The sequence below is a fragment of the Pseudoalteromonas sp. GCY genome (assembly GCF_016695175.1).
Classification (GTDB): Bacteria; Pseudomonadota; Gammaproteobacteria; order Enterobacterales; family Alteromonadaceae; genus Pseudoalteromonas.
Genome location: NZ_CP068023.1, coordinates 689,213 through 746,883 on the forward strand (window position 1 = coordinate 689,213; position 57,671 = coordinate 746,883).

Consider the following 57,671-nt stretch of genomic DNA (forward strand, 5'->3'; position numbering starts at 1 on the left):
AACGACAATGAAGTGATGACTGAGCAGCGTGGCGACGAAAATAAAGTCCAAGCAGACGTGATTGGCGATAATAACGAATTTACCGCGATGCAGATAGGTAATGGCAACGAGATGTATCTTGGTGTTGCTGGCGAGAACAATGAATTCTCAGCAACTCAAGTAGGTGATGCGAACATCGCACACGTTGCGAACTTCAACGGTAGTGATAATGATGTTGATGTTACCCAAACGGGTGATGAAAACGAGGCAGTGGTGCAGTCATCTTATCCAGACGTTAGCCTGGCAAGTAATGATAACGCAGTTGATATTTCACAAAGTGGCACAGGCAACGGTGTTGTTGTGACTATGAGCAGCGTATTTGATAGTAGCTCAAACCAAGTAGATATTGCGCAGTCTGGCGAGTTTAACGCGATTGATCTGATGCTCGAAGGTAGTCGCAATATGCTAGACATCACACAAAATGGTAGCAACAACTTTGTGATGGGTATGGGTTCTGAGGCATTCATCATCAATGGCGATGATAATGCGTTTACGGTAAGCCAAATTGGTGACGGCAACTTAGTCCAAGGTGGAATTACAGGTAGTGGTCAAAACATTACCGTAACTCAGGTTGGTGACAACAACGTTGCGACTATCACTCAGCAATAACTAAGTAATTTAGATAGGGGGCAAAACCAGCCCCCATATTTTGTACTATTCAGCTAACCAAAACATCAATGTGAATCTCGTCAGTAAAGATATTCTACGCCGTGAGTAAACAAATAATGATAAGAATAATAACACTCTTGAGCGCTATGCTCGCTTCTACATTTTCACTAAGTGCACAAGAAGATGTAGAAATTGATGGTTTAGTGATGGATCAGAGTATTAGCCGATTTGGTCACCAGTTTTACTTTCAATTTTCACAGCTGTGGAGAGATGTTCCTAACACCTCGGGAATTAATATCACGGTTAAAGAAACGGTTTTGCCAAGAGCTGGCACTCGGTTAGAGGTATTAATGAACAGTCGCGCAGTATACGCAACAGCAATGGGAAGAAGGGGCGGCTCCGTTGATGAACGAGTTGAAACTGCTATTTTCACCATTATGGATGCGATGGCGAGAGAACAATATCAACAGAATGGCTCTGAAGATCTAGCAGCGAGCGGGTGGTAAAATGACAACAATAAAAACAACAATCATGTTCGTTGGTTTAATGCTACTTAGTAGTGCTCATGTGGCAGCGACTGAGCTGGTATACAAACCAATTAACCCAGCATTTGGTGGTAACCCGTTAAATGCCAATATGTTACTGAGTAAAGCACAATCTCAGAATAAGCACAGAGCACCAATCATAGAAAAAACCTATGATGAAAAGTTTCAGGAATCCCTCGAGCGTACGTATCTTAACCGTTTGGTCAGAGAAATCACGGATGTAGCGTTTGGTGATGACATTAAAGACAGTATTTTTGATCAGGACGCGACGTTTATGAGTGGCGACTATCAAATCCAAGTGATCACCAGTACACCCGACACCATCACGGTTAGAATAACAAATACAGCATCGGGTGAAGAAACCATTCTAGAGGTACCCAGGTTTGCCTCATCGGCTGGTGGAGGATATTAAATGCTCCGCGTCATTTTATTGGTGTTTTTGTTACTGCTCGGCGGTTGTTCTAGCATGTCTCGTGTGTTGCCTCCTTCGCAAAGTGTAGCAATTGAGCTGACCGACACTGAAACCTTTGCAGAACTAAAAAACTTACCCACACCGAAAGGGCGAATTCCCGTTTCTGTTTATTCATTTCGGGATCAAACTGGGCAATACAAACCACAAGATAATGTAAGTTCATTTTCAACAGCGGTGACTCAAGGCGCTAACTCTATTTTAATGCAGGCACTACACGAAACGGATTGGTTTATTCCGGTAGAACGTGAAGGACTGCAAAACTTGCTGACTGAGCGCAAAATTATTCGTGCAGCAAGTGATGATAACGACACAAACGCTTTGCCACCTTTAATGACCGCAAAGATCATTTTAGAAGGCGGGATCATCAGCTATGACTCTAATATCCGCACAGGCGGTTTGGGTATGGAATATTTTGGCATAGGTGCATCTGAGCTTTATCGTGAGGATGTTATCTCCATTTATATGCGTGCAGTTGATGTTCGTACTGGGCAAGTGCTGCTTTCTGTCGCGAGTAGCAAAAAGGTGCTATCCATGGAGGTTCGGGCAGGGTTTTTCCGCTATGTGAGTTATAAACGTTTGGCTGAAGCCGAAGCGGGGTTTAGCGATAATGAACCGATGCACATTTGTGTAACCCAAGCGATAGAAAAAGCGCTAACTTTGATGGTACAACAAGGCATTGAAAAAGGCGTGTGGTCGGCAGCTACCGCGTCGTAGGTCGTGCTTTAGCACGACAAACCTTTACCACAACGCTCCCTTTTGTATGGCACGCACACCAACCGTAGGTCGTGCTTTAGCACGACAAACCTTTACCACAACGCTTCCTTTTGCACTGCACGCATAACCAACCGTAGGTCGTGCTTTAGCACGACAAACCTTTACCACAACGCTCCCTTTTGTATGGCACGCACACCAACCTTAGGTCGTGCTTTAGCACGACAAACCTTTACCACAACGCTCCCTTTTGTATGGCACGCACACCAACCGTAGGTCGCGCTTTAGCGCGACAAACCTTTACCACAACGCTCCCTTTTGTATGGCACGCACACCAACCGTAGGTCGTGCTTTAGCACGACAAATCTTTAAGCAAGACACAACCTTGAACACGTCCTCTAGCTCCATCCCTAAAATAAAGAATAATACTGGTGCATGAGATTCAACAATAAAGTCAGCCACCAATAAGCTGAGTATGTTAATCTAAACAGCAATGAAATAATAAAGAACGCTAACATCATGCACGTACATATTTTAGGGATTTGCGGTACCTTTATGGGCGGGATCGCAGCCATCGCTCAATCATTGGGGCACAAAGTCACAGGTTCAGATCTCAATGTTTACCCGCCGATGAGTACACAACTCGAATCACTCGGTATTGAATTAACTCAAGGTTATGACCCTAAGCAACTCATCGATGATGAGCCTGATGTGGTGATCATCGGTAATGCCATGAGCCGTGGCAATCCGTGCGTTGAATATGTTTTAGAAAAAGGTATGCGTTATACCTCAGGCCCTGAATGGTTAAAAGACCATGTATTACGCCAGTCATGGGTGTTGGCTGTGGCCGGAACGCATGGCAAAACAACCACTGCAAGCATGTTAGCGTGGTTACTCGAATACGCAGGGTTGCGCCCGGGCTTTTTGATTGGTGGCATAGTGCAAAACTTTGGTGTGTCGGCGCGCACGTCAGATACGCCATTCTTTGTTATCGAAGCCGACGAATACGATACGGCGTTTTTCGATAAACGCAGCAAGTTTGTCCATTACTTACCTCGCACGTTAATACTCAATAATCTTGAATATGATCACGCTGATATTTTTCCAGATTTAAATGCCATTCAAACCCAATTTCATCATTTAATTCGCACGCTACCCAGCCAAGGTAAAGCCGTATATCCAGCGGATGATACTGCGCTACAAAACGTTATTGAACGCGGTTTTTGGAGCGAGCAGGAATCCCTTGGTAAAGAATGGTCGTATAACTTGCTCAAGGCTGACGGCTCTCGCTTTTCGGTATTATTTGAGGGCGAAGAAAAAGGCGAAGTAAATTGGCAAGCGATTGGTGTGCATAATGTCAAAAATGCCATGATGGCGATTGCGGCGGCAAGGCATGTGGGCATTCCAATCGAGGTAAGTATCGAAGCGCTAGGGCAATTTATTTCTCCCAAACGCCGTATGGAAATTAAAGGGGAGGTCAATGGCGTCACTGTCTATGATGACTTCGCGCATCACCCCACGGCAATAGCAACGACCCTTGCAGGGCTTAGAGCCAAAGTCAGAGATGCACCTATCATTGCTATTTTAGAGCCTCGCTCAAATACGATGAAGCTGGGCATTCATCAAGAAACCTTATTGCAATCACTTGATGTTGCAGATGAAGTGTATCTATTCGAACCAGATGGCTTATCTTGGTCTCTTAAAGCACAAGCCGAAGCCGCGGGTCGTCAGTGTTTTGCAAGCGTAGATGAGATTGTCGCACAGGTTGTGGCAAATCAAGCACCAAACCAACATGTGCTGATCATGAGTAATGGTGGTTTTGGTGGCATCCACGACAAACTTTTAACTGCATTGAAAAAGTAATCATTATGTCAGAACAAACATTTAATGGGCCAATTACGCTGGCCTTTAGTGGTGCGTCGGGCGCTCCTTACGGACTGAGATTACTCGAGGTATTGGTGTCGTTAAACTATCAAGTTTACGTGCTAATCTCGAGTGCAGCCAGAGTGGTGTTAGATACCGAGTCTAATCTAAAGCTCTCTGGTAATGAACAAAAAGCAACGGAGCAACTACAGGCGCTTTTCTGTGCTAAAGAGAAGCAAATTCAGGTATTTGGTAAAGATAACTGGTTTAGTCCTGTGGCATCCGGCTCGGCCGCACCTAAGCAGATGGTGGTGTGTCCGTGTAGCGCAGGAAGCGTGTCAGCCATTGCGCTTGGGGCATCTGATAATTTGCTTGAGCGTGCGGCAGATGTGGTGATCAAAGAACGTGGCCAATTAATATTAGTGCCGCGAGAAACGCCCTTTAGTCCGATCCATCTTGAAAACATGCTAAAGCTTAGCCGCTTGGGTGTAACGATAATGCCTGCAGCGCCTGGTTTTTATCATCAGCCACAAAGTATCGACGATTTGGTCGACTTTATGGTGGCCCGTATTTTAGATCATCTACACATCGAACATACCTTAGCTAAGCGCTGGGGTTATGGAGAATAATAAAATATGACAATAGCACTGAACATCAAAGGGTTAAAAAAAGTTTATAGTAACGGCGTCGAAGCCGTTAAAGGCATTGATCTCGAAGTTCAAGAAGGCGACTTCTTTGCGTTGCTCGGTCCAAATGGGGCGGGTAAATCTACCACAATAGGGGTTATTGCCTCACTGGTGAATAAAACCCAAGGCAGCGTAGAGGTTTTTGGTCATAGTATTGATACTCACTTGGAAGAGGCTAAGTCGAACTTAGGTTTAGTACCACAGGAGTTCAACTTTAGCCAATTCGAGACGCTAAACCAAATTCTAGTGACTCAGGCGGGCTATTATGGTGTGCCAAGAGACGTTGCCCATCAGCGAGCCGAGAAATATCTCAAGCAGCTAGGACTATTTGATAAAAAAGACAAGCAAGCTCGAACGTTATCCGGCGGTATGAAACGGCGCTTGATGATTGCAAGAGCATTGATGCATGAGCCTAAGCTTCTTATTTTGGATGAACCCACGGCTGGTGTGGATATAGAACTACGCCGTTCTATGTGGGATTTTTTGCGTGAAATTAATAAGCAAGGCGTAACGATTATTCTCACAACGCATTACTTAGAAGAAGCTGAGCTGTTGTGCCGTAATATTGCGATTATCGATAAAGGCACGATTGTTGAGCATACGACCATCAAGGCATTACTCGCAAAGTTAGACAAAGAAACGTTTGTACTTGATCTAAAGCCACCCATGCAGCCAGTGGCACTCGATGGCTACCAATTTACCACCGTCGATGACCATACTATTGAGGTAGAGGTAGCTAAGTCGCAAGGGCTCAATGGGGTATTCACACAACTCACAGAGCAAGGTAATCAAGTATTAAGTATGCGTAACAAAGCTAACCGCTTAGAAGAGTTGTTTGTTGGCTTACTGGAGCAGGGGAGAGGGGCATAATCGTGTTGAAATATGGCGTCGCGTTAAAAAGTATTTGGATAAAAGAGTGTATTCGTTTTTTGCGTATTTGGGTGCAAACCTTAGTACCGCCAGCGATCACCATGACACTTTATTTTGTGATCTTCGGTAGTTTAATCGGCTCGCGCATTGGTGATATGGGTGGCTTTAGCTACATGGAGTTTATTGTACCTGGCTTAATCATGATGTCGGTGATCACCAACTCCTACTCTAACGTTGCTTCGAGTTTTTATTCCACCAAGTTTCAAAAGAGCATTGAAGAACTACTCGTTGCACCTGTGCCTAACTATATTATTGTACTTGGCTATATGGGCGGTGGTATGGCGCGAGGTATGCTCGTTGGGCTTATTGTTACTATCGTCAGTCTGTTTTTTGTGGATATTCAAATTCACAATCTAGCGGTTATCGTTATTACGGTTATTTTAACGTCAGCCGTGTTTGCATTAGGCGGTTTGATCAATGCGGTGTTTGCCAACAGTTTCGACGATATTAGTATTATTCCGACTTTTGTACTGACACCCCTGACTTACCTTGGTGGCGTATTTTACTCAATCACATTGCTACCAGAGTTTTGGCAGGGTGTGTCGCAGGTAAATCCAATCATTTATATGGTAAATGCCTTCCGTTTTGGCTTTTTAGGTGTCTCGGATGTTGATATTGGCGTCGCCTTTACGGTATTAGGTGTATTTATATGTGGTCTATTTTGGTTGTCACTGCACTTAATTAAACGCGGTGTTGGACTAAGACACTAACGTAAATAGCGTTAATTTGGAAAAATGAGCGTTGTCATCAATTGCAGCGCTCTTGCGTTATTTCAGGTAAAATCCTTACCATTCCCCCTTAATAATGACTGGTTATGACAGAAGCAAACTCTCGTAGTATCACCACTAATCAACAAGGGCTACATGAAAAGCTCGATGAAATCGTTACTAAGCATCTAACCGCTGAGTTTAAAAAGCCCATTGCGGCACATACACAAAATGCTTTTGATGAGGTTAATGCACGAGTGCAGGCCTTTAATGGACCAATTATTTTGGACTCATGCTGTGGTGTTGGTGAAAGTACTGCAAATTTGGCGAAGCGACACCCTGATGCGTTGGTAATTGGCATCGACAAGTCTGCGCATCGACTAGATAAACACGATGTTGAATATAAACAAACGGAGCAAGGCCAATATATTTTGGTGCAAGCCGATCTCAATGACTTTTGGCGATTAGCGCTGGAAGCCGATTGGCAGCCAACTCACCATTATTTACTGTATCCTAATCCGTGGCCGAAAGCTAAACACATTCAAAGACGCTGGCATGGTAGCGCGGTGTTCCCTTTTATCGTGAAGCTAGGCGGCAAGTTGGAGCTGCGCAGTAATTGGGATATTTATGTAAAAGAGTTTGCCAGAGCTTTGGCGCTTAGCGGCGTTGATGTTGAAGTGGAAGCCTATGAAAGTGATGAGGCTATTACGCCCTTTGAGCGTAAGTATTGGGCAAGTGGTCAATCAAGTACCCGCTTAGTCGTAACACTTTAATTTAATCCGGCACTTCAGGTTGGTATAAGCGGCTTAAAGATGGCCGCTTGCTTTGCCTATCCAACTCCCTTCTAATCTTGCAACGCCTGCAGCTTCCAGTTGTTTTGCCTGTTTACTGGTGGCAACACAGGGTACAATCAAGTCGATCCGCTTGGCATTGCAATGACTTGCAAGATATTCAATGGAGCTCAGCAGCATCTCATCTTCATCCAAGTTTTCACAAATACTGGCTTCTAAACAAATGGCATCCAGTGGGAGTTTTAAGATCCGGTTGATGGTAAGAAAACCGCTATTCACACCCGTTACCGCAACATTTGCACCTTTTGCTTTTAACGACTGCATCATTAAGCTCATATCGCTAAAGTTTTTGAGTACATCCGTTTCATTAAACTCAAATGTGATGAGCTGAGGCTGCGGGTAACGGCGTAGGATCTGGCTGATATATTCAAAATATTCCGCATCCGCGATTTCACTGTGGCTCAATTGCATGCTCCAAGCATGGTTTGATTTACGAAACCGGGTGACGCATAACTCAAGTAGCTTCATGCTAATTTGGGCGCGGAGTTTTGGTTGCTTCATCACTGGGTAAAAATGTTCAGCATCGATGATAGCGCCGCGCTCGTTAAGGACGCGTGCCGTGCAGTGATACTGAATGTCAGCATGGTCGTGACAAGCTTTACGCGGCGTAAAGAAAGGAATGATGCGGTCTGATTCACACGCGCTTTGCAGTAAACGGGTGAGGTGGAGATTTTTTGATTGTTGTTGAGGATTCAGTTGCAGCTGAGAATCAAAATAACACACTTGGGTATTTTGCTGTTGAGCCTGACGTAGCGCGAGAAAGGCATTTTCAAGTAACAGCGCGCAATTGCCTTTAGCAACACCCGCACACAAATTAACGTATAAATGCGGCGCGTCGTATATGGGTTTTGCACAAGGGAATGACTCGGTTAAGTTCGCCAAATAATGCTCACCATTTTCGATGCTGGTAACTAGCGCAATTTTAGAGGTGGTAAGGCGATAAACCTCAAACGGATGAGTAAACTCGCCAAAGTAGCTCATGACTTTAGCCATAACGTTATCGCCGACTTCCGTGCCATAGAAGCTAATGATATCCTCAAGCTCTTTCACCCACACCACGCTTAAGCATAGGTGTTGCGATTTAGAATATTTAAGTGCTTGCTCAAGGGCGATTCGGTTGCCAAATCCGGTGCGACTATCCGTTGTTAAAGTCTTCTTGTAGTACATAAAGTACAAGCTCACGACGACCAAAAACATCACAAAAAAGAAGCTAGCGTCAATGGCGGCATCCATCACGCTTTCTTGTAACCGACTTTCTAAATCGTGAATGGTTAAGTCAGCACCTGCTATATAAGTAGTGCCATCGGGTAGCACAAAAGGAATAAACACACTTTTAAAGTGACCCCATTTGTCTTTGGCTATTTCAAATACAGGTTCGGTAGAATGAAAGGCGCTTTTTAGGGTAATTGAGGCCTCTGAATAAACATCTTGATAACGTGTAAGTCGGTTGAGTTTAAGATCTTCTCGGGTGTAACTGGACGCGGTAAAGTGCACATAAGGCGGCTTAAGCACCATGGTGTAGACGTATTCAACATTTAGAGCACGGGCAAGTTCGGTGAGGGCATGACTTTTTTGCTTAAATTCGGCAGGGGTTATTTGCTCTGGTGACTCGTGATATTTTTTGCCTACAATGACGTTGGCGCTGGTGGCAGCATTGATTAGCTGGGCGTCGATCCTTGCCATGATATCGCGGCGCGTATCATAATAGTTGGCGATAACATAAATCGATAGGGCAGCTAAAAAGATAAAAGAGGCTAAAACGAGCCAAGCAACTGGGAGTCGGGAAGTGTAACTTGTGGGCCCTAAAAGCTGAGTCGCTTTTGCCGTAGGCTGCTTAGATTTAGCTTTGAGTGGTTGAGCGATACTCCGAGTATTCATGATAATCCTTTATCCACAATATCGTTATCTAACAACGATAAAATACCTAACTGGCGTAAGCGTGGTGGCTATTTTGTTACATAATATAAACAATACAACATAAATTGGCGACTTGAGAAGAAATAAAGCAAAAAACTTTTTCTCCAATGATCAATAAAATGTATTGTTGCGGGCAAGTCGGCAATATACCGTTTTGCTGGGTTTATGTCCCCATTTTATACCTTATTTTTGACGAGAATGTAAAATAGAAACGTCAGAATACGGAGGGATTTTTCACTGAACTTTCGCTGGGTTTTCATAAAATTGTCAATGTTTCATGAATTTTAACTAGACAATAGAAGACAATTCCCTTTCTTTACAGTAAAGTTAGCCATTTCATGTATCACAATCTCTTGTGCAATTTGTATCTACTCAATTTATAAAATGGGTAGGTAGGCTACTGCACCGTTTGATGTTTAGGTAGTATTGATGGGTCCAAAGCGTTGCGCCGTTGCGTCTGAAGAAAGCTTAATGCGTATATTTACCGTGCCTGAGGCGCCTGATTCAACTTTAAGCAGAATCGAGCAAGAAATCTCGAGCAATTTGGCTGGCTTTTTAAATGAGAATATTGCGGCAATCGAAAAGCCACTGCACGAAGTTGAAAAAGACTTTCAGTCGGCAGTGATCCCTGAAGTGCCGATGTTTGTCTCAGACTATGCGCAAGATATCATGGAGCAATTAGTTGCCCACTCAGTGCATACCGCGGCACCAAGTTTTATCGGGCATATGACCTCAGCTTTACCGCATTTCGTGTTGCCTCTGTCGAAGTTGATGGTGGGACTCAATCAGAACCTAGTCAAAATTGAAACGTCAAAAGCCTTTACTCCACTTGAACGTCAAGTGTTGGGAATGATGCATCACTTGGTTTATGGCAGCGATGATGCTTTCTACGATAAGTGGATGCACAGCGCAAAAACGTCACTTGGTGCTTTTTGTTCTGGTGGCACAATTGCCAATATAACCGCGCTTTGGATTGCAAGAAACCGCTTACTAAAAGCGGATGGTGAATTTAAAGGCATTGGTGCATCGGGTATTGTGGCTGCAATGCTACATTATGGCTACCGAGGCTTAGCGGTCTTGGTTTCTGAAAGAGGCCATTATTCACTAGGTAAGGCCGCAGATGTGCTAGGCATTGGCCGCGATAACTTCATTTCAATCAAAACAGCTGGCAACAATAAGGTGGATGTTGATGCCATGCGAACTAAAGCTCATGAGCTTGAAGCGCAAGGGATTAAAGTACTGGCTTTAGTTGGTGTTGCAGGGACAACCGAAACGGGTAATATTGACCCGTTAGAAGAGATGGCTGATTTAGCCGAAGAGCTCAATTGCCACTTTCATGTCGACGCCGCTTGGGGTGGAGCAACACTACTATCGAATAACAATCGCCACCTTCTTAAAGGGGTGGAGCGAGCAGATTCAATAACCATAGATGCGCACAAGCAAATGTATGTGCCTATGGGGGCGGGTATGGTGCTATTTAAAGACCCCGCAGCATCTGATGCAATTGAACATCACGCCGAATACATCTTACGGAAAGGCTCTAAAGATCTGGGTAGTCATACTTTAGAGGGGAGCCGTCCTGGTATGGCGATGTTAGTGCACGCATGTCTGCGAGTCATTGGTCGTCAAGGCTATGAGATGCTCATTGATAAAGGGATTGAAAAGGCGCGGTATTTTGCTGAACTAATTAAACAAACCCCTGATTTTGAGCTGATCTCTGAACCTGAGCTATGTTTGCTGACTTACCGCTATGTGCCTGAGCAAATAAAAGCGGCAATCGCACAAGCGGATGAACAAGAGAAGATAGATATTTATGCTGCACTCAACCGTTTTACTGCGAGCATGCAAAAGCGTCAGCGTGAAGCAGGCCGCTCTTTTGTTTCTCGAACACGCTTAACACCAGAGCAATATGATCGCCAACCCACGGTGGTATTCCGAGTGGTTTTGGCCAACCCTCTGACATCAGAGTCTTTGCTTAAAGAAATCATGGATGAGCAACGCCAATTGGCAATGTCAGATCCCGTATTTAAAAAATACCTCGCAAAATATATTAAATGACCAACTATTAAAGTGGCTTCGCGCCACTTTAATAAGCTCAGGTTTATTACCTTTTAGCATTACCCCTTTTTGGATTGCTCTACTTATATTCTTATTTCTTACATAATCGTGTGAAAATATTCCTAAACATAGGTTAATTCTAGTATTTAATACTATGCTTAAAAATTAAGGCGCGTTATGCTTGCAGAAAAGAATAAAATCTTCGTATTATGTTGAAGAACTTTAGCAATGTCACTCAGAGGCTTCGGCGGCTCAGCTCGCAAGAGCTTGATGTATCGGGAACATTTCAAAGCTTCCTGATTGATTTACTTGATGAAGGTAAGCTTACCTTAGACGTCACGCGAGTTTCTGTTTGGTTGTTTGACGATCTTGACAAACCTTCTGAGCTTATCAATGTTGCTAATACAGATTGGCAGGGTGACGAGTTACCTGTGCAATTGCCAGCCTTAACGTATGAAAACTTTCCCGCTTATTTTTCAGCAATCAACAGTGGTCAATCGATAGATGCGAACGACGCTGCCGCTGACCCCAGAACGTCTGAATTTAAAGAATGTTATTTAACCTCAAACCACATAGTGACCATGTTAGATACGGTGATCTTTAAAAATGGTATTCCTCACGGAGTAGTGTGCTGTGAGGGGAATAATGGCGTACGTACGTGGCACAAAGATGAAATTGCTTTTGCAGAAATGATTGCGGACTGCTGTAGTCGCCGATTACTGGTTAAAGAGTTATGGCAGTTACAGCTTCAACTCACTGACATGGCGTTTAAAGATCCACTTACTGGATTGAGTAATCGACGTTTTTTAATGGATAACGCGAACCGTGAGATCAGTCGTCATGCACGCTTTGATCATCCATTTAGTATGATGATGCTAGACATAGATCACTTTAAAAAAATCAACGATAATCACGGCCATGAAACCGGTGATTTAGTGTTAAAAAGCTTTGCCGAGATCTGTGTAAATACCTTGAGGTTAGAAGATTGTATGTGTCGCTTAGGGGGGGAAGAGTTTATTGTGCTGTTACCTAACACACCGGTAAATTCAGCGATGGTGATTGCCGAGCGCCTGCGACAAGAAATAGAACAATCGGTTATCTCCACACCATCAGGGGAGATCACCATTACATCAAGCTTTGGGGTTGCTGAAGTCAATACCAATTTGCCTTTTGGTCATTCGTTAAAAGCCGTTGATCACGCGGTGTATCAAGCCAAAGCTGCAGGCCGCAACTGCGTGATCCCCGCGCAGTAAGGTGGTGTTGAATATACCAACCACAATCATTGCCAAGTTGCTATCACACGCTCAAGTTAGTTGAAGCGCCCGGCTCTGACGCGCTTTACCCTTTGGTTTATCCAATGTCTAAAGCAGTGTGCATAGAGCCATTGCTTGATGCCAGTTAGATTTTTGTGTTGTTGATACAGCGCATCTGGATTTGTATAAAACCCTAAATCACGTGTAATACTTTGCCTTTGAATATATGCACCATTTAACGAAAAACGATTGTCGGGTTGCTGTAAACAGGGAGTGGAAATACCAAATCCCGTAAAGCCTTCTGCCTTCGAGAACTGTTGCTGAACCTGTTTAAGGTAGCCGTCATCTATTATGTAACCTTCAAGCTCTACCCAGTGCTCCTCTAGATAAACCTCAACCCAACTATGGATAATACTTTTTGGGGCAAACCATGTCAGTAGGGTAGGAATTAACCCTTGCTTAAGATCGTTGGCTATCTCAAACCCATGAACCCGTGTTGGAATATCACAAGCCCTTAGCAGTGCAACCAGTAATGTTCCTTTGGTATTGCACTGGCCATAACCTTGCTTAAGCACTTGGCTTGCAGTTAGTGTATCTGTCTCACTATAACCAAATTCGATGTCGTCTTTGACGAAGTTATAGATTTGCTCCGCTGCCGTGATGGCGTCAAGTTGCTGCCAACCTTTTACGTCTATTAAGCTTTGGATCTCTGAATGTTGATAATCAACTAAAGGGGTAGTTACTAAAAATTGCTTCATGGTTATGCTCCTATTTTGGTAGCAGTGTGATGCAACTTAGGTAACTAAGCTTGAATAAACTGGCTAAGTTCATTATTTGTTAATTTATATTTCGTTAAGTTGTTAGGGTTTTTTATTTAGGGAAGGAACCTATGCAAAAAGTAATAAAATTCTTTGGTAAGGTATACAAAGCTGTTGGGGTTGGAGATTTCCTCTATAGAAGTATGTATAAGGACAAAGCCGAAGCCAACAAAACATACAAGAAGCTACAGCCAACACTCAAAATAGTATTTGGGCAGTCGGGCAGGAGCTCTAAGGAATTTAAAGCATTGCTTAACATGATTGCTGCATTGGCACCTGTAGGAGCAGTGCGTAGAAATTTCATAAGATATTACGTGGAAAATGAGGAAGCATGGAGAAGACTCCCCAAAGATCCTGATGAAATTCCTTACGGTTATTGGTGGTAACTTGCATGAAATGGAAAGTCTTATTTTATTTCTTACTACTGACGTTTATTGCCTCAATCTATGATGCATTTACGCTGCCGGATCATTTAGCAATAGAATCGAGCGTGTTTACTGGGATTGTGTTATTGGTCGCAGATCTCTTAAATGTATTTGGTGCCTTTTGCGTCGCTTATGGCAAGCGTCCTATCACAGATGTGTGGTTTTGGAGCGTGTCATTAGCACTATTTATTGCTGCCAATGTTTACATTCAGATCCAAGCATTTATTCAGTTTCGTATTGGCTATACGGTCGATGAGATGATTGTTCATTCGATTATTTTTCTCGTCGTATTAACCATATCGTCGCTACCTATGGTCAAGTTGATTGGTGAAGCTTATAAACGAGGTAATAAACAAACGGCTTAGTTTATAGCGCTTTGTGTTTTTAACGCCTCAGTCGGTGTAATGCCAAACTGCCGTTTAAATGTACGGCTCAAATGAGCACTATCTGCAAACCCTGCGAGCATGGCTGCTTGTGTAAGGTTGTTGCCTTGTTGTATGGCGACAACTGAACAGATCAGCCTGCGCCACAGCACATAAGGTCGCCATGCTATCCCCACTTGCTCGGTGAAAAGATGTAAAAAGCGACTTGGTGAGAGATAAAGTGACTCGGCAATCGTATTTGCGCTGAAGTGACTGGGTTTAAGGCAAGTTTGTGCGTTAAAACAAGCATCTAATTGCGCCAATACACGGCCAATTCGTGGATCTAAATCCGTCGTTGGGAGTTTGGTAAGTCCTACAGTGTGTATTAACTCGGCAAGCTTGGCATTGCTCTTTGGTGCAGTATTTATCTTGATTGCTGCGCAGCTGTTGCTCTGGAGTTGCTTGCCATACACGCTTTTTGGCTCGACTAATATCACCCAGCCTGAGGTCATTTTTAAGCTATGTTCTACGCCACTAGCAATTACGCTTGGGCCAAATAGCGTCTTGTCACCGATTTTCGCGATACAGTCGCTCAAGGGCAGGTTGATTTGAATAAGGTGATGTGAATGGCGCGCGGCATTCAAGTCTTTGACAAAGGAGGCGAATATACCCGGAGTGAGGTGCAGCATAAAAGCAGCCGAGACTTTCGCCTCGGCGAGCAGTATTAACCAGCAAATGCGTCTTGCAATGGTGGTACAACTTGCTTTTTACGGCTCAGTACACCGTCCAACCATACTTTGCTTGCTTCAGGCTCAACGTCGTATGCTTTTGCGATGATCGCTTCATCATCAGAAGCGATCAGCATTTGTGAGCCTTCTTTCATGATATCAGTAAGTAGTAGCATCACACTGTGGCGATTACCTTCTTCTTTTAATTTCGCGATATCGGCATGTAGCTCATCTTTGATCTTATCAAATACAGCAAGGTCAACCACTTCAAGCTGGCCAATACCAACAAGGTTGCCATTCATGTTAAAGTCTTTGAAATCACGCATGACTAGGTCACGAATTGGTGTGCCTTCAACTGCTGATTTCACCTTGAACATTTCCATGCCAAGCTCTTTAGCATCATCAACACCCGCGATTTCGGCCAGTGCTTCAACACATTTGATATCCGCAGTGGTACAAGTTGGTGATTTGAAGATGACTGTGTCGCTTAGGATTGCACACATCATGATGCCAGCAATGTTTGCTGGGATTTCTACATCGTAGAAGTCGTACATCATTTTAATAATCGTGTTACTACAGCCCACTGGGCGGATCCAACACTCAAGTGGTGTTGAAGTTGTAAGGTCGCCTAGTTTGTGGTGATCAACTACGCCAACCACAGTTGCTTTATCAATGTCGTCTGGTGCTTGTGTTTTTTCAGTGTGGTCAACGATATACACATCTTCGCCAGCATAGCTCATCTTAAGCTCTGGTGCTTCAAAACCAAAACGGTCAAGAATAAACTGAGTCTCCGGTGAGACTTCACCCAAACGTGTAGGGATTGCTTCTTCACCAATTTGGTTTTTTAAATAAGCAAGTGCGATTGCACCGCAGATTGAATCTGAATCAGGGATCTTATGACCCACTACATACATTGCCATTGACGGAACTCCTTAAAATTTTGCCCACATTCTAGCAAAATAACTTGTCATTTAAATAGTGTAAATGCGCAATTTGGCGTAGATAGGGGACGGTAACGACAGATTGTTGAATTAGGCGAAATAGCCTCGGCGAGCAAGGGCTAATTGAGCATGTATAAATGTAAATTAGTATTATACACTAACCGCTCAAACGCTTAGGAGATGTGTATGATTCAAATGAGCCGTAAGGCGTGGAATAACGTGGTGATCTTTTCCATGTTACTGATGATCTTTTTTCTCAACGGCCTTCACTATAAATTGAATCCCAGTGACGACAAAGCAAAGATACAAGCTGTGCTGCCAGAGCAAAGCTTTGTCTTAACCGTGGCATTTCCTGGCTATAAAATTGAACGCATTGGCACGAGCTGGCGTATTGAGTTACCGCAAGGCTCAAACCAGAGCTTTAGTGAAGATGCCTTACGTGCGCTTGTTGCCAAGTGGCAAAGTTTACAGCTATTGGTTGTTGAGGCGCCAAAACAGTTGGATCCCGCGCTGAGCGCTGCGCAGTTTTGGCTGGCAACTCAAGAGCTTCCCCTTAGCTACCAGCTGTATCCTAGCGATAATGGCTTTGTATTATTTGATAAACAACAACAGCGTTGGTTTGAGCTTGATAGCGTGCAAGCCAAAGCATTATTTCTACCCATAGAATTGTAGTATCACAAACCACACAGTAATAGAGTGAATTATGCCTGAGTTACCAGAAGTCGAAGTGAGCCGTTTAGGCATTCAACCGTATTTAGAGCAACATATTATCCAAAGCGTAAAAGTACACAATGACAAGCTAAGATGGCCTGTACCAGAGGAAGTACAATTGCTTGAAGGTGAGAAGGTGCTTGCGGTTAAACGACGGGCAAAATATTTGCTTATCGAATCCAAGCATGGCACTGCGATTTTGCATTTGGGGATGTCAGGAAACTTACGTGTTGTTGATAGCAAAGAGCCACTAAAAAAGCATGATCATGTGGAGATCATTCTGGCCTCAGGTAAGTCGCTCAGATTGAACGACCCGCGTCGCTTTGGTGCCTTTTTATGGCAAGGTGCAGGCGAAGATCATAGCGTTTTTGAAAAGCTAGGTCCTGAGCCGTTGACCGATCTGTTTACTGCAGAGTATTTATTTGAAAAAAGCAGAGGCAAAAAGCAGCCGATTAAACAATTTGTTATGGATAATCATGTGGTGGTTGGTGTGGGTAATATTTATGCCAATGAATCTTTGTTTAAAGCGGGGATCCACCCCAAAAAAGAAGCAGGTAAAATTTCACTTAAACGCTACCAATTACTGACGCCGATCATCAAGAAAACCTTAAGTGCAGCTATCAAACAAGGGGGAACGACACTTAAAGACTTTGCTCAAAGTGATGGTAAACCGGGCTATTTTGCCCAAGAGTTGCTGGTGTATGGTCGAAAAGGTGAACCTTGCGTAAGCTGCGAAACACCATTAAAAGAGATACGTTTAGGACAACGCAGCACCGTGTATTGCTCTAAGTGTCAGCGTTAGAGCAAAGTGCAGGCTAGGAACCTGCGGTTTTAAAGTCTATCTTAACTTGGTTTTCTTGCAGCGTTGCAGAGCAAGGGGGATAACTGCGGGTTGTTTTATACACGCGGTCAAAGATATGGATTTCAACCCCTGAATGAAGCGCTTTATTTGCTGCAAGCTTAGTGTTCTCGAGTAGATCGTGTAAGTCGTGATCAAGCTGGCTGAGTTTTTGCTCAAGGTGCTCGGCTTGTTGGCAGTAGTGCATTTGTGTTGCGCCAATTTTAGTTTTGAGTTGTTGCTTTTTAGCGGCGTCTTTTACTAACTCTGCTTTTTCAATCGCTTGCTGTAGTTGATCTAAAGAATCATTGGTAGCGGCAACTTCTTTGAAGAGGGTATCGGTTTCTTGGGTGATTTTAAGACCTTTGCGTGCCAGATAAATCATCATCTTAGCACCAGACTCACTGCCAATCTCTCCCGCAACCACCATTTGCGCATCTATGATTGAGCCACCTATCAACTTGCCATTTGGATGATCGCCAGTGCCAACTTGTATCAGCTTTTGCGCTTTAATATCGCAGTGGTTACTTTGCTTATTGATAATAATGTTATCGCCTTCAAGGTAAGTATATTGTCCATGGGCAATCTCAATATTGCCCTTGGCGATAAGTTTGCAGGTTAAGCCTTGCTCATTATTTTGATGGTCGACATGGCCGATAACGCCACCTCGCACCTCAATATGACCACCAGCGATAAGTTCCCCAGATTCCACTGTGCCGAGCACTGTGATATCGCCTTGTGCGGTTACGTGCATACCCGGCTCCACATTATGGGTGACTATGACGCTGCCATTAAAGTCGACATGGCCACTTTTTACTGTGACGTCGGCAATCGTAAATACGTCATCCACGCGCATACCGTTGGCGATATCTGAGGGGCAACCTGCGATAGTTGCGATAAGCTCTAGTGGGTTGTTAGGGTTGATCTCGGTGCCTTCACCTGCCATAAGCTGAAACGAGTCGCCGGGTTTTGCTTCAATACTCTCTCCGCTAACCGTAAAGCCTTCTTTACCTGGTGTTGCGGGCTTTTGAGTCACCAGTAAATCACCCGGTGCCACGCTTGCAAGCTTGCCAAAATCACGCATATCAACAGTGCCATCTTCACGCATTCTTGGCTGCTTGAGTCTCTCTTTTAAAGTTTGTACATGCGGCAGTAATTTTGCCGACTGACCGTCTTGTGGTGGTCGGCCTTGGGCGATTAACCCAGATGCCTCTTCACCAGGTGGAAGTTCAAATTGTTTGCGCAGGATATTTTCTAGGTAAGCTTGTTTATAACCACGGCTGACGCCTGCTTTAACAATGGCTTTTTTTGCTTCTTCTAATGATACCGCTTTACCACCACGAGCCGTTTTAAGTTGCGCAAAGGCTTGCATTTTATCGTCACTTAAGGTGACTTTAAATTCGGCATCATGTTGTTTAGCAACGACAATTTGGCTCTCTGGAAAGTCGCTTTGGAAGAAGGCATTAATCGAGTCGTGATCAATTTCGCAGTCGGCAAATTGCGACTTTTCAAGGGCTTCAATCACAAACGCAGCACTCGGCGGTGAAGCAGACTTCACATCCATTAAGATATTGCCATTGTGCGCAAGCTTGAACACGATAACTGCCTCGTCGAATTTTTATCCTATAGTTTCAGCTTGCTAAATAAACATCAATTGGTCAAGTGCTTAGGCCAATTTTCTTACGTTAATATGGGTTAAGTTAAAAAACAGAAATAAATCGTGATTTTCTAATACTTTCAGGTGAATAAAAATCAGCGTGCTTAAAAATGTGCGGGCTTATCACGCGCTTCTTGCAGCAGGATTTTAATTGCTTCAGGAACAACCTTTTTCTGTGTTGAAATCGCATAAAAATACTCATAAATATTAGGTAGTTCCTGATATTGCTGTAGCACCCCTTGGGCTATTTCGTCTTTTACTACTACGGCAGGTAAAACGGCTACCGCGCCACTATCTCGTGCCAGTAGTCGCATCATCGCCATATCGTCGACCTCTGCCAAAATGTTGGGGAAATACTGATACTGAGCGCACAGCGCATTAAATGCGGTGCGTAAATCTGAGTTGGCAGGTGGCAAGATCCAGCGTGTTTTTTCAAAGCCTTGTGGAAATGGCGTGCTTGGCTTGAGGGCAGGCGGACCAATGATCGCCAGCGGTTGCTTGGCTACTAATTGGCACTGCCAATAGGGATCTGAAGTATCTAGGTTTATTGTTCGGTTGGTAAGCACTAAATCCAGCTCATAATTGGTTAAGCCGTTGAGTAGCTCTGAAATACTGCCTGACTTTAACTTAAATTGCACATCGCTACGCCGCATTAAAGGACTAATAAAAGCTTCTACAAAGTTACGTGATAACGTGGTCAACACCCCAATAGTCACATGGGTGGTTGACTGTACGCCTTTGCTTAGCAAGGCTTCGAGCTCTTGCCCCGTGGTAAAAATATCATCGGCATAGCTCAGCACCTTTTTACCCTGATCGGTAAGCATTAAGCTGCGGCCTACGCGCTCAAATAGCGATACTCCGACATTATGTTCCAGCTGTTTGATTTGCGCCGAGAGCGCAGACTGCGAAACATGTAATTCTTTAGCTGCTTGCGTCAGGTTTCCGAGCTTGGCGACCTGCCAAAAGTAGTAAAGATGGTGATAATTAAGTCGGCTCATCTATGTATAAGTAAAACAGAACGAATAGTTAAATTATATCTATTTTTATTAAATTAAAAAGGTTGGAATAATGACTTAATTCAAGACTTAGGTGAGAAGCATAGAAAGTGATGATTAATATCTTAGTGGTGTTGTTGCTATTACACTTTTTGATTGCTGCGTCTTTCATGAGCAAAGCGTCTCGTCGTAACGCTGGGTTGTTTCGTATCGCGAACGGTTTTGCCATCGGAGTGGCAATTTGTATCGCTCTTGGCTGGGGGAGTTGGGCGACGCAAGGTGATATTGCCAGTAGCCTGTTTGAAATAAACTTTTTACGGCTTAGCGTGATGTCATTGATTGGCTTTATGAGCTTTATATTACTGCGTTACTCCATTCATTATTTACATGGTGAAAAACACCGAGGCCGTTATTTTCGCTATCTACTCACGACATTACTGAGTGTGACTATAGTGGTGCTCAGTAATCACCTAATCCTATTTTGGTTGGCTTGGGTCGGTATTAGTTTGAGCCTGCATCGTCTACTGCTGTTTTATCCTAACCGCCCGAGAGCGGCATTGGCCGCACACAAAAAGTTTATTTTGGCACGCTTGGCAGAAAGTGCATTGCTGGGGGCTTTTATTTGTATCTACCTCAGCACTGGCATGCTCCAGCTTAATGACATCACCGACTATTACTTAACTCACTCAACGACACTGACTGTACTAGAGCAATCAGCAGCTGGCTTACTTGCAATTGTGGCGCTGATAAAGTGCGCGCAACTGCCAGTGCATGGCTGGTTGATGCAAGTGGTTGAATCACCCACACCGGTAAGTGCTCTGCTGCATGCCGGGATCATTAATCTGGGTGGTTTTTTGGTGATGGTGTTTGGCCCTTTGATCTTACGCGTAGAAGCTGCGAAATGGCTGCTCTTGATTGTGGCAGGAGTAACGACATTATTGGCCGCGCTTATCATGACAACGCGGATCAGTTTAAAAGTGCGCTTGGCTTGGTCAACCTGTGCGCAAATGGGGCTGATGCTAGTGGAGTGTGCTTTGGGACTATATGAATTAGCGCTGCTGCATTTATTGGCCCATTCAGCCTACAAGGCTCACGCATTTTTAAACTCAAGCCAGTGGATCCATGAAGATTTGACTCGTCGCTTGAGCGACCAACTTGAGCCGCCTTTGTGGCAATGGCTTATTGCACTTGCCGTGGCGACCGGACTAACCACTGCAGCCGCAGTGGTAATTGAATATCAAGGTCCTATCAGTATTTGGGGGTTAATGGTTGGCGCTTTAACCGTGTGGCTAGCGCTGCGTTTTGAGGCGCAAGCCCCTAGTAGCTATTTTAGAATTATCACCGCAGCTGTTGTGTTGTTGGCAGCCTATAGTGCGCAAAAATGGCTATTGCACTTGGTGGTCGCGCTACCAAATGAGCTCAGGGCGCAAGCACTTGATGGTGCTGATATTTGGTTGCTCAGCCTAGTAGTGGTACTCATCGTAGTAAATTATCTGCTCTATTACCGCGCACATCTGGTAACAGTGCAAAAACTCTCTCGGGTGTTGTATGCCGGGCTGTATTTAGACGAGTGGATGACGCGGTTAACCATATTACTTTGGCCTGTCCATTTGCCAAGTATTAAAAAGCAGAAACACCTAGCCATTCATCGCTATGCTGCAGGGCACGAGGAGCAGAAGTAATGATAGACACACAAGACAACAAACAGACTCATCTATCCAAGCCGCAACAGCAACAACTCCTGAGCGCTGAAACACGCATTGCGCCAACTTGGCCGCTCGATCAATTGATCGCAGTGAATCCATTTTGGGGAATGCGCGATCTGCCTTTTGATGCTGTGGTCAATAAAATGAGTGCATTGGCACAGGTTAGAATGCTGATGCCCGTAGCATTTTATCTTGAAAAATGGCAGCAAGAGGCGATTTCAGAGCAAGCCTTGCAGCAATCTGCGGCGCATTACGCGGTGGAACGCAGCACCAATGCGCTACTCAATTGGCTCAAAAAAAGTCACTGCGGCGAGTTGCCACATTGGCATACATTAGCGGATCTGCTTGACCGTTATCGCTCTGAGCATAAGATGCCATGGCAAGAGGAGATCAGCCACCAAATTAGCCAATTTTGCGCCGCGCATTATCAGCAGGTGCAGCCTATTCTCAAACAAACCCAAGGTGAAGATAGACTCTGTTTGTATCGTCACTGGCATGAAACCGTATCACGAGATTTGGGAATAAGCATCGTCATGGGGGAGTCGGGTTTAGTGGATTACTTTAAGGCTTTGCCAACGTCTCCTGAATCTTTAATTGCACTTGCTGTCGACACCTTAGGGATTGGTTTTAATGAGCTGAGTGATTATGCGCACATGCTACTGTTAGACATTAATGGTTGGGCATCTTGGGCGGCTTATGAACGCTGGCAAGCAGATCTTTCCCAGCATCCGGCTTCCGATATGCGTGCGCTATTGGCCATTCGAATGGCGTGGGAGCTGGTGATTTGGCGTTATGTAAGTGAGCGTCATCCAACGACCTTTACCCGTATTCAATACCATTGGAACAAGCAAAAGCTGCAACTTGCTGAGATTGTGCTTGAGCATAAAAAGGCATTGTTGCCGCGACTGGTATTTCAGCGGGCACTCGAGCTCAGTTATCAAGCCACTTTAGTGGGGCAGCTAAAGGCTCAGAAGGTAAAATCTGAGGGTGCTCGTGAGCAAGCTACACCGACCTTACAAGCGGCTTTTTGTATTGATGTGCGCTCAGAGGTGATCCGCCGCGCGCTAGAAGCTCAAAACGCAGGTATTCAAACCCTAGGCTATGCTGGCTTTTTTGGCCTACCGATTGATTATCATGCGATTAACTGCCGTTTTAGTCGGCCACAGTTACCCGGATTATTAAAAGCACCAATCACCGCAATACAAACGCCCGCACCCCAGCACCTAGCTACAAAACGCCAGCAAGCTGGCCGTTGGCATAGCTGGTCTCACTCCGCTGCGGCTTCATTTTCGATGGTGGAGTCGATGGGGATGAGTTACTTTTATCAGTTATTTAGCAAAGTGTTTTCACTACAAAAAACTCAGCATCCCGTCGATAGCCATATTGATTCAAGGAAGTGGCAATTAAAACAAGGTGAACACGAAGTCTCTATTTTGGAGCAAGCTAAACTCGCAGCTGGCATAGTAAAAGGGATGGGACTGACGGAATTTGCTGATACAGTCCTATTGGTTGGCCACGGAGCGCATACCACCAATAATTTACATGAGGCTGGGCTGCAATGTGGTGCATGTGGCGGCCAGTCGGGAGAAGTGAATGTTAAAGTACTCGCGCAACTTCTTAACGACCAAGCGGTACGCGCAGAATTAATCGCGCTAGGCATCGCTATTCCGCCGCAAACGCGGTTTGTTGCAGCGCTACATAATACAACCACTGAAACAATAACCCCCTATGGTGAAATAGATACAGAGATAACCCGCTGGTTAAAGCAGGCATCGCATCTGGCTCGAGTAGAGCGCGCTCATACGCTTGCGATAACTGGTAAAGAGTTATCCGTACAGCAGTTGGAGCAGCAATTTATAGCCCGTACTAAAGATTGGTCTCAAGTCAGGCCGGAATGGGGCCTTGCCAACAATGCGGCATTTGTGGTCGCGCCGAGACAAGTTACGCAGGGAGTTGACTTGCAAGGTCGAGTCTTTTTGCACGAATACAGCGCTGCGCAAGACCAAGACTTTAGTCAATTAACCGCTATTTTAACCGCCCCAATGCTCGTCACTAACTGGATCAATATGCAATATAACGCTTCCGTAACCGATACTCACAAATACGGCAGTGGTAACAAGGTGTTGCACAATGTAGTGGGGGGCAGAATTGGGGTGTTTGAAGGCAATGGCGGAGATTTGCGAATTGGCCTGCCAATGCAATCCGTTCACAACGGTGAAAAATGGATGCATACCCCACAACGTTTGAGCGTAATTGTACAAGCACCAACCGAAGCGCTAGAGCAAATCATGGCAGCACACCCTGTTGTAAAGCAATTGGTAGAAAACGAGTGGCTTTATCTTCTGTCTATTTCGCCTAATTGTAACGAAGTTAGACGATTTGATAACAGTAAGTGGGAACTTCTTTGAATTCAAACGAAACTCGTTGCAACTTAACAAGTTATTGTGCAGAGTATTGCAGAAATTAAAAGGTGTTGCTGGACGCTGCGTAAACTAGACGACCCCCTAGCCACCGACATTGGACTGTTTATACAAGGAGGCTGCTAGTGGCTTTTGATTATGGCTCTATTGATTTAGGGCTTAAAAACCCATTTAAAACGGAAGGTAAAATCACTGCAATTCGCGGTGCAATACAAACTATTGTTGGAATTGCATTACTGGTGATTGCCGCCAGCTCAGTTAAGAGCGATGCGGGTATGGGTTGGATCATCATGCTATTTGGCATGTTGATTTTAGGCCTTGGGATCACTTCTCTTGCAAAAGGAATATATGCAACGCTGCGCTTTTTTGTGGGTCGTAATCATCCCACCTCTTTAGCTTATAACTTCAGTAAATCAGAAACTTCAACTGCCCAGCAAGAAAAGGCTGATGTGGCTTACCGTGCTAAAACGCTGGAAGAAATGTTGATTGGCCGAAAGAACAGCACGTTTGTAGAACCGAAAGGCTTCTTATCGCGTTTGCTTCACAGCATTGCACCTAAATTACTTTTTCTCCCTTACCCTATCAGAAATATGAGCCAACGCTTATTTGGTGCATGGGTGAGTACATTAACCGCACTTGTGCTTTATGGTGTGGTGGCGTTTGTATCGCTTTCGGGCTTTGCAGGTGATGCTGGGGAGCTTACTTTTCCAATCTATAGCACCTTATTGATGATATATATTTTGTCATGTTGGTATAGCGCGGCTAAACCGATTTCACGCAAAGCGGAACATGCCATTGAATCTTTGGGGAGCGCGACCCTCACTAAAGTGATTTCGCTCTCTTTTGTGCTACCAATCCTGATTGGCTTAACCTTGTCTTACATCATGGATGAAGGAAAGTTAAGTAAAGCCGATATTGAGCTCTTTTTTGCGCCCTTACCTAGTCTTCACACTTGGGCTTATCTCACGGGCGTTATCGTGCTTGCACTTGGCTGTAGCGCCATTATTGCTGTTATGCTTAAAGCGCGTTTAGACAAAGTAAACCCAGTGGTTGAAGTGTCTGAGTTAAGAGAAAACTGGCAAGAATCAGTACATCCAAACGAGATATTTATTAACCTAGACAACTTGGTAATGGCTAATCGCCGTTATAAAGAAGTACCAAACCGGGTTTATCGTGAGCTAGATCCCAGCTTGCAAGAACAAGTTGATGGTAAAGGTGGTTTTAAAGGCGAAATGATCCAAGAAGTACAACCTAAAGTTCTACCCCTAGATTTAGGTAAATCATTTGAACGCTCTAGGTTTTTATCCTTACTTGGCGGTAACTTGCTACTACTCGTGACACTTGGATTAAGCGTCTTTTTTGCTTATGCCGTAGTAGATATTTACCACTATGTAACGAGCGCCAATATCAGTAATTTTTCTAGTGCCTTCAGCGAAGAAAACATTGCGTCATTCAGCGCCGTTGTGATGGTAGCCGCACATATACTGCTAAGTGGCTTATTGATTAAATCGTTTGCGTCAATGTTAACCAATGCTGCACACGTATTCTATGCCGAGATGCAGTTTGAATCTCTGCTGGTTTATTTTAAGTGTGAAGGGACATTTACTGAGTCTAAAATATCAACAGGTACTGGCATTCACGATTCCACACGCTCTGAAAATACGCTAGTGCGCAGCAGTATTACCCCTTGGATAGTGGTGTCGAGAATTGTATCAACGACCTTCGCTGCAACGGGCATGAAAAACCTAGAGCACCCAAGACATATTTTAGAAATGCATAAAGACGATGCACAGCTAAGCGACATCCGTAAAGATGTGATTAGCTTCTTAAAAGATCGGGAGTCCATCGCCGCAATTACCAGCGAGCGTGATTTAGGCAATGCCTCACAAGTGTACCAACTCAACCAGCAAACGAGAGCAGTGGACCAAAACCATCAACTGCGTGCAAGTAGTGATGAAGCTGGTGCTTATCTACGCCGAGAAGAAGCACTCGAAAACAAAGAAGAGTAACAGACAAATGCCACCCTCGGGTGGCAATCTAAACATTTAAAAACTCAAAAACTTACTGAAAAGAAACCGCTCAAAAATGCCTGTTTTCCCACCAAACTGCCCACCACTTGTCTATGGCTTTTACTAAATCCTAGTGGTGCTTCTTGGCTATGACTACGGAAAAACAGTGCCGTTTTTATGCTGCTGTTAGGACTTAAAAATAGAAGTTTTGAAGGGCTTTATCGAGTGAACTTTCAGCATCTCACCCATCAATGGATATGATAGTATCCACTTTTGGTTTTATTTCGCTATAATAGATATAACTGTATCCATTTGGTCTTTGCGAATGAATTTTACCTTACTTGATGATACCGATGTAAGCCAAGCTTATGCGGCTTATTTGCGTGAGTTACGAAAGCAGGCAAAATTGTCACGATCTGCATTGGCTGAGCGAAGCTGCGTACCTGCGGCCACCATTAAGAAGTTTGAGTTGACCGGGCAAATTTCATTTCGCCAATTGCTGTTGCTATGGCAGACCCTCGATTCATTGGATAGGCTTTATCAGCTCACACAACCTAGCAAAGAACGCGCTGCTATACCCACGAGTATTGATGAGGTGCTAAAAGATGAGTTTTAAACCCATTCAAAAACTCATGGTAACTCGTACGTTAAGCTCAGGCGAGCAGGTTGCTGTAGGGGTCTTGGCGCAGAATCGGCAAGGCGTTTTTTTTCAGTATGCAGACAGCTATTTGCAGCAGTTTGGCAATTTATCACCTTTTACTTTGCAGTCGAGCACACAAGTTCAAGTCGCACCTAAAGCGCCGCATCAAGGTGTACATGGCGTATTTGGAGATTGTTTGCCCGATGGCTGGGGCATGCTGTTGCAAGATCGTATTTTCCGGCAAAGGGGCATCCTGCCTAATCAATTAACGGCGATGGATAGGTTAGCCTTTGTCGGTGATAAAGGCATGGGAGCGCTGTCTTTTTCTCCGGTGTCTGAGTTTTCAACTACGACGAACGCTGACATTGATTTAGCTACTTTAGGCATAGAAGCGCAAACGCTGTTCGATTCTTCAATGTCAGATTATATGGATGATAATCACGATGAGTTAGGTGGACATACTCAGCAGGTGCTGGTTGCATTAGTCGCGGGTGGTAGTTCGGGTGGGGCAAGGCCAAAAGCGCAGATTTATATGCCTGCTGGGGAAACTCAGCATTGTCGAACCTTTGCTCAGCCTGGAGATGAGGCTTGGCTGATTAAATTTACCTCGAAGAATCTCGCGCTCGGCCATGAAGAAGGTTTGTGTGAGGCGGTTTATTTACAAATGGCAGAACTTGCTAAGTGTCAACCGCCGCAATGGCAACTCATTGAAGCACCAACTACAAGCGGTGCGTCTGCCTGGTTGGCGCTTAAGCGTTTTGATTATGTCACGGAGCAGACCAATTTAAGCGGCAATCGCAGTTCAGGTCGCCTGCATATGCACAGCGCTTGCGGGCTGCTGGATGCAGACTTTAGAACGCCAAGTTTAGATTACATTGATTTAATTAAAGCCAGCCGTCAGTTGTGTAAATCGCCAGCGGCTGGACAACTGCAATTTCGCCGTGCCGTTTTTAACCTGCTGTCGTCTAATCAAGACGACCACAGTAAAAACTGGGCGTTTTTGCAAGTGGATGACGGTCAATGGAATCCTGCACCTTTTTACGATGTTACCTACAGCCCACATCCATTTAACGAGCATGCCACTGCGTTCGGAGGTTATGGCAAAGCGCCACCGCTTAAGGTGATGCAAAAACTAGCGACCAGTGCTGGTTATGGGAGTTGGCATGATGCAAGGCAAGTCATTGAAGAAGTTGCAGAAGCCATCAGTCAATTTACTTATCTTGCACAGCAGCAAGGGATCAGTAAAACGACAGCATCTGCGATTACTAAAACACTGGAGCAGCGCAAACAAGAAAATGCAGCGCTTTTTCAATGACAGTAAAACAAACTTTTCAATTCACAAAAAATACATAGCAAGGTCATCGTGAGCGAATATCAATACTATAAATTTGAGCGTCTGGATGGGTATTTAGATGCTAAAGCACGTCAAGCACTCAGAGCCATTTCAAGCCGTGCCGAGATCAGCGCTACGTCCTTTCAGGTGTATTACACCTACAGTGATCTAAAGGCAGAGCCTTTTGAGCTGATGTTAAAATACTTTGATATCGGTTTTTACTATGCCGATTGGGGCTCAATCGATGCCTACATCAAGCTACCAGCAGGAACGCTCCCTGAAGCTTTACTTGGCTTTTCAAGTGATGGGCTTCATGTTCACGAAAACGATGAATGGCAGTTGCTGATCTTTTCCCTTGAGGAGTATGACGAGTATTTTGACGATGAGCATGCTGACGACTTTTCCAGCATTTAGCCGCTTTACGCAGCGGGTTAATGCAAGGGGATTGGCGCCTTGTGTACTTTATGTGGCTCAAAGCGTTTGATTTTAATGATGACGTTGAACGAGTGCCGTTAGTTCAATTCGATTTTGAGCACCTCAGTGAAGAGGAGCAGGCGTTTGCAGCGCTGTATGATATTCCTTTAGCATTGGTTAAGGCACTCGCCATGGTGCTGAACGCACAACCCAGTCACCAAGCCAAACAAACCCAGTTTCAGTTTGATACATGGCTCCATAGTCTCTCAGAAGCAGAGAAAGACACGTTATTACGCATGTTGTTTGAGCAGGGCCAGCTTACCCGTCACCAAGCTTTAGCGCTGACGCGAAAAGAACCTGCCAACACAGACGAGATCTATCAATACTGGTTAACCACCGAGGTAATTTCCCCTTTCATTGAGCAAGCGCAAAGTCAATTACAGCAAGAGCAAGCCGCAGCTCTCGCAAAAAAATTAGCCATCGAAAAAGCAGAAAAAGAAAAAGCGTTGACGGATGTTTACAATCGGCGTGAGCACTACTGGCAGCAAGCACAAGAGCAAGCGGATCGAACTTGCGCCAGTGGTTACGATGCGGCATCACGCTATCTGCATCAGCTGTTTGAGGCCTATCAGTTCAAAGTGGGTGAAGCGGCGTTTGAACAACGCTTTAAGCGCTTTGTTGTGGCGAATAATAGCCGTAAAGCATTGTTAAATCGCTTGAGTGATTCGCTTTAAACGATGAGGCTATAGGTCGGCCAAATGACGTGAGTAAAAAATATCATTCAGTTTTGATTGGTTGAAAGCTTGAATGCCGCATTTAGGTTTACAAATTGTTATCTATGAAGTCACTGTGTAGACCTCTAACTGCTGAATTTCCCCGGTCGGTAAAACGCATAGACGAGTACTCAACTTGCATTGCACACTTTATCGCGCATAAAAGTGTGGTGGTGTTCGTTCTAGTTGAGAAAGGCTTTCTCTTTTTTGATAAGGTTGTTGGCACTTATCTCTTAGGCTTTGGGGGCAGTATGGGCAAAGTCTTAATTCACGTCACTTAGCCACACTCTAACCCTGCCCACAGAGCATTTATTATTTGGGGCACTATCTACAAACTGGGGCAAGTAGCTACCTGTACCCTCAGAAAGCTGCACGATCTGGGCATTTATCTGCCTACTGCCTCCGTTTAACTATTTAATACTAGTGGGGCAAACCCCTAATACCAATTGTATTAGGTAAATGAGCAATTTGAAGCGGAGAAATAGCTTTAGTAGCTAGGCAAAAATTTTGCTATTTAGTTGTTCTAAATGAGAAATTTTTAACGACGCTAATATGGTATTTCACCCTTCAAATTGATTGGAGACTTAGTGCAATTGGTATAAATGAACTTAACAGATCAGTGAGGCTTATTTTAAAAAAAATAGAAACGATGAACTCAACCACACAATCACCCACAAACTCAGTATATCCAGCGCGTCAGCAGCGGATTTTGCACTTGCCTGAGGTAAAGGCCAAAACTGGCTTTGGCCGCAGTCCATTTATGTTCTTTACTTACTGGCAGAGATACCGGTAGAAAATTTCCGCGATATATTCGGATTGGCGTGCGGCGTAGTCGTAATTTTAGCCGTAGTAACGCTATCACCCTTAGAAGTAATTTTAAGCTTGTTTATAAATATTAAGAGCCAAGTTGGAGAGCTAGCTCTTAGCTTAATGCATGACTACGAGCGCTTAATTGGGTTGGCTTTAAACCTGCAGGTGGTAGAGGTGTTAATGGCTAAAAAGCACTTAAAAAACCACACCACGCTTTTAACTAAATGCGAGAGCGTGTAAATTTATCTTTCATAATTAAAGGAATAGCAGTACTTATGAATCAAACTGGCATTTATGAGCAAATGATCACTAACTTGATCTCGGGTCGCCTCAATAAAGAGCAGTTTTACATTGGGGAGCGTGTGCTTGAACAAGCCGAAGCTGCAATATGGCTATCTCGGTTTCTAAGCAGGATCATTGAGTATGCGGTTAATTGCTTGCCTGCCGGAGACGACCAATTACAGCGTCAAATTGAGTTATCAAATCAATTGATATTATGGCTTAAAGATAGGGTCCGAGAAGATGAATTCTTCGATGAAAACTTACTAGCAGGACAAGGAAAAATACTTACGGCTTTATACGAAATTGAAAATCCTGTTGCCGCCGATTTAAAGAAGTATGTTGAAGATATATTTCCGCTAACGGGCTTAACACAAAGCGAATTATTTTGTGGCAGCAATGCAGGTTTATCTCTCGAGAGTGAGTTGAAGCGCGAAATAAGATCGTCAGACAAAATTTATTGGCTGGTCTCATTTATAAAATGGGCGGGGATCAGGATTTTCAAAAATGAGCTAGAGGAATTTACCCGCAGCGGTAAGCAGCTCAAAGTTATCACCACTTCTTACATGGGCGCAACCGATGCCAAAGCGGTTGAGTTTTTGGCTTCACTGCCCAATACAGAGGTTAAACTCAGCTACAATACTCAGCGTGAGCGACTACATGCAAAGAGCTATTTGTTTCTTCGAGATACAGGCTTTCATACTGGCTACATTGGTTCGTCTAATTTATCGTACTCCGCTTTAACCAGTGGCCTTGAGTGGAATTTAAAGATCACGTCACAAGAAATTCCGCACATTATTGAGCGTTCAATTAATACATTTGAAAGCTACTGGAATTCGAGGGAATTTGAAGTGTTTGATGGTCAAGTTAAGGCACGAGAAAAGCTCAATATAGCGCTCAAAAATGCCAAAATGGGCGGCGTTCAAGAGCCAAACCATTACTTTGAAATTAAGCCATTTACACATCAGCAAGAAATCTTAGAGCAATTAGAGGTTGAGCGAGCTTTACACAAGCGCTTTAAAAATCTAGTTGTGGCGGCAACAGGCACTGGTAAAACGTTAATTTCGGCCTTTGATTTTGCAAAGTTTCTCAAACACAAACCCGATGCTAATTTTTTATTTATTGCCCATCGAGAAGAAATTCTTAAACAGGCGCGTCAGGCTTATCGAGGTGTTTTAAAAAACTCGACCTTTGGCGAGCTTTGGGTGAGTAACTACACTCCTGAGCGCTATGAACAATTGTTTGCATCGGTGCAAATGTTAAATAACCAACTTAACAACTTATCCCTTTCTAGTGACTACTTTGATTATATTGTCATTGATGAAGTGCATCACGTTGCTGCTAGCTCTTATCGCAGTATTTTAAATAAGTTTACGCCGAGTATTTTGCTAGGATTAACAGCAACGCCGGAGCGTCATGACGGTGCAAATATTCTTGATGACTTTTGTGGCGTGATTGCAGCTGAAATCCGCTTACCAGAGGCGATTAACCGTCGCCATTTATGTCCGTTCCAATATTTTGGCGTTGATGATGATACCGATCTCAGAAGTGTCAGTTGGAGTCGAGCGCGGTACGACATAGCTGCATTAACCAATTTGTATACGCATAACCAGCAACGAGTTGAGAAGATTTATCAAACATTAAACGAGCTTATAACGTCTATGTCTTGCATGAAGGCATTGGCATTCTGTGTCAGCAAGGAGCATGCAGAATTTATGTGTAAGCAGTTCCTACTTAAAGGTATATCTTGCGATTATTTGACCAGTGATAACAGCCAAGATAGAACTCAAAAGCAACAAGCGCTTCGTTCAGGCAATATTAACGTTTTATTTGTGGTGGATATCTTTAACGAAGGAGTTGATATTCCTGAAGTCGACACTTTACTATTTTTACGACCTACAGAAAGCTTAACGATATTCTTGCAGCAATTGGGGCGAGGCTTGCGCTTAGCCGACGGCAAAGAGGTGTGCACGATTTTAGACTTTGTCGGTAATGCCAATGCTGAATATGACTTTGCTCATAAGTTTAGAGCTTTGGTTGGCAAAACCGATGGGGCAATAAGTGATGAAATTAAAAATGGATTTCCTCATGCGCCTTTAGGTTGCCGAATCGAGCTCTCGAAACAAACGCAAGACATGGTGCTGCGTAACATTAAGCAGGCGACCTTGACTAGACAGAGGTTAATTGGTTTAGCTGGTTCGTTTTCTCGAGACTCAACCTTAGAAATGAACTTAGCAAATTTCATAAAGGTATACCCACAAGTTGAAGTAGAAGCTTTGTATAAAAGACTATGCTGGACTGAGCTTTGTTTAGAAGCTGGTTTGTTAAACGATGTGGATCTTGAGCTTGTTCGTAACTTTGCCCGAATGGTAAAGACAAGGTTGCTAGTGTGTGATGATCATGACTATCTAAGCAAATTAAAAGAATTCGCTACTAATGGAGCGATAACTTCAGATTTACACCAACTCATGTTGCATTATGATTTCTGGCAACAATCAGGAGAAAAGCTAGGCTTCCAAGATATAAACGACAGTTTAAACCGACTTGAGCATCAGTGGTTAAAATCGGAATTAGCGAGTCTAACCTCTTTGTTAATTGACCGTATACACCATAATCAAGAAACCATGCCTATGATGGGCAATCACCCGATAAAGCTTCATGCTCGTTATGCCAGAGAGCAAATATTGGTTGGCTTTGGTGTGTCTACTTTTGAAAAGCAGCCTAATTCTCGAGAAGGTGTTTTTAGCATTCGAGAGCAAAATATTGAGCTGCTATTCGTTACGTTGAATAAAAACGAAAAGCAGTTTTTGCCCACTACTATGTATCACGACTACGCGATAAATGAACAGCTTTTCCATTGGCAAAGCCAAAACTCAGCAAGGCCCGATTATGGTAGAGGTCTAGACTATGTCACTCACAAAGCAAAGGGTAAGCGACTTTTTCTGTTTGTTAGAGAGCAAGCAAAAGACGAATTTGGCAAAACCATAGGATTTGTTAATTTTGGTGAAGTTGACTATGTATCGCACACAGGTAGGCAGCCCATGAACATCACTTGGCAGTTGCGAAATACCATGCCGACGTTTATGTGGAAACAAGCGGCTAAGTTAGCAATGGCTTAGCAGGTTGATATTGGAGCGTTAGCTTAATAAAGCGAGCATTTCCTTAATGGGCCAAATACAGTCTTTTTGTCCTTTAACCATGCAAGGGCGTTCAGCTAACCAGGCTGCAGTTCTATAAGGCGAACAATCCATGATGTTAATTTGGTCGAACCAAAGTTGATGTTCTATATCGCCTTTCATTTGATTCATCGTCCCTTGCACACTACGGTTATTGGCTTTGGCGATTGTTAGCGGGCCGAGTAATGAGGCTGCTTTTTGTAATTGCTGGTTACTTGCACCCACTTTTAGCAAGGTATTCATAAAGCTATCAGCAAATAGATAATCTAACTTTGCAAAATCTGGTTTGGTGAGACCAATAATAAATACTGGAAAGCGGGTTTGATTATGCATCAGGAGTACACAGTTTCTGCGTTGTATTGTGAGCAAATTAGCATGCCAATCTGACAAAGGGTGAGTGTCTAGCATGCTTAAATCAGTCAGCTTTGCATCGGAACAAGCGGGTATAACTCCTTCATTGACAGGGAGCTTTGCAATGAGTTTTTGTGTACAGAACAGGTTAATCATACGGTTGCCTTTTTGTTCTAATAACAGTTGAAGTTTAGCGAAATTATGAAGGTTAATATACTTCATAAAATGAACCCAATAAAAAACCGCCGAGAGGCGGTTTTTCAAAGCTGATAGAATATCGGTGTGTTATTCAATATTTTGGATCTGTTCGCGCATTTGCTCAATTAACACTTTAAGTTCAACGGCGGCGTTGGTGATGTCGCTGTTGATTGACTTTGAGGCTAGGGTGTTAGATTCGCGGTTGAATTCTTGCATCATAAAGTCTAAACGACGGCCACAAGCGCCTCCTTTTTTGAGGATTTTGTGGGTTTCTTTGACGTGTGACTTGAGGCGGTCGAGTTCTTCTGCAACATCTTGCTTTTGCGCAAGGTAAATCAGTTCTTGCTCTAGGCGACCTTCGTCAATGTCGGTTTTTAGTTCTTCTAACTTTTGTGAAAGTTTTTCACGTTGCCACTTAGTGACTTCAGGCATGTAACCTTCAACGATGGCAACTTGTTCTAAAATACCGTCAAGACGAGTGGTGAGCATGGTTTCTAGGTTTTCGCCTTCACTTGCTCGTGCAGCTTTAAAGTCTTCTACAAGTTCATCAAAGCCGCCTAACAGCTCGCTGTTTACGGTGTCTAAATCGACTTCTTCGGCTTCCATTACGCCTGGCCAGCGTAGAATATCTACTGGATTGATATCACCGCCGCTTTGTGACTGTAGCCACTTTGCGCTTTCAACAAGTTGCTTTGCAAGCGATTCGTTGACGGTTAGTTGGCCAACGTGCGCAGGGTTTGCGGTGAACTTTAGGAATACTTCAACTTTGCCGCGTTGTAGGTGTTTACGCAGGCGTTCACGTATTACTGGCTCTAAGCCTCTAAATTGTTCTGGTGCGCGGATAAAGGTTTCGAGGTAGCGTTGATTAACTGAACGAATTTCCCAAACCCCAGTGCCCCAGTCACCTTTCACTTCTTTGCGGGCGTAGGCGGTCATACTATGGATCATATAAAGTCCCTAAATTAGCTTGGTTTAACCGGAGCATTATAGCCGAATTTCCGCACAGCCCTAAAGTGAATTTTATTTTTAGTCGGATCGCGTGGCATAGTCTCTATGATCCCTTTATAATGTACGGCAAATTTTGATGATGGGGGAACGTGGATGCGTCCAAGCGAAAGAACTGCAAATCAGATCAGGCCGGTTACATTTACTCGTAACTATACAATGCACGCTGAAGGCTCAGTAATGGTAGAGTTTGGTAACACAAAAGTGTTATGTACGGCTTCAGTAGAAGCGGGTGTGCCACGCTTTATGAAAGGTCAAGGCAAGGGCTGGATCACCGCAGAATACGGTATGCTTCCGCGCTCTACACATACGCGTAACAACCGTGAAGCGGCGCGTGGCAAACAAGGTGGCCGTACCATGGAAATTCAACGCTTAATCGCGCGCGCACTCCGTGCCGCAGTTGATTTAAAAGCGTTAGGTGAGAACACCATTACTATCGACTGTGATGTTATTCAAGCGGATGGTGGTACACGTACGGCGTCAATTAGCGGTGCTTGTGTAGCATTGGTCGATGCACTAACCCACATGCGTGCCAAAGGCATGATCAATGTAAACCCGTTAAAGTTTATGATAGCGGCAATCTCGGTTGGGGTTTATAAAGGTCAGCCAATTACCGATCTTGAGTATCTTGAGGATTCAGAAGCTGAGACAGACATGAACGTGATCATGACTGAAACTGGCAAACTGATTGAAGTACAAGGTACAGCTGAAGGCGAACCGTTCTCGTTCGACGAGCTAGATGAGTTACTTGGTCTTGCGAAACATTCAATTCGTGAAATCATTGATCTACAAAAGCAAGCGTTAGCGTAATCAACACTCAGTAGGAAAAACATGAAACCGTATCAAAAAGAGTTTATTGAATTTGCCTTAGAAAAGCAGGTGCTTAAGTTTGGTGAGTTTACGTTAAAGTCTGGTCGTACTAGCCCTTATTTTTTCAATGCTGGCCTGTTTAACACCGGTCGTGATCTGGCGCGTTTAGGTCGTTTCTATGCATCGGCATTGGAAGATGCTGGCATTGAGTTTGATGTGTTGTTTGGCCCTGCCTACAAAGGTATTCCTATTGCGACAACGACTGCGGTTGCACTTGCCGATCATCACAATAAAGATGTGCCTTACTGCTTTAATCGTAAAGAAAAGAAAGAGCATGGCGAAGGCGGTAACTTAGTAGGTTCAGCGCTTGAAGGTCGTATTATGCTTGTTGATGATGTGATCACAGCGGGTACTGCTATTCGTGAGTCGATGGAAATTATAGCTGCTAATGGTGCCGATCTTGCCGGCGTATTAATCGCATTGGATCGCCAAGAAAAAGGTAAAGCTGAGCTTTCTGCTATTCAGGAAGTTGAGCGCGACTTTAATACTCAAGTGGTGTCTATCGTGAAATTGGCTGATCTGATCACTTACCTTGAGCAACAAGGTGGTATGGATGCGCATTTGGATGCAGTTAAAGCATACCGTGATAGCTACGGTGTAGCGTAAGCCCTGCGATTTTCTGCAGATGGCTAGTACCATGCTAGCCATCTATTTAACCTGAGCTGCGGATAATTAATGCCTTTCTAGCAGCCAGTTTTAGCGCTAACTGCGTTGAATTCACTTCCAATAGCCAGCTATTGGTGCGTAAATTCGCCTTGTTTTCCCTAAAACTCTCTGGCTAGACAAGGAGAAAACTAAGTTGTGCTTTAGCAACAATGAGTTGGAACATTCCTTATCCAAACCTCAGGTTATTTACTTCTCTTTTATCTCAGTTTTATTGTGTGTCTTTACACAGCTCTTAATTCAAACTCACTATTGGTATATGGCGTAGCGCCCAATTAGCAAGCTCAACTCGGTTGCGTGAATTGGTTTTTTTAAATGCGCTGTAGATATGCGTTTTAACTGTGTGACTACTGATGTTTAGTCTATCAGCGATATCTTCGTTTTTAGCACCAGCAGCAATAAGCTTGATCACCGATTTTTCTCTGCCAGTTAGTACGTTTAGCTCATCATTACTCAAAACAATGTCGCTGTTAGGCAGTGCTTGTGGCATGGCGGCAATCAGTTCGCTAAATGCTTCTGAGATGGCGCTGCGACAAAACCAAAGCTCGCCTTTGAGCACACTGCTTAATCCTTGAAATAACGTCTCTGGCGGAGCATTGTGATAGAGTATGCCTTTCACATTGCCAAGTAGCGCCGTTTTTTCATTCACGCTGTTTTCATTGGCATTAAAGAGCAGTACTTTGTGTTTAGCCGCCAAGAGTTTGACTTCAGCGCTGATAAGTTCATTACAATCTCGGTGTTCTGTATCCACCAAAAATAACGCGATTTGTTCACGCAGTGCAGGCTCTGGTAGTCGAGTATCAACTTTGACTGTATGTCCTAGCGTCTCTAGCACTTTGATAAGCACAGTATAATTGGTGGAGCTGGTATTGGCTCGAGCATGAGTCAGAATAAAAAATGCTCGATCTTGCCATGCTAGCGAGTTGTTGGAATATTCCTTTGCAAACATAGAAGTATTAAATCCTTTTTTATTCCAGATTAAATTTAATATACATTTGTTTTACAAAAAATTTAAGTTATTTATTAGGCTCAAACTAAAAAGCTGAGCCTAATACCATGTTTGTGTAAGCTAAGGTTGTTTACTTGTACAATGCACGCCATGCACAAGTACGATAGCCGTTCTTCTCAAAGAAGAAGCGATTACAGTTATCGTCATAATTGTAGTCACCCACATCGATACGATAGCCACTGATGTACCAGTTATGTAGCGAAATATGCCCACCATTGTAAAGCAGCGAGAAGTGAACGTGAGGGCCACTTGATTGACCACCTTGGCATAATGCTGTTGCTTTATCATCCGCATAACGACCAAGCCAAGCACCTGCAGAAATGACATCGCCAGTGTTGTATTGCAAACTTTCCATATGATAATACTGAGTCGAATAGCCGCTTGAATGAGTCACTCGAATGTTACAGGCTGAGTAGCGAGTAACTGTGCCACCATGCGCTGCTTGAACCCAAGGCGTATTGCTTCCCCAGCCACCTGAGCCGTTATTAAAGTCAAGCGATGAATAAGGGTAGCCAGAGCCCGTATTTGAGTGTGCACCACCGCTATACCAAGCGTAACCTGACGGCCATGGAAAGCTCATGCTAAAGCTAGCAGCTGACACTGCTTGTGTTGACGCCTGCTCACTAAAAGCGATGTTGTTGTCCGCTTTTAGTGCCAACGACTCACCGTTAAATAATGTTTGGTAAGTACTGAATAGGGCATCTGCAGATGCGTGTGTCAGATCTGCAAGTGCGACAGTTGCTTCGTTTACCGCGGGTAACTTTTTAGCTTTGTCTTCATCACGAAGCTTTTGAAATGCGTAGTATCTCGCACTCAGATTAAGTGCTACATCTTTTACTTGTGCATCAAATCCATGTTCATGAGAGAGTTTACCAAACGGTGCTGAGAGAGATTGTTTATCTGGGTTGCTGACCACACCAGACTCAAGTTCCATTAGTGCCAGCAATAACTTAGGGTTAATACTGGCATATCCAGCATAGTGCAAGATCACTTCGAGCTTATCGCTTAAATGCGGTGCCGTGCTGTCAAGCACTTGCTGCCAATCTACTTGCTGTAAAGCATTGCTGAAAAGAAATAGTTCAGGGTTTACTGCCATTACACTAGAAATAGGTAAGGCACTGATGTGTTCAGCGGTAAATTCAGGCATAGCTACTGAATCATGCTGACCGGCAGCTGTTGCTTGATGTGAGAGGAGCGCGACTAAACACGCTGATAGATAGTGGCGTTTCATATTGTATCCTTTCTGTTTGTTTTTTGTTCAATTAAGTTATACCTAAATGTGATTATTTTGTAAAATAAAAGTTTAAAATGTGGTTTTTATTGATGTGGATCATATGTTCTTGCTCCGATAAATTGGGGTTTAGTGTAAAAGCGACTATAGAAAAGAAAGTAATGTGATGTGGAGGTTGCTATGAAAAGGCAAATTACTCTGTCTCAACTAGAAGAGTTGCTTGAAGAAAGGCAAGGTGGAGAGCGTCGAATACAACGAAGTAATGTTTTGCCTTTCGTTGAAAGGCGCAAACATGTTAGGCGAAAGTCTGATAGGCAATACTTGCACAATAGAGTTGAGTAGTACCCTCTATTCCTGTTTTGTTGAGAGCCCCGCATCTGAGTATAACGCATACGGTAATTGATTCGTCTTAGCGTGATACATGGCTTTATCTGCTTTAGCAACCAACTCTTCGGCTGATGTAGCGTCGGTTGGATAAATAACAGCGCCGATACTTAAGTCCAGCTTTACTTCGCGGATATTTGCGCTTTCATCTTGGAGACAGTAATTATCACTGAGCAAGTCATACTTATGCTGAGCAAGTTTTCGTAACTGATTTTTTTCGGTTAGGTGAGGGGCTATAACAACGAATTCATCGCCACCATAGCGTGCGACAAAGTCCGAGGCACGTTTATACATTTTAAGTTTTGCCGACAGTATTTTTAATAATTGATCGCCCGCTTGATGACCAAGCTGATCATTGACTGGTTTAAAGTTGTCGAGATCAATAAACAACACACCGAAGCCATGACCATATCGCTCTGATTCACTAATCGCTCTTTCTAGTTCGCTATCAAATGCGCCGCGGTTATGTAGCATAGTGAGTCTATCCATAACCACCAAGTTCTCTAGATTCCGCTGCATTTCGTAGCGCTCTTTTGAAAAGGTGATTGTACGTGCCAGTAGTGGGCCGCTCACTTCATGTTTTGGGATATAATCTTGAGCACCAAGTTGAATTGCCTTTTCGCCAAACAGCGTTTCAGATACCCCAGTTAGCACAATTATAGGGGCGCTGATGGGCAACTGTTTTACTTTAATCAGCGTGGTAAGACCTTGACTCTCATCGATATTCAAATCGATAAGGATGGCTTCTGGCTTGACTGTGTTTAAGGCTGTTTCAAGTTGTTCTAAATTTTTGAAGTGCTTAACGTTAAACTTTTGCCTACCATCAGTACTTGCAAGTGTGCGCTTCACTAAGTAAGCATCTTCATCGTTGTCTTCAAGAAGATAAATCAGCCATGTATTCATAGTTACCCTTGCACAACACAGTTATTATCAAACCAATACTGCTTGATTAATTTGATCAACGACTCTAAATCACTCAAGCGTCCGGGCTTGGTAATATATGACTTAGCACCCAGTTGATATGCTTTACGAATGTCACTGTGGTGAGTGGAGGTGGTATAGCATACCGTTATTAATTTATCGGCAACCTGATCATTTTTTAAAGCTTCCATGACTTCAAAGCCACTCATTTTTGGCATGTTTAAATCCAGTAAAATAACTTGGTTATAGGTTGCGATAGAATTGAGGTAACGCAGCAGCTCATGACCGTCAGAAAAAACTTTTAGTTCCGGTGCATTGGCAATACTGCTGTATGCTCTTTTAAAAAAGTAGACATCATCTGGATCATCTTCAACTAATAAAAGTTCCATTATTACTCCTTAACTTCTTTCGGCAGTATGATTTCAAATAAAGCGCCATCATCACTTTGCAGGCATTTTATTGTACCGCCATGCAGCTTTACTATTTGTCGGCACAGCGCGAGTCCAATACCACTGCCATACTCTTGTGTGGTGCCAAAACGCCTGAACGGTTCAAAGATTTGCTGACGTCGAGATTTTGGGATCCCAAGTCCATTGTCTTTGTAATGGATCACCGTTTCATGGCCGGTTTGGCTGGCGTAAATTTGGATCACGGGCGCAAGCTCTGGTGACTTAAACTTAATGCTGTTACTGATTAAGTTTTGCAGCACTTGAAGAAAAAGCGAGGGATCAAGCTCGATAGGCAAATCACCATTCTCGAGTTTAATTTCAGTGCCGCTTTCTTCTATACTAAAGCTCATCACTTCACAAATATCTTCTAATAACAAAGTTAGATTGGTTGTTTGTAGCTTCAACTCATGGGAATGCAGGCGTGATAATTTGAGTAGGTCCTGGATCATGATCCGCATTCGTTGACTGGCATCTACCAAGCGCTCTATTTCAAACTTTGCATCGTCGTAGTCTTTTAAATCTGGCGTAATTCTTTGCGCCAAACTGTCTGAAAAAGCGGTGATCTTTCTGAGTGGCTCTTGTAAATCATGAGAAGCAATATAGGCAAAGTGCTCAAGGTGGGCGTTGGATTCTTGCAGCTGTAATAGTAATTCTGTGTGCTCGGTCATATCGACAAAAGTACCCAGCATCAATTCAGGCTTGCCATTGTGATCTCGAGTGATCACGGTATCGACAGAGTAACACCAAACCCAATGCCCTTCTTTGTGTCTAAAACGATATTTTATCGGGATAAGTTCACCGTCTTGGCTGGCTCTCACTTCATCAATATGCTCGTAAACGAGTGCGCGTTCACTTTCATGAAAACACAGCTCTAAATTTGTACTTTCTAACTCGTGAATTGTATAACCAAGGAGTTGGGTATAACGCTTGTTTATACGCGTGTTCTTATGGAGTTTTAAGTCGTAGAGATAAAGGCCACACACCGCTGAGTCTATCATTCGTTGCAAAAAGCGTTGGTTGTCTTCAAGCTCTTTTTCTGCGAACTTTCTCGCCGTAATATCGACAGCGATACCGACTATTCGCTCAACTTGGTTTTTACTGTCTTTAAGTGGATAAAGAGTCGTCTGGTACCAATGTTCTTCACCCTTGAAAGGTACCATTTCGGTATAATCTACGGGTTTCGCGACTTCGACGCAAAGCTGGTAGTTTTTTTCAATTCTGTCTACCAGCTCAGCCTCCAACGCTGTTCCTCTGAGCTCATAGAGCGTTTTACCCAGTATTTGATCGAGCTTTACGCCAGTGCGCTGGCAGGCAAACCTGTTATATTCAATAAACCGAAAAGTTTGGTTTTCTTCTACTTTTAATAGCCAAATAGCCTGACTTGCGCCTTCGTATATGGCATTGAGTATTTTGTTTTTTTCCGCAATTTGTAGCTCAAGAGACTTTTTCTGATGGATATTTCTAAGTGCCCCAGACATCACTAATGCTCTACCGTGGTCGTCAAACTGGCTGTTGCCTACGGCGGAAAACCAAGCGTATTCTCCTTTGTTGTCGCGTCCTAAATACTCGACAAAATATTGTTCTTTGGTAGCAAAGTGATGGTTGATAGCATCTTGTACTTTGTCTTGATGGTCAGGGTGGATATGTGCAAACCAATCGTCATAAGTCACTTTTTCATCGTCGCGCTTACCTATCATGGTTTTTAAACGGGGTGAGTAGCTTACGCTGTTGTTGATAACGTTCCACTCCCAAATACCATCTTCGGTTGCACCGATTGCACGTTTCATTTGTTCAGTAGACTCAACAAGCGCTTGCTCTGTGCGTTTGAGTGACGATAGGTTATTAAACACCGCTAAAATGAGATTGGCGCCGTCATGAGGCTCTTGTACCAAGCGCATTTCCATCGGGATTTGATTGCCAAATTTGTCTTTCACATGGCACAGTGCTTCTTTACTGAAATCGTTTTGATCAAGCAGAGATTGGCTAATGGATTCTAAACTGTCGAACGGGTCGTCTAGACTGACGATGTCATGTAATCTCAGTCCTATTAACTCATTTGGTGTGTCGTATCCCAGCTCGCGATAAAAATAGGGGTTACATTTACTTATGCTTAGCAGTTGGTCGAGTAACAAGGTGCTAGTCGGTAAGGCATCGAGCATAAACTCGGTGACTCTGTGCCGGTCTAGCTGCGAATGTAGCGCTTTTTTTTCATCCGTAACGCGTTTTAGTCTTGCTGTTACGCCGTGGAATTGGTTTGGAGTAGGGATTGCGACAGCACTTGGGATCAGTCTGAAGAGATAAACCGCCGTTACCATTGAGATAAACGCCGTGACTGCTTTTGAAATACCGTGGATACCATAAGCGCCATGCCAAACAGTGTAAACGCCAATCAAATGTGTCAGTCCGCATAAGGTGATAAAGCTGCAAAACAACACAAAGACCCAATTTTTACCAACATCAGGGCGCTGTCTTGCATAAATCATAATCGCCAAGGGAATAGAAAAGTAGGCGGTGGCTATCAAGATATCGGAGATAACATTGGTCCATAGCAGATGAGGTTGCCACAAATAGCAATGGCCGTGTGGCATATACGCGCTATTAAAAAATGACTCAAATGAGTTCAAATCCATGTTATTTCCTTACCTCAACGTGAAGCCAGTTCATATAAAGATATCCACCGCTAAGGCGGTAAAAATGCACTCAAACTGCGATAGTAAAATACGCTTTAAAAGTCCTAATGCTCTGCTTTAACTGTAGTATATCTATTTGAAATATCGACAAGAGATGCAAGAAATCTTTACTGCGAAGCAGGGGGAGAGGTTTGTTGATAGGTTAAAAAGGTGAAGCGCGCAGCTTCACCTTTTTATTCAGTTAGTCGAAGGTACTTTTCGGCTAACTGATCTAGGCTTTCATTGTGGTGAGGATCAGGCTTAATGCAATCAATCGGGCAAACACTCACACAGGTTGGTGTGTCGTAATGGCCGACGCATTCAGTGCATTTATCAGGGTCAATTTGATAAATTTTATCGCCCATGTAAATGGCCTGATTAGGGCACTCAGGGTCGCACATATCACAGTTGATACATTTATCATTGATAAGTAGCGCCATGGTTATGCCTTTTTAAAAGGATTACGGGTGTCCTCACTTTGGCCTAAATTGCGCATTAAAATGGCATGACTTAAATCTATATCTTCCGGCAATGGAATTTTGACGATATGACCAGAGCCTTTCGCGTCATTTATCGTCTCACCTTTTTTATTTTCCATGTGTTCAAGATTAAAGTGAATATTGCCCTTAGGCGTCATCAATTCCAAGCTGTGACCCGTACAGAACTTGTTTTTAACATCAATCTCAACGAGGCCATTATTAGTGCGACCTAGTACTTCTCCTACAAACTGCTGTTGGTCAGACACCGAGTGACCGTAGTCGTAGTTTTGATAGTCTTGATGTACATGACGTTTCAAAAAGCCTTCTGTATATCCTCGGTGCGCTAGGTTTTCTAGGGTTTTCATTAGACTTGGGTCAAATGGTTTACCCGCAACGGCGTCATCAATGGCTTTGCGATAGACTTGAGCGGTACGAGCAACATAATAGAATGACTTGGTGCGGCCTTCAATTTTAAGGCTGTGCACGCCCATGCGAGTCAGTTGATCAACATACTGGACAGCGCGCAAGTCTTTGGAATTCATGATGTAAGTACCATGCTCATCTTCAAATGCTGGCATGTATTCACCTGGGCGGCCTTGCTCTTCGAGCATAAACACTTCGTCGCTTGGTTGACCTTCCCCTAAGGTTGGAATAATCGCTTTTGGATCGACCTTATGGACAACATCGCCGGTTTCGTTTTCTTGACCAGGTTTCACATCGTAGCTCCAGCGGCAGGCATTGGTACAAGTCCCTTGGTTTGGATCGCGTTTGTTGATATAACCCGACAATAAACAGCGACCAGAATAAGCCATGCATAAGGCGCCGTGAACGAACACTTCAAGCTCAGTGTCTGGGCACAATGTACGAATTTCCTCTATTTCTTGTAGCGACAACTCGCGAGAAAGAATAACGCGCTCAACCCCTTGTTTGGCCCAAAATTGCACCGCTGCATAGTTAACAGCGTTCGCTTGTACGGATAGATGAATTGGCATGTCAGGCCATTTATCTCGCACGAGCATAATTAGCCCGGGATCGGACATGATAAGTGCGTCTGGCTTCATCGCGATAACAGGCTCAATATCACGTAAGTAAGTTTTCACTTTGCCGTTGTGCGGCGCAATATTTGATACGACATAGAGCTTTTTGTTTTGCTGGTGGGCTTCGTTAATACCGATTTCGAGGTTGCTTAGGTCAAATTCGTTATTACGTACGCGTAGACTGTATCTTGGTTGTCCGGCGTAAACAGCGTCGGCACCGTACGCAAAAGCGTAACGCATATTCTTTAAACTGCCGGCAGGAGAGAGAAGTTCTGGTACAAACATGGTTTACCTCATACATTGAACTAGGGCCTGTTGACCTTTGCTGTTTTATTTTTGTTCTCCTGAGTGTGTTTTGGTCGCGACGCTCGACTTGCCGCCTAGTAATCTAGGCAAAAGTTGAGAAACAATGAACAAAGCGCACTCAGGTGAACCCAAAGGGCTGCGCTTGATTGGCATTTCTACTGTGTTATCGCCTGACTCACATAGAACAACTATGCTACGCAGGCTCTGCCTTGTATAAATACCAATCAAACTGCTGCAAAAACAAACTTGAAAGATAAACAGGCCCTAATTACGGGTCAGCTGTTGAGTGATTTCGCGTGCTGATTCTAAAAAGCGGCGCAGTATAGAAGAAAGCTAAGTAAGTAATTTTGATGTAGATCAGGTTTTTTGACATTGTGCAAGGAAGGGCAAGTGACCTTACTGTTAAGGCTTCTGCTGGCAATTCTGCGTATTTAATCGACAAATAATTCACCAAACTTTCGTTTCTTCGCAAAGAAAGCGGCGTGAGATAGTAGGTTTTTTCTACCAAAACACGTATAATTCGCGCCCGTCAATATTCACAATAATATTTTGGAGCAAAAAAGATGGCTTTAGAGCGCACTTTTTCAATCATCAAGCCTGATGCTGTAGCTAAAAACCACATCGGTGCTATCTACAACCGTTTTGAGTCTGCTGGTCTTAAAATCGTTGCATCAAAAATGGTTCACCTTTCTCAAGAGAAAGCTGAAGGTTTCTACGCGGAGCACAAAGAGCGTCCTTTCTTTGGTGCACTAGTTTCTTTCATGACTTCTGGTCCAGTAATGGTTCAGGTGCTTGAAGGTGAAGACGCAGTTCGTAAAAACCGCGAAATCATGGGTGCTACTAACCCTGCTGAAGCGCTAGCTGGTACGCTACGTGCTGACTACGCAGACAGCATCGACGAGAACGCAGTACACGGTTCTGACGCGCCTGAGTCTGCTGCTCGCGAAATCGCTTACTTCTTCGCTGAAGAAGAAATCTGCCCACGTACTCGTTAATTCGAGACTTGGTGCCAAAGAAGGGCTTTCGAGCCCTTTTTTTGTCCCGTAGCTAAGTTGAGGGATAAGCGTGCTTTGTAAAGTAATCACACTACTTCACAAAACACGTTACATTATTTGTGATGTTTGCTGCTTTTTTGTACAATGCGTTGTTGGCAATTTAGCTGTTCTTACCGTCTTTAACCGAGGTTGTTCATGACCACTATTGAGAAAAAAATTAACTTACTTGATTTAAATCGCGAGGGGATGCGCGAGTTGTTTGCATCATATGGCGAAAAGCCGTTTCGCGCGGATCAGGTGATGAAATGGATTTATCATTTTGGTATCGACAACTTTGATGACATGAGCAACTTGAACAAAAAGTTGCGTGCGCGGTTGCAAGCTGAGTGTGAGATTAAGGCGCCTGAAATTTCAGTAAAGCAAGTGGCTTCTGACGGTACCATAAAGTACGCTCTAGTACTTGAAGGCGGCCAAGAAGTTGAAACCGTGTGGATCCCTGAAAAAGACCGAGCAACACTGTGTGTGTCTTCTCAGGTTGGTTGTGCTTTGGAATGTACTTTCTGCTCAACGGCGCAGCAGGGCTTTAACCGTAACTTAAAAGTGTCTGAGATCATTGGTCAGGTTTGGCGCGTGGCAACCGACATTGGTCTGCATAAAGGCGATAGCACTAAACGCCCAATTACTAACATCGTTATGATGGGGATGGGTGAGCCTCTGTTAAACCTAAATAACGTTGTTCCAGCGATGGAGCTGATGATGGACGATTGGGCGTTTGGTTTATCTAAGCGCCGCGTTACGCTAAGTACATCGGGTGTGGTACCTGCGCTTGATATCTTGAAAGAAAAGATTGATGTGGCACTGGCGATTTCGCTACATGCACCAAACAATCCACTACGTGATGTGCTTGTACCAATCAACAAAAAGTATCCGATTGAAGAGTTCCTAGCAGCATGTCGTCGCTATATCGATGGCTCTAAAGCAAATAAGGACGTCACCATTGAGTACGTGATGCTACAAGACGTTAATGACAGTACAGATCATGCCCATGAATTAGTACAAGTACTCAAAGGCACGCCGTCAAAAATTAACTTGATCCCATTTAATCCATTCCCGGGTAATGAATATGGCCGCTCTAGCAACAGTCGTATCGATAGATTTTCTAAGGTGTTACAAGCTGCTGGACTGACTTGTATCGTTCGTCGTACCCGTGGCGATGACATTGACGCTGCATGTGGACAGCTAGTGGGTGATGTTGTAGACAGAACCAAACGTTTAGCTAAGAAAAAACAGCGTGACGACAATGCCATTGCTGTCAATGTGAGCGCACAATAATATTCATGAGCTGGGTTTACCCAGCTCATTTCATCTTAACCACAGATAAGTTCTGACTATCTGGTAAAAAATAGATGAATCTCTTAGCCTTTTGGGTAATATAGGGCACACATAGAACCCAGTGGCATTCAAAGGTGAGTGATGCAATCGCGAAATTATCGCAAAACAGGATTGGCTGCATCCATTCTCGCAGGCGCGAGTTTAGTTCTGTCAGGTTGTGTGACGGAGAGTAGTTATCGCTCCGACGGGCGTCCTGTGGCCGAACAACAAGTCAATAACACCAATGCCGCAAGAACTCGCATTGCATTGGCACTTCAATATCTCAACTCAGGTAATACCACCTCAGCCAAATTTAATTTAGAGCGTGCATTACAGTTAGCGCCAAAACTGGCCGAAGCCCATTATACGTTGGCGTATTATTACGAGCAGGTGGGTGAGCAACAACGCGCTGATAATGCCTATCAGGCGGCTTTGGATATTGAGCCAGATAACCCCGACACGCTAAACAACTATGGCACTTTTCTTTGCCGAGTTGGTCAGTATAACAAGGCGAGCCAATATTTTTTCAAAGCGATTGAGGTACCAAGTTATTTGCGGGTATCGGCAAGCTATGAAAACTTGGCGCTGTGTGCGCTGAAACAAAACGAGTATTCCCTGGCCGAGGAATATCTGCAAAGCGCGATTAAGCATAACGCGCAGCAGATGTCGTCGCAACTTGCGCTCGCGGGCCTATACTATGCTCGCAGTGATTTCTTAAGAGCTGAAGATGTGCTTGATAATGTTGCCAAGCGTGGATTTATTTCACCAAGAAGCTTAATGCTTGGGCACCTAGTACATATGCAAATGGGCCACTTACAGAAGGCGCAAGACATCGCCACGACTTTGGTGCAAAGCTACCCTAAATCTGCTCAAGCAGGGCTTCTCTTAACGAATAATATCGCTGCAAGTGAATTTGAACGGTTGCGCAATCGCTACCGAGAAGCGCAGTTAAATAAGCTTGCCGAGGCGTCGCCTAGTCATATTGTTGCGAATCCAAAAATTAAAATTAAACGTAAGAAAACGCAATCGAATTCAACCCAATCATTCACCGTTGATTCACCCGCTGAGGCCAATAATTTTGCGCCTTCGGCAAAACCTGAAGTGGTAAAAAGCACGTCTTTAGTGAACGTTAGCTCGGACTCTGAAGCTCGGGTTGAGTTTTATCAACCGGACCCATCGGAAGTCACATTTAGTCCTCGCTCACGTGAGCCTCAAGTGTTAGCTAATACATCATCAAGCGGTACAAGTGTACCGTTATTGAATAGTGACGTTGCTCCTCCTCAGGTACCTTTTCATACAGTTATTGCAGGTGAAAACCTATTTAGTATTTCAGTCAAATACGACATCAAAATGGTCGAATTAATGGAATATAATCAAGTGCGGGAATCTGCAAGATTGTACGCAGGTCAAAAGGTGTATCTTAATAATCCCAATGTCGTGCATGAAATTGCGGCGGGAGATACTTTGCTCAGTATTGCCGATCGATATGGTGTGTTGATCGATGAAATTATGCGATGGAATAAACTCACTCCTGATGTGGCGCTGCAAGCAGGCCACGGATTATTAATTGTAGACCCAACAAATTACGTTTTATGAACCAAACAATGAAAGAGCAGGAAGCACCTGAACAAGAGCAGCCTTCACTCGGGCAAACTTTAGCAACGGCAAGACAAAATGCCGGGATCAGCTTTGCTGAAATTGAATCGCGCTTAAAGATGACCCATGCCCAACTTACCAAGCTCGAGCAGGATGACTATCAAGACCTAGGGCCTGAAACCTTTGTGCGTGGCTATATTAAAAATTACGCCGCGTTACTGGGGTTGAATCCGACGGAAGTACTGGCTAGATATCAATCTCCGGAGTTGCCGCCGCAGAAAAAGCGGATGCAAAGCTTTTCTCGCCGCACTCATAAAGAAGCCCACGATAACCGCCTAATGATGGTGAGCTACATCGTGCTGGCTATCGTGCTGGGGTCGTCGGCATTTTGGTTTTGGCAGACCAGTAGCTCAGAGCAAGAAGTGGTGCCTGAAACGCCAGTCACTCAGCTTGAGACGCCAGTTGAAAATGCCACAACGCCAAAGGTTGATGAGTTAGCATTACCTACTGAGCAAAACAATGACGCAACCCCGCAAAGCGAGCCACAGGCGAGTGAAGCGGAGGTTTCAGTGCCAGTTGAAACGAAACCGCAAACGGCAAAACGAGACCCAGCATTGAGCACGGTAGTCATGCATTTCAACGAAGAAAGTTGGGTTGAAATGTTTGACGCAACACAAGAGCGTGTTGCATTTGGTGTTAAAAAAGCGGGATATACCATGACAGTTGAAGGTAAGGCCCCTTTTTCTGTTATACTCGGCAAGCATCAGGCCGTAGAGGTCACGCTTGACGGTAAACCAGTGTCATTGCCTGCGTTTGCTAAAAACCGTCTAGCTAAATTCAATTTACCGTTAACAGAGTAGTCAGCATGTTTTCAGAACCACCTATAAAGCGTAGAAAATCAACAAGGATCTATGTCGGTAATGTGCCTATTGGTGATGGCGCACCGATAGCTGTACAGTCTATGACAAACACCAATACTCTAGATGTTGATGCGACGGTGGCACAAATTAAAGCGATCCAAGACGCCGGAGCGGATATTGTCCGTGTTTCTGTGCCGACAATGGATGCAGCTGAAGCATTCAAAAGCATTAAAGAGCAAGTGGATATTCCACTCGTCACGGATATTCACTTCGATTATCGTATTGCATTACAAGTGGCTAAGTACGGCGCCGATTGTTTGCGGATAAACCCTGGGAATATTGGCAGTGAAGACCGTATTCGTGCAGTGATTGACGCGGCGGGTGAGCACAATATCCCAATTCGTATTGGCGTGAATGGCGGTTCTCTAGAGCGCGATTTGCAAGAAAAGTATGGTGAACCAACACCTGAAGCCTTGCTTGAGTCTGCGATGCGGCATGTCGAAATTCTCCAGCGCCATAACTTTGATCAGTTTAAAGTCTCGGTAAAAGCTTCCGATGTGTTCTTGGCCGTTGGCGCTTATCGTTTATTGGCAAAAGAAATTGATCAACCTCTGCACCTTGGGATCACCGAGGCTGGTGGTTTTAGAGCTGGCTCGGTTAAATCGGCAGTAGGTCTAGGGATGTTACTTGCAGAAGGAATTGGTGATACATTACGTGTTTCACTTGCGGCTGATCCGGTGCAAGAAATCAAAGTGGGTTTTGATATTCTAAAGTCACTGCGAATTCGTTCGCGCGGCATTAATTTTATTGCTTGCCCAAGTTGTTCACGCCAAGAGTTTGATGTAGTGAATACGATGAATCAGCTGGAAGAGCGATTAGAAGATATCGTCACACCGATTTCGGTGTCTGTGATTGGCTGCGTGGTCAATGGTCCTGGTGAAGCACTCGTCAGTGACTTAGGTCTTGCTGGCGCAAATCGTCGTTCAGGCCTTTATATCAATGGCGAGCGCCAAAAAACACGGATTGATAATGATGATATCGTTGCACAGTTAGAATCTCAAATTCGAGAATATGTAGAGAAAAAAGAAAGCGAAGAAAAAATCGATGTAAAAATCATCGACTGACACCAGTGTAATCGTTAAGATAAGCGAATTTTCGAGCTTTCTCACCGCGTGCTAAACTGCACGACGATAAATGGCATTAAAGAAATAAAACCAATGCGATGAGGCAGGTTGAGCGTATTTAGTCAAAGGCTCAAGCAGTAGTAAATCGATTGGTGACAAATTTAAGTTAGGGTTTTCAGTGACTAAACAACTTCAGGCAATCCGTGGAATGAATGATTGTCTGCCAGGTGACACGCAAGTCTGGCAGAAAGTAGAATCGGTATTAAGAGAGACAGTAGCGGCATTTGGCTACCAAGAGATCCGTTTTCCAATCGTTGAGTCGACCGATCTATTTAAACGCTCTATCGGTGAAGTGACCGATATCGTAGAAAAAGAAATGTATACCTTTGATGACCGTAATGGCGATAGCTTAACGCTACGTCCGGAAGGCACTGCTGTGTGCGTACGAGCGGGAAATCAAAATGGTTTGTTATACAACCAAGAGCAACGTCTTTGGTACATGGGGCCGATGTTCCGCCACGAAAGACCGCAAAAAGGCCGTTACCGTCAATTCCATCAATTTGGTGTTGAAACCTTTGGTATGGCAACACCAGATATTGATGCCGAAGTGATCCTAATGACGGCGCGTCTATGGCAGCAATTTGGTATTCAAGACCATGTTACGCTTGAGCTCAATTCTTTGGGGTCAAATGAAGCGCGTGCTGAATATCGTGATGCTCTGATTGCTTATCTGGAGCAACACAAAGAAGCGCTTGATGAAGACAGTCTGCGCCGCATGTATAGCAATCCACTGCGCGTGTTAGATAGCAAAAACCCAGAGGTGCAAGCTGTACTTGCGGATGCGCCTAAGCTTTCTGAACACTTAGATGAAGAATCACGCGAACATTTTGCTAATTTGTGTGAACGTTTAGACGCAGCTGGCGTCGAATACCAAGTTAATGAAAAGCTGGTACGCGGCCTAGATTACTACAACCGCACTGTATTTGAGTGGGTGACGACGAGCTTAGGTTCTCAAGGCACAGTATGTGCTGGCGGTCGCTACGACGGCTTGGTAGAGCAGCTTGGCGGCAAAGCAACGCCAGCCGTAGGCTTTGCTATGGGTATTGAACGTTTAGTGTTGATGCTACAAACGTTGGAGTGTGTGGGTGATATTCGTCGTAATGCTGACGTATATGTCGTTGCGATGGGTGACAAAGCGGCGATTCAAGCCCCAGTGATTGCACAGCAATTACGAGATGATATTGCTGGCCTTCGCGTGATGGTTCATTGTGGCGGTGGCAACTTTAAGAAACAATTTAAACGTGCAGATAAAAGCGATGCTGTTGTTGCGCTAGTGCTAGGCGAAGATGAACTCGCTGAAGGCAAAGTGACAGTGAAGTATTTGCGTGAACAGAAAGAACAAATCACCTTACCACTTGCAGAAGTAAAAACGCTGTTAGCAGAGCTGGTAAGCTAAGAGGTTAGAATGGAAATTTATTCAACAGAAGAACAACAAGCAGAAGCAATAAAACGATTTTTCCGTGAAAATGGTACAACGATTGTAGTCGGTGCCGTGCTTGGTTTAGGTGGTCTGTATGGCTGGAAAGCGTATAACCAAAGCCAGATCGATAGCGCAGAAGCAGCATCAGAAGCATACACTCAGGTTGTTGAAAGTGACGATGTACTAGCAAAAAGCGACGCCTTTGTTGCTGCAAATGCAGATTCTAACTACGCCGTGTTAGCGGCTTTCGTTGCTGCTAAAGAGGCAATCGACAAAGACGATCTTAAGCTAGCTGCTGAGAAGCTAACTTGGGCGGCTGATAATGTTGCCAACGCTGAGCTAAAAGCAACGGCTTTATTAAGACTTGCACGTGTACAAGCGTCTCAGTCTCAATACGAACAAGCACTTGCAACACTGGCTAAGCCAATGCCGGAAGCGTTTAAGGCGCAGCTTGCTGAGATCCAAGGTGATATTTACCTTGCCCAAGGCGATAAAGATAAAGCACGTAGTGCTTATCAATCGGCATTAGAAGCGGCGGAAGGCAATAGCAACCCTATGCTGCAAATTAAACTGGATGATCTTGCACAAAAGACAACGGTTTAAGGAGTTGCCATGAAGAAGTTAACGATGGCCTCATTGGCTTTATGTGTTGCAGCACTCACCGCAGGTTGTTCTTCTAGTGATGATGAAGAAGAGTTAAAACTCCCTGAGATCAACAATCAATTCGACGCCACTGTTGTATGGCAAGAAGGGATTGGTGACGGGGTTGAGCACTACTTTTCACGTTTATCTCCTGTAAGCTATCAGAACACTGTTTTTGCCGCTGCCCGTGAAGGTATAGTGAGCGCATTTGATGCACAAACAGGTAAAGAAAAGTGGCGAGTTGATGTTCGTGAGAATAAGAACTTTTGGCCATGGGAAGACAATGACAGTGCGAAGCTGTCAGGTGGGATCACACAAGCTTATGGCAAACTGTATGTTGGCTCTGAGCACGGACAGGTTTTTGCGCTGGACCGTGAAACGGGCGAAATAGTTTGGCGTAAGTCGGTACCAGGTGAAGCGCTGTCAGCGCCAGCTGCAGGCGATGGTCTTCTTTACGTTAACTTAGGTTCAGGCAAGCTGGTTGCGCTACACCCAGATACGGGTGAAGAGCGTTGGCACTATGAGCAAGAAGTACCTGCGCTGACATTACGTGGTTTAAGCTCACCGACCAGCGCGAATGGTGGCGTATTGGTTGGCGAAGAAAGTGGTAAGTTAACTGCATTAATCGCTGAAAACGGTTTTACCGCATGGAGCTCAGATGTTGCAATTGCAAAAGGGGCTTCTGAGTTTGAACGTTTGGTCGATGTCGATACTAAACCCGTTGTAAGTGGCGCATATGTGTATTCTATCGCTTATAATGGTAAACTAGTCGCCATTGATGTGCGCAGCGGCAATGTAGTGTGGGATCGTGAGTACAGTAGTTACCGAGACCTCACGCTCGATCTAGACGTAATTTATTTGGTTGATAGCGACGGCGTACTGTACGCACTAGACAAAAACTCTGGTATTGAGCGTTGGACACAACCAGCTCTGCGCGGTTGGTATCTAACTGCTCCAACGGTTGCTGGCAACTACGTAGTGGTTGGCGATCAGGAAGGTAACTTACACTGGCTGGATAAGAGCTCTGGTGAATTGGTATCGCGTACCGAGTTTGATAGTTCAGGCTTTTTTGTCGAACCGATAGTGGTTGATGGCAAAGTATTTGTTTACACGCGTGATGGTGAGCTTAGCGCAGTTCAAATTCCGCAGTAACTTTCTGAATTTTTAGATATTTTATGGGGCTTCGCTTTTGCGAAGCCTTTTGTTGTTTTTAAAAGAGGTAGTCTATGCTTCCTGTGATCGCTCTGGTTGGGCGACCTAATGTGGGTAAATCCACACTGTTTAATCGTTTAACACGTACTCGTGACGCGTTAGTTGCTGACTTTCCGGGTCTGACTCGCGACCGTAAATACGGCCAAGCAAACTATGAAGGCTACGAGTTTATTGTGGTAGACACGGGTGGTATCGATGGCTCTGAAGAAGGCATTGAAACTGAAATGGCGGAGCAGTCGCTGCTTGCAATTGAAGAAGCGGATATTGTGCTATTTTTGGTGGATGCGCGCGCAGGTATGACGGTTGCTGATCAAGCTATCGCGCAGCACCTTCGTAAACAACAGAAGAATTGCTTTGTTGTCGCTAATAAAACGGATGGCATTGATGCTGATTCCAACTGTGCTGAGTTCTACCAGCTGGCGCTCGGTGACGTTCAACAGATCGCCGCTGCGCATGGTCGTGGTGTTACTCAATTATTAGAGTTGACGCTACAACCGATTATCGCTGAGCTTACGGCTCAAGATGAAGAGCTTGAGCATGACGATGAAGATATCGCCGAGCTTTACCTTGAAGGTGAAGAAGCCGAAGACGGCAAAACGGGTTTTGAAGACAAGCCTGTTAAACTTGCGATTATCGGTCGTCCAAATGTAGGTAAGTCAACACTAACTAACCGTATTTTAGGTGAAGACCGCGTTATCGTTTACGATATGCCGGGTACAACGCGCGATTCAATTTACATTCCAATGACACGCAATGATAAAGAATACGTGTTAATCGACACCGCCGGTGTACGTAAGCGTAAGAAAGTCAGCGATGTCGTAGAGAAATTCTCGGTTATCAAAACACTGCAAGCGATTGAAGATGCTAACGTGGTATTGCTCGTTGTAGACGCGCGAGAGGGGATCTCAGATCAAGACTTGAGTCTACTTGGTTTTGCACTAAATGCGGGTCGCTCGTTGGTTATTGCGGTAAACAAGTGGGATGGTCTTGATGACTATGTCAAAGAGCGTATCAAAACTGAGCTAGACAGACGACTGGGCTTTGTTGATTTTGCTCGTCTGCACTTTATCAGCGCATTGCATGGTACAGGCGTTGGTCACTTGTTTGAGTCGATTGATGAAGCTTATGAATCAGCGACTAAACGAGTAAGTACGGCAATGTTACGTCGTATCATGGACATGGCTCAGGCGGATCACCAGCCACCACTCGTTCGTGGACGTCGTGTGAAGCTGAAGTACGCACACGCAGGTGGTTATAACCCGCCGCGTATTGTTATCCACGGCAATATGGTGCACGAACTGCCAGATAGCTATAAGCGTTATTTGATGAACTACTATCGTAAAGCGCTTAACGTAATGGGTACGCCGATTAAGATTGAATTCCGCGAAGGGGATAACCCTTACGCTGGTCGTTCAAACAAAATGACGCTATCGCAAAAGCGTAAGCTTCGCGCGTTCGCAAAAGAAAACCGCAATAAGTCGTAAGGCTTTTTGCGGGAATTTTAGCTCGCCGCCATCTGGTTACTGCGTCGAGCTAAATATAGGTTCCATACCTATTCAACTAACTCCTTTTTCCACATCCGACTATATTTAATCCTGAACTCCCTCACTTTGTTTTACCTAGCCCAACATTTGTGCTTAAGTTATAAATAGTTACATTAGGTTTTATTGATAGTGAGGCTTAGGTGTTTGCCAAAACGGTGATTTATGTAGAAAGTGTTGAAGAAGTGCTGGATTTTTACTATCAGGCATTTGGCTTGAGCACTTTTGATATGACCGATGAAGGGGATTATGGTGAGTTAGACACAGGAGAAGTGAAGCTCGCCTTTGCCAGCCACCCGTTAGCTCAATCACAATTTAGGCAAGACTACATTCGTTGCCATCCTAAACAGCCTGCACTTGGATTTGAAATTACCATCAGCTGTGAAAATGTGCCCGAATGCTATGATAAAGCGGTTGCCGCTGGGGCTGAGCCATTAAGCCCACCAAACCAAAAGGGTAGAGTGACGCAAGCTTATGTGAGGGCCATTGAAGGGACTTTAGTTGCTTTGGTGTCAAAGCCGGGTGAATAGCGGCACTCACAAGGGATGAGCGCCACTTTGGTGCGGTGTGCTTTTATTCGATATCGACAAGTAGTCTAGCAAGACCAACGGGCTCGATTTCAACACAGACGTTGTCATCGTTCCAGTTTAGACCAACGAGTGCATCATCTTCTTTTAGGTCGAGTACCCATTCGTCAAGAAAACTCTCAACATCAATACTCATCGGCGAGAATTCACTCCACTCGTCGCGACATTGAGCTTGCGCTTTTTCTTCGCTATCCCACAGCAATAACACATCAGTCTCGTCAAACTGGTTTGAGTCAACCACAACCATACCACCGTCATCAGAGCTAAGTGCCCAAACGCTTTCAGTATTTTTTACTTGCTCAATAAACTCACTGACTTCTGAGCCAATTTCTTCTTCATTCATCATAGGTGTTCTCAATTTCGTGGATCAGTTTGCTGGGCGATTGCTTGGCTTTGCCAACGGCCATGAAATGCCATCAGGTTGGTGTAATCGCTCAGGTCGACGAGCTCTCTAAATAGAACCCAATCAATAAGGCAGTATAAACTGATTTGGAGATAATCACAGTGTAAAAACTCTTCTGTCACACACTCTTCATTGAGATAGTGCAGGGTATGGCCAATTCGTTCCCGCTGTAAATTAAAAAATAGTTTATCTTGTTTAATATCAAAACCAGAGCGCTTGCTAAGTAACAGTTCCACCAAAGAATCATTACAGGCATTGATAAGGATCAGCCAATTTTCTTGATCCCAACTGGGAAATGGAAGTTGATGTTTTTCACGGAGGTAGCGAACAATCAGATTGGAATCACAAATAAGTTGTGCATCGTCTATTAAAAATGGGATCTTACGGGCAGGATTATGGCGAATAAGTTCGTCATGACCTGCTTCAGAAAATATATCTATATGCTGGTAGCTCATTGGGAGCTGTTTAGCCGCGGCCCACATTCTAATTCGGCGGGCGTATGGACTGGTGTTCGAACCGATAAGTTTCATGCCATCATTCCTTCAACTAAGTATCTTTCGCTCATTCAGTAAATGTAGCGAGTTGGTATTAAGGAATGATGGCGAAGTGATT

General features: G+C 44.2%; 50 protein-coding genes and 1 pseudogene (1 of these 51 cut by a window edge). 34 read left to right on the plus strand and 17 right to left on the minus strand.

Features of this window, described 5'->3' with window-relative positions; all coding sequences use genetic code 11:
* From JJQ94_RS08150 to trmB, 9 genes are all read left to right on the plus strand, one after another.
* Positions 1–648 carry the final stretch of a curlin gene (locus tag JJQ94_RS08150; protein WP_099030532.1) on the plus strand. 876 nt of this gene lie to the left of the window's left edge, so 648 of the gene's 1,524 nt are visible here — the last part of the coding sequence; its start codon lies off the left edge, out of view; its stop codon occupies positions 646–648.
* Positions 649–764: 116 nt separating this feature from the next.
* Entirely contained in the window at positions 765–1,154 is a 390-nt protein-coding gene (locus JJQ94_RS08155) for a CsgE family curli-type amyloid fiber assembly protein (protein WP_269093181.1), read from the plus strand.
* A 1-nt stretch (position 1,155) separates the two neighbouring features.
* Positions 1,156–1,605 carry a curli assembly protein CsgF gene (locus JJQ94_RS08160; RefSeq protein ID WP_172439942.1) on the plus strand — a complete coding sequence of 150 codons (450 nt, stop codon included), beginning with the start codon at positions 1,156–1,158 and terminating at the stop codon, positions 1,603–1,605.
* The gene (locus JJQ94_RS08165) at positions 1,606–2,379 is read left to right on the plus strand and encodes a CsgG/HfaB family protein (RefSeq protein WP_010368506.1); all 774 of its coding nucleotides are present in this window, start codon (positions 1,606–1,608) and stop codon (positions 2,377–2,379) included.
* A 516-nt stretch (positions 2,380–2,895) separates the two neighbouring features.
* A complete protein-coding gene (gene mpl, locus JJQ94_RS08170; protein ID WP_099030535.1) occupies positions 2,896–4,239 on the plus strand; it encodes a UDP-N-acetylmuramate:L-alanyl-gamma-D-glutamyl-meso-diaminopimelate ligase in 1,344 nt (447 codons plus the stop codon).
* Positions 4,240–4,244: 5 nt separating this feature from the next.
* Complete coding sequence (locus JJQ94_RS08175; RefSeq protein ID WP_010368503.1) at positions 4,245–4,868, plus strand: flavin prenyltransferase UbiX; 624 nt, start codon at positions 4,245–4,247, stop codon at positions 4,866–4,868.
* Positions 4,869–4,874: 6 nt separating this feature from the next.
* Positions 4,875–5,795 carry an ABC transporter ATP-binding protein gene (locus JJQ94_RS08180; RefSeq protein ID WP_099030536.1) on the plus strand — a complete coding sequence of 307 codons (921 nt, stop codon included), beginning with the start codon at positions 4,875–4,877 and terminating at the stop codon, positions 5,793–5,795.
* Positions 5,796–5,797: 2 nt separating this feature from the next.
* Positions 5,798–6,565 (plus strand): ABC transporter permease, encoded by a 768-nt coding sequence (locus tag JJQ94_RS08185; RefSeq protein WP_010605731.1) that lies wholly within the window; start codon positions 5,798–5,800, stop codon positions 6,563–6,565.
* Positions 6,566–6,669: 104 nt separating this feature from the next.
* Positions 6,670–7,335 carry a tRNA (guanine(46)-N(7))-methyltransferase TrmB gene (gene trmB, locus JJQ94_RS08190; protein WP_099030537.1) on the plus strand — a complete coding sequence of 222 codons (666 nt, stop codon included), beginning with the start codon at positions 6,670–6,672 and terminating at the stop codon, positions 7,333–7,335.
* Between the two features lie 33 nt (positions 7,336–7,368).
* Here the strand turns inward: trmB and JJQ94_RS08195 are convergent, their stop codons facing one another.
* Complete coding sequence (locus JJQ94_RS08195; protein WP_099030538.1) at positions 7,369–9,291, minus strand: EAL domain-containing protein; 1,923 nt, start codon at positions 9,289–9,291, stop codon at positions 7,369–7,371.
* A 468-nt stretch (positions 9,292–9,759) separates the two neighbouring features.
* Between JJQ94_RS08195 and panP the strand changes: the two genes are divergently transcribed.
* Both panP and JJQ94_RS08205 read left to right on the plus strand, forming a co-directional pair.
* Positions 9,760–11,388: a pyridoxal-dependent aspartate 1-decarboxylase PanP gene (gene panP, locus JJQ94_RS08200; RefSeq protein WP_099030539.1), complete on the plus strand. Its 1,629-nt coding sequence runs from the start codon at positions 9,760–9,762 to the stop codon at positions 11,386–11,388.
* Positions 11,389–11,597: 209 nt separating this feature from the next.
* The gene (locus tag JJQ94_RS08205; protein ID WP_099030540.1) at positions 11,598–12,641 is read left to right on the plus strand and encodes a sensor domain-containing diguanylate cyclase; all 1,044 of its coding nucleotides are present in this window, start codon (positions 11,598–11,600) and stop codon (positions 12,639–12,641) included.
* A gap of 56 nt (positions 12,642–12,697) precedes the next feature.
* Here JJQ94_RS08205 and JJQ94_RS08210 read toward each other — a convergent pair whose 3' ends face one another.
* Positions 12,698–13,399 carry a transglutaminase-like domain-containing protein gene (locus JJQ94_RS08210; RefSeq protein WP_099030541.1) on the minus strand — a complete coding sequence of 234 codons (702 nt, stop codon included), beginning with the start codon at positions 13,397–13,399 and terminating at the stop codon, positions 12,698–12,700.
* A 131-nt stretch (positions 13,400–13,530) separates the two neighbouring features.
* Between JJQ94_RS08210 and JJQ94_RS08215 the strand changes: the two genes are divergently transcribed.
* Together JJQ94_RS08215 and JJQ94_RS08220 are read left to right on the plus strand one after the other, a co-directional pair.
* Entirely contained in the window at positions 13,531–13,845 is a 315-nt protein-coding gene (locus tag JJQ94_RS08215; RefSeq protein WP_052709782.1) for a hypothetical protein, read from the plus strand.
* A gap of 5 nt (positions 13,846–13,850) precedes the next feature.
* Complete coding sequence (locus JJQ94_RS08220) at positions 13,851–14,249, plus strand: hypothetical protein (protein ID WP_099030542.1); 399 nt, start codon at positions 13,851–13,853, stop codon at positions 14,247–14,249.
* Here the strand turns inward: JJQ94_RS08220 and JJQ94_RS08225 are convergent.
* Complete coding sequence (locus JJQ94_RS08225) at positions 14,246–14,935, minus strand: helix-turn-helix transcriptional regulator (RefSeq protein ID WP_099030543.1); 690 nt, start codon at positions 14,933–14,935, stop codon at positions 14,246–14,248. The genes JJQ94_RS08220 and JJQ94_RS08225 overlap by 4 nt on opposite strands.
* Before the next feature lie 35 nt (positions 14,936–14,970).
* Entirely contained in the window at positions 14,971–15,894 is a 924-nt protein-coding gene (locus JJQ94_RS08230) for a manganese-dependent inorganic pyrophosphatase (RefSeq protein ID WP_099030544.1), read from the minus strand.
* A 207-nt stretch (positions 15,895–16,101) separates the two neighbouring features.
* On the opposite strand from JJQ94_RS08230, the gene JJQ94_RS08235 reads away from it, so the two are divergent.
* Both JJQ94_RS08235 and mutM read left to right on the plus strand, forming a co-directional pair.
* On the plus strand, positions 16,102–16,587 hold the full coding sequence (locus tag JJQ94_RS08235) for a hypothetical protein (protein WP_099030545.1): 486 nt from the start codon (positions 16,102–16,104) through the stop codon (positions 16,585–16,587).
* Positions 16,588–16,618: 31 nt separating this feature from the next.
* A complete protein-coding gene (mutM, locus tag JJQ94_RS08240; protein ID WP_099030546.1) occupies positions 16,619–17,428 on the plus strand; it encodes a bifunctional DNA-formamidopyrimidine glycosylase/DNA-(apurinic or apyrimidinic site) lyase in 810 nt (269 codons plus the stop codon).
* A gap of 13 nt (positions 17,429–17,441) precedes the next feature.
* Here mutM and JJQ94_RS08245 read toward each other — a convergent pair whose 3' ends face one another.
* Positions 17,442–19,061: a DUF342 domain-containing protein gene (locus JJQ94_RS08245; protein ID WP_099030547.1), complete on the minus strand. Its 1,620-nt coding sequence runs from the start codon at positions 19,059–19,061 to the stop codon at positions 17,442–17,444.
* Between the two features lie 164 nt (positions 19,062–19,225).
* The gene (locus JJQ94_RS08250) at positions 19,226–20,119 is read right to left on the minus strand and encodes a LysR family transcriptional regulator (protein ID WP_010368484.1); all 894 of its coding nucleotides are present in this window, start codon (positions 20,117–20,119) and stop codon (positions 19,226–19,228) included.
* A gap of 110 nt (positions 20,120–20,229) precedes the next feature.
* Between JJQ94_RS08250 and JJQ94_RS08255 the strand changes: the two genes are divergently transcribed.
* From JJQ94_RS08255 to JJQ94_RS08285, 7 genes and pseudogenes are all read left to right on the plus strand, one after another.
* A complete protein-coding gene (locus tag JJQ94_RS08255; protein ID WP_099030548.1) occupies positions 20,230–21,798 on the plus strand; it encodes an NADH-quinone oxidoreductase subunit L in 1,569 nt (522 codons plus the stop codon).
* Positions 21,798–24,230, plus strand: a complete 2,433-nt coding sequence (locus tag JJQ94_RS08260; protein WP_099030549.1) for a YbcC family protein — start codon at positions 21,798–21,800, stop codon at positions 24,228–24,230. The genes JJQ94_RS08255 and JJQ94_RS08260 overlap by 1 nt, the downstream gene beginning before the upstream one ends.
* A gap of 137 nt (positions 24,231–24,367) precedes the next feature.
* The gene (locus tag JJQ94_RS08265) at positions 24,368–26,251 is read left to right on the plus strand and encodes a hypothetical protein (RefSeq protein ID WP_099030550.1); all 1,884 of its coding nucleotides are present in this window, start codon (positions 24,368–24,370) and stop codon (positions 26,249–26,251) included.
* 325 nt (positions 26,252–26,576) lie between these two features.
* Positions 26,577–26,867, plus strand: a complete 291-nt coding sequence (locus JJQ94_RS08270) for a helix-turn-helix domain-containing protein (RefSeq protein WP_010605716.1) — start codon at positions 26,577–26,579, stop codon at positions 26,865–26,867.
* Entirely contained in the window at positions 26,857–28,206 is a 1,350-nt protein-coding gene (locus JJQ94_RS08275; RefSeq protein WP_099030551.1) for a type II toxin-antitoxin system HipA family toxin, read from the plus strand. The genes JJQ94_RS08270 and JJQ94_RS08275 overlap by 11 nt, the downstream gene beginning before the upstream one ends.
* Before the next feature lie 48 nt (positions 28,207–28,254).
* Positions 28,255–29,372, plus strand: a pseudogene (locus tag JJQ94_RS24345) (hypothetical protein).
* Between the two features lie 1,124 nt (positions 29,373–30,496).
* Positions 30,497–33,619, plus strand: a complete 3,123-nt coding sequence (locus JJQ94_RS08285; protein ID WP_099030553.1) for a DUF3427 domain-containing protein — start codon at positions 30,497–30,499, stop codon at positions 33,617–33,619.
* Positions 33,620–33,637: 18 nt separating this feature from the next.
* Here JJQ94_RS08285 and JJQ94_RS08290 read toward each other — a convergent pair whose 3' ends face one another.
* Together JJQ94_RS08290 and JJQ94_RS08295 are read right to left on the minus strand one after the other, a co-directional pair.
* Positions 33,638–34,249, minus strand: coding sequence for a DUF6933 domain-containing protein (locus JJQ94_RS08290; RefSeq protein ID WP_099030554.1), 612 nt, complete (start codon positions 34,247–34,249; stop codon positions 33,638–33,640).
* A 63-nt stretch (positions 34,250–34,312) separates the two neighbouring features.
* Positions 34,313–35,173: a YicC/YloC family endoribonuclease gene (locus JJQ94_RS08295; protein WP_045990262.1), complete on the minus strand. Its 861-nt coding sequence runs from the start codon at positions 35,171–35,173 to the stop codon at positions 34,313–34,315.
* Positions 35,174–35,326: 153 nt separating this feature from the next.
* On the opposite strand from JJQ94_RS08295, the gene rph reads away from it, so the two are divergent.
* Together rph and pyrE are read left to right on the plus strand one after the other, a co-directional pair.
* Positions 35,327–36,040, plus strand: a complete 714-nt coding sequence (gene rph / locus JJQ94_RS08300) for a ribonuclease PH (protein ID WP_010377321.1) — start codon at positions 35,327–35,329, stop codon at positions 36,038–36,040.
* A 21-nt stretch (positions 36,041–36,061) separates the two neighbouring features.
* Positions 36,062–36,706 (plus strand): orotate phosphoribosyltransferase, encoded by a 645-nt coding sequence (pyrE, locus tag JJQ94_RS08305; protein ID WP_017217061.1) that lies wholly within the window; start codon positions 36,062–36,064, stop codon positions 36,704–36,706.
* A 292-nt stretch (positions 36,707–36,998) separates the two neighbouring features.
* Here pyrE and JJQ94_RS08310 read toward each other — a convergent pair whose 3' ends face one another.
* The 7 genes from JJQ94_RS08310 to trhP all read right to left on the minus strand — a co-directional run bounded on the left by JJQ94_RS08310 (position 36,999) and on the right by trhP (position 45,227).
* Entirely contained in the window at positions 36,999–37,712 is a 714-nt protein-coding gene (locus tag JJQ94_RS08310) for a response regulator transcription factor (RefSeq protein ID WP_099030555.1), read from the minus strand.
* A 130-nt stretch (positions 37,713–37,842) separates the two neighbouring features.
* Positions 37,843–39,003, minus strand: a complete 1,161-nt coding sequence (locus JJQ94_RS08315) for a M23 family metallopeptidase (protein ID WP_099030556.1) — start codon at positions 39,001–39,003, stop codon at positions 37,843–37,845.
* Between the two features lie 348 nt (positions 39,004–39,351).
* Positions 39,352–40,290 carry a GGDEF domain-containing protein gene (locus JJQ94_RS08320; protein WP_017217057.1) on the minus strand — a complete coding sequence of 313 codons (939 nt, stop codon included), beginning with the start codon at positions 40,288–40,290 and terminating at the stop codon, positions 39,352–39,354.
* Between the two features lie 2 nt (positions 40,291–40,292).
* On the minus strand, positions 40,293–40,697 hold the full coding sequence (locus tag JJQ94_RS08325) for a response regulator (RefSeq protein WP_099030557.1): 405 nt from the start codon (positions 40,695–40,697) through the stop codon (positions 40,293–40,295).
* 2 nt (positions 40,698–40,699) lie between these two features.
* Positions 40,700–43,387 (minus strand): PAS domain S-box protein, encoded by a 2,688-nt coding sequence (locus tag JJQ94_RS08330; protein ID WP_099030558.1) that lies wholly within the window; start codon positions 43,385–43,387, stop codon positions 40,700–40,702.
* Positions 43,388–43,620: 233 nt separating this feature from the next.
* The gene (locus tag JJQ94_RS08335; RefSeq protein WP_099030559.1) at positions 43,621–43,866 is read right to left on the minus strand and encodes a YfhL family 4Fe-4S dicluster ferredoxin; all 246 of its coding nucleotides are present in this window, start codon (positions 43,864–43,866) and stop codon (positions 43,621–43,623) included.
* Between the two features lie 2 nt (positions 43,867–43,868).
* Positions 43,869–45,227, minus strand: a complete 1,359-nt coding sequence (trhP, locus tag JJQ94_RS08340; RefSeq protein ID WP_099030560.1) for a prephenate-dependent tRNA uridine(34) hydroxylase TrhP — start codon at positions 45,225–45,227, stop codon at positions 43,869–43,871.
* A 584-nt stretch (positions 45,228–45,811) separates the two neighbouring features.
* Here trhP and ndk point away from each other — a divergent pair.
* The 10 genes from ndk (at position 45,812) to JJQ94_RS08390 (ending at position 56,599) form a co-directional block, all read left to right on the plus strand.
* Complete coding sequence (ndk, locus tag JJQ94_RS08345; protein WP_010377338.1) at positions 45,812–46,243, plus strand: nucleoside-diphosphate kinase; 432 nt, start codon at positions 45,812–45,814, stop codon at positions 46,241–46,243.
* Positions 46,244–46,438: 195 nt separating this feature from the next.
* Positions 46,439–47,575: a bifunctional tRNA (adenosine(37)-C2)-methyltransferase TrmG/ribosomal RNA large subunit methyltransferase RlmN gene (locus JJQ94_RS08350; RefSeq protein ID WP_069020890.1), complete on the plus strand. Its 1,137-nt coding sequence runs from the start codon at positions 46,439–46,441 to the stop codon at positions 47,573–47,575.
* 141 nt (positions 47,576–47,716) lie between these two features.
* Complete coding sequence (gene pilW, locus JJQ94_RS08355; RefSeq protein ID WP_099030561.1) at positions 47,717–49,210, plus strand: type IV pilus biogenesis/stability protein PilW; 1,494 nt, start codon at positions 47,717–47,719, stop codon at positions 49,208–49,210.
* A gap of 8 nt (positions 49,211–49,218) precedes the next feature.
* Positions 49,219–50,070, plus strand: coding sequence for a RodZ domain-containing protein (locus JJQ94_RS08360; RefSeq protein WP_236596566.1), 852 nt, complete (start codon positions 49,219–49,221; stop codon positions 50,068–50,070).
* Positions 50,071–50,075: 5 nt separating this feature from the next.
* A complete protein-coding gene (ispG, locus tag JJQ94_RS08365; RefSeq protein ID WP_017217050.1) occupies positions 50,076–51,194 on the plus strand; it encodes a flavodoxin-dependent (E)-4-hydroxy-3-methylbut-2-enyl-diphosphate synthase in 1,119 nt (372 codons plus the stop codon).
* A 178-nt stretch (positions 51,195–51,372) separates the two neighbouring features.
* Entirely contained in the window at positions 51,373–52,650 is a 1,278-nt protein-coding gene (gene hisS, locus JJQ94_RS08370) for a histidine--tRNA ligase (RefSeq protein WP_099030563.1), read from the plus strand.
* 9 nt (positions 52,651–52,659) lie between these two features.
* Positions 52,660–53,277 carry a YfgM family protein gene (locus JJQ94_RS08375; RefSeq protein WP_010605666.1) on the plus strand — a complete coding sequence of 206 codons (618 nt, stop codon included), beginning with the start codon at positions 52,660–52,662 and terminating at the stop codon, positions 53,275–53,277.
* A gap of 9 nt (positions 53,278–53,286) precedes the next feature.
* Entirely contained in the window at positions 53,287–54,468 is a 1,182-nt protein-coding gene (gene bamB / locus JJQ94_RS08380; protein WP_099030564.1) for an outer membrane protein assembly factor BamB, read from the plus strand.
* 74 nt (positions 54,469–54,542) lie between these two features.
* Entirely contained in the window at positions 54,543–56,012 is a 1,470-nt protein-coding gene (gene der, locus JJQ94_RS08385; RefSeq protein ID WP_010605664.1) for a ribosome biogenesis GTPase Der, read from the plus strand.
* A 200-nt stretch (positions 56,013–56,212) separates the two neighbouring features.
* A complete protein-coding gene (locus JJQ94_RS08390; protein WP_017217046.1) occupies positions 56,213–56,599 on the plus strand; it encodes a VOC family protein in 387 nt (128 codons plus the stop codon).
* A 43-nt stretch (positions 56,600–56,642) separates the two neighbouring features.
* On the opposite strand, the gene JJQ94_RS08395 is transcribed toward JJQ94_RS08390, so the two are convergent.
* Entirely contained in the window at positions 56,643–56,999 is a 357-nt protein-coding gene (locus JJQ94_RS08395) for a DUF2750 domain-containing protein (protein WP_010605663.1), read from the minus strand.
* A gap of 11 nt (positions 57,000–57,010) precedes the next feature.
* Positions 57,011–57,589 carry a glutathione S-transferase family protein gene (locus tag JJQ94_RS08400; RefSeq protein WP_099030565.1) on the minus strand — a complete coding sequence of 193 codons (579 nt, stop codon included), beginning with the start codon at positions 57,587–57,589 and terminating at the stop codon, positions 57,011–57,013.
* Positions 57,590–57,671: the final 82 nt, after the last annotated feature.

Coding starts and splice junctions, on each gene's coding strand:
- JJQ94_RS08155 (WP_269093181.1), top strand. CDS start 765: ATGATAAGAATAATAACACTCTTGAGCGCTATGCTCGCTTCTACATTT.
- JJQ94_RS08160 (WP_172439942.1), top strand. CDS start 1,156: ATGACAACAATAAAAACAACAATCATGTTCGTTGGTTTAATGCTACTT.
- JJQ94_RS08165 (WP_010368506.1), top strand. CDS start 1,606: ATGCTCCGCGTCATTTTATTGGTGTTTTTGTTACTGCTCGGCGGTTGT.
- mpl (WP_099030535.1), top strand. CDS start 2,896: ATGCACGTACATATTTTAGGGATTTGCGGTACCTTTATGGGCGGGATC.
- JJQ94_RS08175 (WP_010368503.1), top strand. CDS start 4,245: ATGTCAGAACAAACATTTAATGGGCCAATTACGCTGGCCTTTAGTGGT.
- JJQ94_RS08180 (WP_099030536.1), top strand. CDS start 4,875: ATGACAATAGCACTGAACATCAAAGGGTTAAAAAAAGTTTATAGTAAC.
- trmB (WP_099030537.1), top strand. CDS start 6,670: ATGACAGAAGCAAACTCTCGTAGTATCACCACTAATCAACAAGGGCTA.
- JJQ94_RS08195 (WP_099030538.1), bottom strand. CDS start 9,291: ATGAATACTCGGAGTATCGCTCAACCACTCAAAGCTAAATCTAAGCAG.
- panP (WP_099030539.1), top strand. CDS start 9,760: ATGGGTCCAAAGCGTTGCGCCGTTGCGTCTGAAGAAAGCTTAATGCGT.
- JJQ94_RS08205 (WP_099030540.1), top strand. CDS start 11,598: ATGTTGAAGAACTTTAGCAATGTCACTCAGAGGCTTCGGCGGCTCAGC.
- JJQ94_RS08210 (WP_099030541.1), bottom strand. CDS start 13,399: ATGAAGCAATTTTTAGTAACTACCCCTTTAGTTGATTATCAACATTCA.
- JJQ94_RS08215 (WP_052709782.1), top strand. CDS start 13,531: ATGCAAAAAGTAATAAAATTCTTTGGTAAGGTATACAAAGCTGTTGGG.
- JJQ94_RS08220 (WP_099030542.1), top strand. CDS start 13,851: ATGAAATGGAAAGTCTTATTTTATTTCTTACTACTGACGTTTATTGCC.
- JJQ94_RS08225 (WP_099030543.1), bottom strand. CDS start 14,935: ATGCTGCACCTCACTCCGGGTATATTCGCCTCCTTTGTCAAAGACTTG.
- JJQ94_RS08230 (WP_099030544.1), bottom strand. CDS start 15,894: ATGGCAATGTATGTAGTGGGTCATAAGATCCCTGATTCAGATTCAATC.
- JJQ94_RS08235 (WP_099030545.1), top strand. CDS start 16,102: ATGATTCAAATGAGCCGTAAGGCGTGGAATAACGTGGTGATCTTTTCC.
- mutM (WP_099030546.1), top strand. CDS start 16,619: ATGCCTGAGTTACCAGAAGTCGAAGTGAGCCGTTTAGGCATTCAACCG.
- JJQ94_RS08250 (WP_010368484.1), bottom strand. CDS start 20,119: ATGAGCCGACTTAATTATCACCATCTTTACTACTTTTGGCAGGTCGCC.
- JJQ94_RS08255 (WP_099030548.1), top strand. CDS start 20,230: ATGATTAATATCTTAGTGGTGTTGTTGCTATTACACTTTTTGATTGCT.
- JJQ94_RS08260 (WP_099030549.1), top strand. CDS start 21,798: ATGATAGACACACAAGACAACAAACAGACTCATCTATCCAAGCCGCAA.
- JJQ94_RS08270 (WP_010605716.1), top strand. CDS start 26,577: ATGAATTTTACCTTACTTGATGATACCGATGTAAGCCAAGCTTATGCG.
- JJQ94_RS08275 (WP_099030551.1), top strand. CDS start 26,857: ATGAGTTTTAAACCCATTCAAAAACTCATGGTAACTCGTACGTTAAGC.
- JJQ94_RS08285 (WP_099030553.1), top strand. CDS start 30,497: ATGAATCAAACTGGCATTTATGAGCAAATGATCACTAACTTGATCTCG.
- JJQ94_RS08290 (WP_099030554.1), bottom strand. CDS start 34,249: ATGAAGTATATTAACCTTCATAATTTCGCTAAACTTCAACTGTTATTA.
- JJQ94_RS08295 (WP_045990262.1), bottom strand. CDS start 35,173: ATGATCCATAGTATGACCGCCTACGCCCGCAAAGAAGTGAAAGGTGAC.
- rph (WP_010377321.1), top strand. CDS start 35,327: ATGCGTCCAAGCGAAAGAACTGCAAATCAGATCAGGCCGGTTACATTT.
- pyrE (WP_017217061.1), top strand. CDS start 36,062: ATGAAACCGTATCAAAAAGAGTTTATTGAATTTGCCTTAGAAAAGCAG.
- JJQ94_RS08310 (WP_099030555.1), bottom strand. CDS start 37,712: ATGTTTGCAAAGGAATATTCCAACAACTCGCTAGCATGGCAAGATCGA.
- JJQ94_RS08315 (WP_099030556.1), bottom strand. CDS start 39,003: ATGAAACGCCACTATCTATCAGCGTGTTTAGTCGCGCTCCTCTCACAT.
- JJQ94_RS08320 (WP_017217057.1), bottom strand. CDS start 40,290: ATGAATACATGGCTGATTTATCTTCTTGAAGACAACGATGAAGATGCT.
- JJQ94_RS08325 (WP_099030557.1), bottom strand. CDS start 40,697: ATGGAACTTTTATTAGTTGAAGATGATCCAGATGATGTCTACTTTTTT.
- JJQ94_RS08330 (WP_099030558.1), bottom strand. CDS start 43,387: ATGGATTTGAACTCATTTGAGTCATTTTTTAATAGCGCGTATATGCCA.
- JJQ94_RS08335 (WP_099030559.1), bottom strand. CDS start 43,866: ATGGCGCTACTTATCAATGATAAATGTATCAACTGTGATATGTGCGAC.
- trhP (WP_099030560.1), bottom strand. CDS start 45,227: ATGTTTGTACCAGAACTTCTCTCTCCTGCCGGCAGTTTAAAGAATATG.
- ndk (WP_010377338.1), top strand. CDS start 45,812: ATGGCTTTAGAGCGCACTTTTTCAATCATCAAGCCTGATGCTGTAGCT.
- JJQ94_RS08350 (WP_069020890.1), top strand. CDS start 46,439: ATGACCACTATTGAGAAAAAAATTAACTTACTTGATTTAAATCGCGAG.
- pilW (WP_099030561.1), top strand. CDS start 47,717: ATGCAATCGCGAAATTATCGCAAAACAGGATTGGCTGCATCCATTCTC.
- JJQ94_RS08360 (WP_236596566.1), top strand. CDS start 49,219: ATGAAAGAGCAGGAAGCACCTGAACAAGAGCAGCCTTCACTCGGGCAA.
- ispG (WP_017217050.1), top strand. CDS start 50,076: ATGTTTTCAGAACCACCTATAAAGCGTAGAAAATCAACAAGGATCTAT.
- JJQ94_RS08375 (WP_010605666.1), top strand. CDS start 52,660: ATGGAAATTTATTCAACAGAAGAACAACAAGCAGAAGCAATAAAACGA.
- bamB (WP_099030564.1), top strand. CDS start 53,287: ATGAAGAAGTTAACGATGGCCTCATTGGCTTTATGTGTTGCAGCACTC.
- der (WP_010605664.1), top strand. CDS start 54,543: ATGCTTCCTGTGATCGCTCTGGTTGGGCGACCTAATGTGGGTAAATCC.
- JJQ94_RS08395 (WP_010605663.1), bottom strand. CDS start 56,999: ATGAATGAAGAAGAAATTGGCTCAGAAGTCAGTGAGTTTATTGAGCAA.
- JJQ94_RS08400 (WP_099030565.1), bottom strand. CDS start 57,589: ATGAAACTTATCGGTTCGAACACCAGTCCATACGCCCGCCGAATTAGA.